At 63.3% G+C, this 57003-nt stretch carries 54 protein-coding genes (1 of these 54 only partly in view); 32 read left to right on the top strand and 22 right to left on the bottom strand.

What is annotated here, in order from left to right; translation table 11 throughout:
• The 4 genes from A3736_RS02970 to rpsF all read right to left on the bottom strand — a co-directional run.
• Positions 1-553 carry the start of an AMP nucleosidase gene (locus A3736_RS02970; protein WP_082851278.1) on the bottom strand. The gene continues 941 nt to the left of window position 1, outside the view, so 553 of the gene's 1494 nt are visible here — the first part of the coding sequence; its start codon is at positions 551-553; its stop codon lies off the left edge, out of view.
• A 94-nt stretch (positions 554-647) separates the two neighbouring features.
• Positions 648-1289, bottom strand: a complete 642-nt coding sequence (gene rplI, locus A3736_RS02965) for a 50S ribosomal protein L9 (RefSeq protein ID WP_067678997.1) — start codon at positions 1287-1289, stop codon at positions 648-650.
• A gap of 13 nt (positions 1290-1302) precedes the next feature.
• Positions 1303-1527, bottom strand: a complete 225-nt coding sequence (gene rpsR / locus A3736_RS02960; protein WP_067678994.1) for a 30S ribosomal protein S18 — start codon at positions 1525-1527, stop codon at positions 1303-1305.
• Positions 1527-1898 (bottom strand): 30S ribosomal protein S6, encoded by a 372-nt coding sequence (rpsF, locus tag A3736_RS02955; RefSeq protein WP_067678990.1) that lies wholly within the window; start codon positions 1896-1898, stop codon positions 1527-1529. Before rpsF ends, rpsR begins: the two co-directional genes overlap by 1 nt.
• Positions 1899-2104: 206 nt before the next feature.
• Here rpsF and A3736_RS02950 point away from each other — a divergent pair, with 206 nt between their 5' ends.
• Both A3736_RS02950 and A3736_RS02945 read left to right on the top strand, forming a co-directional pair.
• Positions 2105-3052, top strand: a complete 948-nt coding sequence (locus A3736_RS02950; RefSeq protein WP_067678987.1) for a DUF808 domain-containing protein — start codon at positions 2105-2107, stop codon at positions 3050-3052.
• Between the two features lie 245 nt (positions 3053-3297).
• Positions 3298-4950 carry a diguanylate cyclase gene (locus tag A3736_RS02945; RefSeq protein ID WP_197465468.1) on the top strand — a complete coding sequence of 551 codons (1653 nt, stop codon included), beginning with the start codon at positions 3298-3300 and terminating at the stop codon, positions 4948-4950.
• Positions 4951-4956: 6 nt separating this feature from the next.
• On the opposite strand, the gene A3736_RS02940 is transcribed toward A3736_RS02945, so the two are convergent.
• Positions 4957-6381, bottom strand: a complete 1425-nt coding sequence (locus tag A3736_RS02940) for a Mur ligase family protein (RefSeq protein WP_067678981.1) — start codon at positions 6379-6381, stop codon at positions 4957-4959.
• A gap of 56 nt (positions 6382-6437) precedes the next feature.
• Here A3736_RS02940 and A3736_RS02935 point away from each other — a divergent pair, with 56 nt between their 5' ends.
• From A3736_RS02935 to dnaN, 4 genes are all read left to right on the top strand, one after another.
• Entirely contained in the window at positions 6438-7283 is an 846-nt protein-coding gene (locus tag A3736_RS02935) for an LD-carboxypeptidase (RefSeq protein ID WP_067678978.1), read from the top strand.
• Positions 7284-7311: 28 nt separating this feature from the next.
• A complete protein-coding gene (gene fabD / locus A3736_RS02930; RefSeq protein WP_067678975.1) occupies positions 7312-8250 on the top strand; it encodes an ACP S-malonyltransferase in 939 nt (312 codons plus the stop codon).
• Positions 8250-9002 carry a 3-oxoacyl-[acyl-carrier-protein] reductase gene (gene fabG / locus A3736_RS02925; RefSeq protein WP_067679068.1) on the top strand — a complete coding sequence of 251 codons (753 nt, stop codon included), beginning with the start codon at positions 8250-8252 and terminating at the stop codon, positions 9000-9002. Before fabD ends, fabG begins: the two co-directional genes overlap by 1 nt.
• 181 nt (positions 9003-9183) lie before the next feature.
• Entirely contained in the window at positions 9184-10311 is a 1128-nt protein-coding gene (dnaN, locus tag A3736_RS02920; protein WP_067678972.1) for a DNA polymerase III subunit beta, read from the top strand.
• Between the two features lie 34 nt (positions 10312-10345).
• On the opposite strand, the gene A3736_RS02915 is transcribed toward dnaN, so the two are convergent.
• From A3736_RS02915 to A3736_RS02900, 4 genes are all read right to left on the bottom strand, one after another.
• On the bottom strand, positions 10346-11356 hold the full coding sequence (locus A3736_RS02915) for an NAD(P)-dependent alcohol dehydrogenase (protein WP_067678969.1): 1011 nt from the start codon (positions 11354-11356) through the stop codon (positions 10346-10348).
• A gap of 42 nt (positions 11357-11398) precedes the next feature.
• Entirely contained in the window at positions 11399-12259 is an 861-nt protein-coding gene (locus tag A3736_RS02910) for an alpha/beta fold hydrolase (RefSeq protein ID WP_233999194.1), read from the bottom strand.
• 19 nt (positions 12260-12278) lie between these two features.
• Positions 12279-13973, bottom strand: a complete 1695-nt coding sequence (locus tag A3736_RS02905) for an alpha/beta hydrolase (protein ID WP_067678966.1) — start codon at positions 13971-13973, stop codon at positions 12279-12281.
• A 72-nt stretch (positions 13974-14045) separates the two neighbouring features.
• Positions 14046-15362, bottom strand: a complete 1317-nt coding sequence (locus A3736_RS02900; RefSeq protein WP_067678962.1) for an FAD-dependent oxidoreductase — start codon at positions 15360-15362, stop codon at positions 14046-14048.
• 168 nt (positions 15363-15530) lie between these two features.
• On the opposite strand from A3736_RS02900, the gene A3736_RS02895 reads away from it, so the two are divergent.
• The 4 genes from A3736_RS02895 to A3736_RS02880 all read left to right on the top strand — a co-directional run bounded on the left by A3736_RS02895 (position 15531) and on the right by A3736_RS02880 (position 21695).
• Positions 15531-17732: a bifunctional diguanylate cyclase/phosphodiesterase gene (locus A3736_RS02895; protein WP_067678959.1), complete on the top strand. Its 2202-nt coding sequence runs from the start codon at positions 15531-15533 to the stop codon at positions 17730-17732.
• A 71-nt stretch (positions 17733-17803) separates the two neighbouring features.
• Positions 17804-19639 carry a translation elongation factor 4 gene (lepA, locus tag A3736_RS02890; RefSeq protein WP_067678956.1) on the top strand — a complete coding sequence of 612 codons (1836 nt, stop codon included), beginning with the start codon at positions 17804-17806 and terminating at the stop codon, positions 19637-19639.
• A gap of 291 nt (positions 19640-19930) precedes the next feature.
• Entirely contained in the window at positions 19931-21277 is a 1347-nt protein-coding gene (locus tag A3736_RS02885) for a TRAFs-binding domain-containing protein (RefSeq protein WP_067678953.1), read from the top strand.
• Positions 21267-21695, top strand: a complete 429-nt coding sequence (locus A3736_RS02880) for a TIR domain-containing protein (RefSeq protein ID WP_067678950.1) — start codon at positions 21267-21269, stop codon at positions 21693-21695. The genes A3736_RS02885 and A3736_RS02880 overlap by 11 nt, the downstream gene beginning before the upstream one ends.
• Before the next feature lie 200 nt (positions 21696-21895).
• On the opposite strand, the gene A3736_RS17325 is transcribed toward A3736_RS02880, so the two are convergent.
• The 3 genes from A3736_RS17325 to A3736_RS02865 all read right to left on the bottom strand — a co-directional run bounded on the left by A3736_RS17325 (position 21896) and on the right by A3736_RS02865 (position 24973).
• A complete protein-coding gene (locus A3736_RS17325; protein ID WP_067678947.1) occupies positions 21896-22699 on the bottom strand; it encodes a hypothetical protein in 804 nt (267 codons plus the stop codon).
• Positions 22700-22881: 182 nt separating this feature from the next.
• Complete coding sequence (locus A3736_RS02870) at positions 22882-24147, bottom strand: glutamate-5-semialdehyde dehydrogenase (RefSeq protein WP_067678944.1); 1266 nt, start codon at positions 24145-24147, stop codon at positions 22882-22884.
• A 61-nt stretch (positions 24148-24208) separates the two neighbouring features.
• Entirely contained in the window at positions 24209-24973 is a 765-nt protein-coding gene (locus A3736_RS02865) for a pyrroline-5-carboxylate reductase (protein WP_255362950.1), read from the bottom strand.
• Between the two features lie 223 nt (positions 24974-25196).
• On the opposite strand from A3736_RS02865, the gene proB reads away from it, so the two are divergent.
• The 5 genes from proB (at position 25197) to bla (ending at position 32300) form a co-directional block, all read left to right on the top strand.
• Entirely contained in the window at positions 25197-26417 is a 1221-nt protein-coding gene (proB, locus tag A3736_RS02860) for a glutamate 5-kinase (protein WP_082851276.1), read from the top strand.
• A 91-nt stretch (positions 26418-26508) separates the two neighbouring features.
• Positions 26509-27327 (top strand): outer membrane protein assembly factor BamD, encoded by an 819-nt coding sequence (locus tag A3736_RS02855; RefSeq protein ID WP_067678938.1) that lies wholly within the window; start codon positions 26509-26511, stop codon positions 27325-27327.
• Positions 27328-27413: 86 nt separating this feature from the next.
• Positions 27414-29078 (top strand): DNA repair protein RecN, encoded by a 1665-nt coding sequence (gene recN, locus A3736_RS02850; protein WP_067678935.1) that lies wholly within the window; start codon positions 27414-27416, stop codon positions 29076-29078.
• 35 nt (positions 29079-29113) lie between these two features.
• Positions 29114-31141, top strand: coding sequence for an NAD-dependent DNA ligase LigA (ligA, locus tag A3736_RS02845; RefSeq protein WP_067679058.1), 2028 nt, complete (start codon positions 29114-29116; stop codon positions 31139-31141).
• 40 nt (positions 31142-31181) lie between these two features.
• Positions 31182-32300: a class A beta-lactamase gene (gene bla, locus A3736_RS02840; RefSeq protein ID WP_067678932.1), complete on the top strand. Its 1119-nt coding sequence runs from the start codon at positions 31182-31184 to the stop codon at positions 32298-32300.
• On the opposite strand, the gene A3736_RS02835 is transcribed toward bla, so the two are convergent.
• From A3736_RS02835 to A3736_RS02825, 3 genes are read right to left on the bottom strand one after another with little or no spacing between them, the layout of a single operon-like run.
• Complete coding sequence (locus tag A3736_RS02835; protein WP_082851275.1) at positions 32301-33011, bottom strand: DUF2459 domain-containing protein; 711 nt, start codon at positions 33009-33011, stop codon at positions 32301-32303.
• On the bottom strand, positions 32984-33889 hold the full coding sequence (locus A3736_RS02830; RefSeq protein ID WP_067678929.1) for a 50S ribosomal protein L11 methyltransferase: 906 nt from the start codon (positions 33887-33889) through the stop codon (positions 32984-32986). The genes A3736_RS02835 and A3736_RS02830 overlap by 28 nt, the downstream gene beginning before the upstream one ends.
• On the bottom strand, positions 33879-34589 hold the full coding sequence (locus A3736_RS02825; RefSeq protein ID WP_067678926.1) for an SDR family NAD(P)-dependent oxidoreductase: 711 nt from the start codon (positions 34587-34589) through the stop codon (positions 33879-33881). The genes A3736_RS02830 and A3736_RS02825 overlap by 11 nt, the downstream gene beginning before the upstream one ends.
• A gap of 113 nt (positions 34590-34702) precedes the next feature.
• Here A3736_RS02825 and sdhC point away from each other — a divergent pair, with 113 nt between their 5' ends.
• Genes sdhC through sdhA form a run of 3 tightly spaced genes read left to right on the top strand, consistent with a single transcriptional unit; the run spans position 34703 to position 37418 of the window.
• Positions 34703-35083 carry a succinate dehydrogenase, cytochrome b556 subunit gene (gene sdhC / locus A3736_RS02820; protein ID WP_067678923.1) on the top strand — a complete coding sequence of 127 codons (381 nt, stop codon included), beginning with the start codon at positions 34703-34705 and terminating at the stop codon, positions 35081-35083.
• Positions 35084-35091: 8 nt separating this feature from the next.
• The gene (sdhD, locus tag A3736_RS02815; protein WP_067678920.1) at positions 35092-35505 is read left to right on the top strand and encodes a succinate dehydrogenase, hydrophobic membrane anchor protein; all 414 of its coding nucleotides are present in this window, start codon (positions 35092-35094) and stop codon (positions 35503-35505) included.
• Positions 35505-37418: a succinate dehydrogenase flavoprotein subunit gene (gene sdhA, locus A3736_RS02810; protein ID WP_197465467.1), complete on the top strand. Its 1914-nt coding sequence runs from the start codon at positions 35505-35507 to the stop codon at positions 37416-37418. Before sdhD ends, sdhA begins: the two co-directional genes overlap by 1 nt.
• A 56-nt stretch (positions 37419-37474) precedes the next feature.
• On the opposite strand, the gene A3736_RS02805 is transcribed toward sdhA, so the two are convergent.
• Positions 37475-37777 carry a type II toxin-antitoxin system RelE/ParE family toxin gene (locus tag A3736_RS02805; RefSeq protein WP_067678917.1) on the bottom strand — a complete coding sequence of 101 codons (303 nt, stop codon included), beginning with the start codon at positions 37775-37777 and terminating at the stop codon, positions 37475-37477.
• The gene (locus A3736_RS02800; protein WP_067679049.1) at positions 37770-38012 is read right to left on the bottom strand and encodes a type II toxin-antitoxin system ParD family antitoxin; all 243 of its coding nucleotides are present in this window, start codon (positions 38010-38012) and stop codon (positions 37770-37772) included. The genes A3736_RS02805 and A3736_RS02800 overlap by 8 nt, the downstream gene beginning before the upstream one ends.
• 25 nt (positions 38013-38037) lie before the next feature.
• Here A3736_RS02800 and A3736_RS02795 point away from each other — a divergent pair, with 25 nt between their 5' ends.
• On the top strand, positions 38038-38913 hold the full coding sequence (locus A3736_RS02795) for a glycoside hydrolase (RefSeq protein WP_233999193.1): 876 nt from the start codon (positions 38038-38040) through the stop codon (positions 38911-38913).
• Between the two features lie 34 nt (positions 38914-38947).
• On the opposite strand, the gene A3736_RS02790 is transcribed toward A3736_RS02795, so the two are convergent.
• A complete protein-coding gene (locus tag A3736_RS02790; protein WP_067678914.1) occupies positions 38948-39511 on the bottom strand; it encodes an ATP-dependent Clp protease proteolytic subunit in 564 nt (187 codons plus the stop codon).
• Positions 39512-39637: 126 nt separating this feature from the next.
• On the opposite strand from A3736_RS02790, the gene A3736_RS02785 reads away from it, so the two are divergent.
• A complete protein-coding gene (locus tag A3736_RS02785) occupies positions 39638-40027 on the top strand; it encodes a BlaI/MecI/CopY family transcriptional regulator (protein WP_067678911.1) in 390 nt (129 codons plus the stop codon).
• The gene (locus tag A3736_RS02780) at positions 40024-41649 is read left to right on the top strand and encodes a M56 family metallopeptidase (RefSeq protein WP_067678908.1); all 1626 of its coding nucleotides are present in this window, start codon (positions 40024-40026) and stop codon (positions 41647-41649) included. Before A3736_RS02785 ends, A3736_RS02780 begins: the two co-directional genes overlap by 4 nt.
• 28 nt (positions 41650-41677) lie before the next feature.
• Here A3736_RS02780 and A3736_RS02775 read toward each other — a convergent pair whose 3' ends face one another.
• Positions 41678-42532 (bottom strand): neutral zinc metallopeptidase, encoded by an 855-nt coding sequence (locus A3736_RS02775; protein WP_067679044.1) that lies wholly within the window; start codon positions 42530-42532, stop codon positions 41678-41680.
• A 79-nt stretch (positions 42533-42611) separates the two neighbouring features.
• Here A3736_RS02775 and A3736_RS02770 point away from each other — a divergent pair, with 79 nt between their 5' ends.
• From A3736_RS02770 to A3736_RS02755, 4 genes are all read left to right on the top strand, one after another.
• A complete protein-coding gene (locus tag A3736_RS02770; RefSeq protein ID WP_067678905.1) occupies positions 42612-43379 on the top strand; it encodes a 3-hydroxybutyrate dehydrogenase in 768 nt (255 codons plus the stop codon).
• A 96-nt stretch (positions 43380-43475) separates the two neighbouring features.
• On the top strand, positions 43476-44939 hold the full coding sequence (gene guaB / locus A3736_RS02765; protein WP_067678902.1) for an IMP dehydrogenase: 1464 nt from the start codon (positions 43476-43478) through the stop codon (positions 44937-44939).
• A 3-nt stretch (positions 44940-44942) separates the two neighbouring features.
• A complete protein-coding gene (locus A3736_RS02760; RefSeq protein WP_067678899.1) occupies positions 44943-46115 on the top strand; it encodes an RsmB/NOP family class I SAM-dependent RNA methyltransferase in 1173 nt (390 codons plus the stop codon).
• A gap of 81 nt (positions 46116-46196) precedes the next feature.
• Complete coding sequence (locus tag A3736_RS02755) at positions 46197-46703, top strand: tetratricopeptide repeat protein (RefSeq protein ID WP_156501937.1); 507 nt, start codon at positions 46197-46199, stop codon at positions 46701-46703.
• A gap of 69 nt (positions 46704-46772) precedes the next feature.
• Here the strand turns inward: A3736_RS02755 and A3736_RS02750 are convergent, their stop codons facing one another.
• Together A3736_RS02750 and A3736_RS02745 are read right to left on the bottom strand one after the other, a co-directional pair.
• A complete protein-coding gene (locus A3736_RS02750) occupies positions 46773-47255 on the bottom strand; it encodes an RNA pyrophosphohydrolase (protein WP_067678893.1) in 483 nt (160 codons plus the stop codon).
• Complete coding sequence (locus tag A3736_RS02745; RefSeq protein WP_067678891.1) at positions 47252-48205, bottom strand: alpha/beta hydrolase; 954 nt, start codon at positions 48203-48205, stop codon at positions 47252-47254. Before A3736_RS02745 ends, A3736_RS02750 begins: the two co-directional genes overlap by 4 nt.
• 231 nt (positions 48206-48436) lie before the next feature.
• Between A3736_RS02745 and A3736_RS02740 the strand changes: the two genes are divergently transcribed.
• The 4 genes from A3736_RS02740 (at position 48437) to A3736_RS02725 (ending at position 52567) form a co-directional block, all read left to right on the top strand.
• Positions 48437-50416, top strand: coding sequence for a 2-oxoacid:acceptor oxidoreductase subunit alpha (locus tag A3736_RS02740; RefSeq protein WP_067678888.1), 1980 nt, complete (start codon positions 48437-48439; stop codon positions 50414-50416).
• Complete coding sequence (locus A3736_RS02735; protein WP_067678885.1) at positions 50413-50769, top strand: hypothetical protein; 357 nt, start codon at positions 50413-50415, stop codon at positions 50767-50769. Before A3736_RS02740 ends, A3736_RS02735 begins: the two co-directional genes overlap by 4 nt.
• Complete coding sequence (locus A3736_RS02730) at positions 50753-51787, top strand: 2-oxoacid:ferredoxin oxidoreductase subunit beta (RefSeq protein ID WP_067678882.1); 1035 nt, start codon at positions 50753-50755, stop codon at positions 51785-51787. The genes A3736_RS02735 and A3736_RS02730 overlap by 17 nt, the downstream gene beginning before the upstream one ends.
• Before the next feature lie 111 nt (positions 51788-51898).
• Entirely contained in the window at positions 51899-52567 is a 669-nt protein-coding gene (locus A3736_RS02725) for a hypothetical protein (protein WP_233999192.1), read from the top strand.
• A gap of 64 nt (positions 52568-52631) precedes the next feature.
• Here A3736_RS02725 and A3736_RS02720 read toward each other — a convergent pair whose 3' ends face one another.
• Entirely contained in the window at positions 52632-53351 is a 720-nt protein-coding gene (locus A3736_RS02720) for a phosphatase PAP2 family protein (protein WP_067678876.1), read from the bottom strand.
• On the opposite strand from A3736_RS02720, the gene A3736_RS02715 reads away from it, so the two are divergent.
• The 3 genes from A3736_RS02715 to A3736_RS02705 all read left to right on the top strand — a co-directional run.
• Complete coding sequence (locus A3736_RS02715; protein WP_369815412.1) at positions 53350-54339, top strand: metal-dependent hydrolase; 990 nt, start codon at positions 53350-53352, stop codon at positions 54337-54339. The two genes, A3736_RS02720 and A3736_RS02715, sit on opposite strands and share 2 nt — an antisense overlap.
• Positions 54340-54384: 45 nt before the next feature.
• Positions 54385-55779 carry a deoxyribodipyrimidine photo-lyase gene (locus A3736_RS02710; protein WP_067678874.1) on the top strand — a complete coding sequence of 465 codons (1395 nt, stop codon included), beginning with the start codon at positions 54385-54387 and terminating at the stop codon, positions 55777-55779.
• Between the two features lie 40 nt (positions 55780-55819).
• On the top strand, positions 55820-57003 hold a 1184-nt coding region (locus A3736_RS02705; RefSeq protein WP_067679040.1), incomplete at its 3' end, for a cyclopropane-fatty-acyl-phospholipid synthase family protein.

Genomic DNA, 57003 nt, shown 5'->3' with positions numbered 1-57003 from the left:
GGATCGGATCGTCGGGATTGTCCAGCTCGATCCCGTCGGCCAGCTCGTCACCGATATCGGCGAGGTCGGTGGAGGGGAAATGGCGCGCGATCTCATTGGGATCGACGCCTGCAAGCTCCGCGCCCGCCGCACCGTCGAGCACGTAGGGGAAGGGGATTTCCTGGCGCGAGGAGCCGACCTCGACCTCGATTTCATAATTGCTCGAGATGAGCGTGAGCTGTTCGGCGAGGTAATCGCGGAACAGGGCCGGGCGGGTGACGGTCGTGGTGTAAAGACCCGCCGCATTGAGGCGTCCGAAGGCACGGCGGCGCCCTTCGGGCTGTTCGCCACCGCGATAGCGCAGGCGCAGTTCGGGATAGGTGTAGGATCCGTCGGAGCGGCGTTCCGGGGCCGGGATCGTCCGATCGCGACCGAAGGCGATCACATCCGCGCGTAACCGCGCCACGGCGGCATCGTAGACGCTTTCCAGCTTGTCGAGAATGGTGTCGATCGAATCCATCGTGGCGTCCTCCGGCCTTTTCCTATCGGTTTCGTGACAGGCCCTGTCACCCATGCGCGCATCGCTATGCGCCGTTTACGAAAAGGGCGCGACAAGCCTAAGCCGTCGCGCCCCTTTCTGTAGCAGTTCCGCCGGAGCGGAAGGCGGATTACTCGCCGTCCTGCTCGATCGGATTGCCGTCCATATCGACCGGAGTCGGCTCGTCGAGCATGTCCGCGGGGATTTCGCCCGGCTCGAGGTTGGGATCGATGCGGTTGGCATCGGCCATTTCCTCGATCTCGCGCTGTTCGTCTTCGAACATCTGCGCAAGAACGTCCACGCCCTGGCTCTGCAGCTCGGCTTCGTCGTCCGAACGGGCGACATTGGCTTTTACGGTGACGTGCACTTCGGGGTGGAGAGCGACGGTCACGTCGTGCATGCCGATCGACTTGATCGGGCTGCCCATGATGACCTGCTTCTTGTCGATCTCGTGACCCTTTTCGGTGAGGCCGGCGATGATGTCGCGAACATTGACCGAACCGTAAAGCTGGCCGGCATTGGACGAGGCGCGGATCAGGACGATCTCGGTCCCGTCGACCTTTTCGCCCTGCTTTTCGGCTTCGCCGCGGCGTTCCGCGTTTTCCTTTTCGAGGCGCTCGCGATTGGCTTCGAACACCTTCTTGTTCGAATCGTTGGCGCGCAGGGCCTTCTTCTGCGGCAGCAGGAAGTTGCGGGCGTACCCGTCCTTCACGGTGACGACGTCACCGATATTGCCGAGATTGCCGATGCGTTCGAGGAGAATGATATCCATGGTGTCAGTCTCCTCAGCGCACGATGTACGGCAAAAGGCCGATGTGGCGGGCGCGCTTGATCGCCTTGGCGAGTTCGCGCTGCTTCTTCGCGCTCACGGCGGTGATGCGGCTGGGCACGATCTTGCCACGCTCGGACATGAAGCCCTGAAGCAGGCGCACGTCCTTGTAATCGATCGTCGGAGCGTTCTTGCCCGAGAACGGGCAGGTCTTGCGGCGGCGGAAAAACGGGCGGGCCATCAATTGTCTCCCCGGTCGGAGCGCTCACGGCGCTTCTTGCTGTCGCGCTCGTTCTTGCGCATCATGGCGGACGGGCCTTCCTCGTGCTCGTCGACGCGGATCGTCATGTAACGGATGACGTCTTCGTTGATGCGCGTCTGGCGCTCCAGCTCGGCGACCACGGAACCCGGGCCTTCGATGTTGAGCAGCACGAAATGCGCCTTGCGGTTGCGGTCGATCTTGTAGGCGAGGTTCTTGAGGCCCCAGGTCTCCGTCTTGGTGACCTTGCCTTCGTTGTTCTCGACGATCTCGGTGGCGGTGGCGGCCAGTTGATCGACCTGAGACTGGCTCAGATCCTGGCGCGCCAAGAATACATGCTCGTACAGAGCCATGCCTTGGTCCTTTCAGTTCATGCCGATCGCTGGCTGGTCCGTCCGGATGACGGGGCCCCTCCGGCCTTCTTCGTATCCCGCAAGGGCGATGCCGCTCGGGAAGCCGCGCACATAGCGCGATCGGCGCGATTTGCAACACAAGATCGGACTTGTCGCGAGCGAACCGTGCGGGCAGGGCGGTGGCCTGTTCATCTCGGAGTACGGATATGCCCGGCGGCCTGGTTGCCCTTCTCGACGATATCTCGGTGATCGCACGCACGGCGGCGGCCTCGGTGGACGATATCGGCATCGCCGCCAGCCGCGCGGGATCGAAGGCGGCAGGCGTCGTGATCGACGATGCGGCAGTGACGCCGGGCTACGTCACTGGACTGAAGCCGGCGCGCGAGCTGCCAATCATCTGGAACATCACCAAGGGCAGTTTGAAGAACAAGCTGCTGATTCTGTTGCCAGGCGCCTTGCTGCTGAGCTGGCTGCTGCCCCAGGCGATCGTTTTCGTGCTGATGGCGGGCGGCTGCTACCTCTCGTTCGAAGGCGCGGAAAAGGTGATGGAAAAGCTGGGTGGGGAAAAGCACGGCAAGACTCTGGAAGACGAGATCGAGGATCCGGTCGCCTTTGAAAAGGCACGCACCAGCGGGGCCATCCGCACCGACTTGATCCTGTCTGCCGAAATCATGGCGATCACGCTGAACGAGGTCGCGGCGGAAACGCTGCTGACCCGTGCGGGCGTGCTGGCGGCTGTCGGGATCGCGATCACCTTCGTGGTGTACGGGGCGGTGGCGCTGATCGTGAAGATGGACGATGTCGGCCTGTATCTGGCGGAAAAGAGCAGCTCTGTGGCGCAGGCCACAGGGCGGTTCCTGTTGAAGGCGATGCCTTGGCTGTTGAAGGCGTTGTCGCTGATCGGCACGGTGGCGATGCTGTGGGTCGGCGGCGGGATCATCCTGCACGGCCTGCACGAGCTTGGTCTCTACGGCCCGTCGGATGTGGCGCACTCTCTAGAACATGCGGTGGAAGTCGCCACGGGCGGGCTTGGCGGCTTGCTCGGCTGGGCGACCTATGCAGCGATTTCGGCTTTGGTCGGATTGGTCGTAGGGTTCGTGATCGCTCAGATCGTCCATCGCCTTCCGGCCATGGGTGGCCGTTCCGCGCATTGATCTCTGGCGCAAGACATTGCGCCGACGATCGGCCTGTTTGGGCGAGCCCGCAAATTCGGTTTTTGCGTAAAAACGTTTTTCTGTTACCGTAAAGGCCCGGTCAACGACAAGCGGCGGTCGCCCGCTCCACCGGTTCCATGGTGGGGGAAATGATGGGGTTGCTACGCATTCTCGTTGCGGCGCTGGTTGCGTGGGGTCTTTCAGCCTCTGCGCCGGCGCGCGCATACACGCTGGATCTCAAACCCATGACATGCGCCGGCGAGGCCGGAAGCATGGAAGAAGCCTTCGCCCTTACGCGGGAACAGCTTTCCTGCGCGCCCGATCGCTTCGACGTGCGCGGGCCTTTCGTACGCTCTTCGACGCAGCTGAAGACTCCGCTCGATTCCGGTCTTGCGTGGCAGACCAACGCGGCGAATTTTCGATCGATGCTGGTGCGCTTCACCTATGCCGACGGTCGGTCCCGCCTGGTCGATGTCGATCCGCAGATGACGGCTCGCAACTGGTTTCCGGGCAACCGGTTCTCCGTCCCCGTGCCTTCGTCGCAGGCAGATCTGGTGGCGATCGATGCGGTGGTGGAAAGACCTTTTACTCGAAGCGTTGCGGGCGCGGCGCGGCTGACTTCCCTCGCCGATAGTGAGCGTGAGCTTTACAGCCGCTCGCTCGCTTACATGTTCATGTTCGGCCTGCTGATCCTGCCGCTGCTATACGATGGGCTGTTCTACCGCGTCCTGAGGCAGGGCTTCGTCCTGTGGCATTTTCTGATGGTGGCGACGACATCCCTGTTCATGCTGTTTTCGTCGGGGCTGGTGAACGAAATTCTGCCGGACATCCCTCTCGACCTGCGATGGCGGCTGACGAGCCTTTTCCAGGCGCTGTCTGCGGGATGCGGCGCGATGGTAATCGCCGGCCTGATCGAGAAGCGTTTCCTGCCACCCCGCCTCACAATGGCGATGATGGTCTCGGCTCTGCTGCCGTTGATTGTGAAGTTCATCGCCACCTTCGGTGGGGAATTGACGCGCATTACGATCAACAATTGGTTCGTCTTCAGTTTCGCTCCGGTCGTGATCCTCATATCGATCGTCGTCGCTGTCGCGCTGTCGCGAGGGAGCCGGGGGGCGCGTTGGGCGCTGGCGGCCATGTCGGGCCTGATGCTGGTGGTCGCATGGCGGACCGTCGTCGCCTTCAGCGGGTCGTCTTTGCCGTTTCCGATAAACGACATGGTGTTTGCCGGCTTCGTCCTTCTGTCGCTGGTCACGGCGATCGCCGTTGGCGATCGCTTCACAGGGCTGAAACACGAACACGACGAAGCCCAGATGCGCGCGATCAGGATGGGTCAGATGGCGAACACCGATGGGCTGACCGGGCTCGCCAATCGCCGGGCGTTCGACATGGTCCGCACGCTGAAGACAGGTCAGGGTCTGCTGGTCGCCGATATCGACCACTTCAAACAGGTCAACGATCGCGAGGGCCATCAGGTGGGCGATGCAGTGCTGTGCAACGTCGCGGGGCTTTTGAAGGGCCATTTGCCCGCGATGGATGGTCGGGAAGATGACGGTTCGCCGGGCTGCGTCTATCGCCTTGGGGGCGAGGAATTTGCGGCCATCGTCGAGGTCATGGAAGATCACCAGCTGATCGCGCTTGCCGATCGCCTGCGCGAGATCGTGGGTCGAAGCGGAGGCGAAGAGGGGACGGCAGGTCTGCCGCAGGTCACGATCAGTCTAGGCGTCGTGCTTGGCCGTGGGCAGATGATGCACGAGGCTTTCGGGGCCGCGGACCGGGCCCTTTATCGTGCCAAGCGCGAAGGGCGCAATTGCGTGCGCATCGGCGATGCGGACGATTGCAACGCCGACGCAAGGGTGTCGCAGGGTTCGACGACCTTCGGACGGGCTGGGGCGTAATCGGGTTCAGAATCGGGCGAACAGGTCGCGCGCGAATTGCGACAGAGTGTCGTCGCGCGCGCCCATGATCACGATCCGGTCGCCGGGGCGCGCCACGCTGGCCAGTCGATCGCCCACGGCCTTGCGATTGGGGATGTATTCGGCATGGCCACCGGCATCCTCGATCAGGCGAACGATCCGCTCGCTCCCCTCGCTGCGATCGGTGGTGCCGCCGAAATAGACCGGATCGCATAGTATCGTACGATCGCCGTCGGCGAGTTCGTCTGCGAAAACCTGCGCCAGTTCGGCGCCCATCTGGCGCAAAGGGCCGTAGCCGTGCGGCTGGAAGAAGGCGAGGATGCGTCCTTCGTGCGCACGCAGCGTGCGCAGGGTCGCCGCGCACTTTTCGGGATTGTGGCCGAAATCGTCGATCACAGTGATGCCGCTGGCCGACACGCCGACCAGCTCGAAACGGCGCGAAAGCCCGTCGAAACCGGCCAGCGCCTCGACGGCGGCGGCCACGGGAATGCCCGCTGCCGCAGCGCCTGCGATGGCGGCGAGAGCATTCGACAGATTATGGCGGCCGGGCAGATTCAGGCGCAGCGGGTGCTCGCTCCCATCATGGCGATCGACGACGAGCGCGGCCTGCCGCATCGGCCCCTCGGCCACGCTGCCCGGCACGATCCCGATCTGCGCCTTTGGCTGATCCACGCCGAAAGTGATGACTTCCTCCGCGCGCGGGAGGAGGGCGAGCGCTTCCGCGTCATCGGCATTCACCACTGCGATACGGCTGCGCGACAGGTAATCGCCGAAAAATTGCCGCAATTCTTCCATGCTTTTGTGATCGAGGCTGACATTCAGAAGGATCCCGACGGCGGGACGATAGAGCGCGATCGATCCATCGCTTTCGTCCACCTCGCTGACATAGAGGCTCTGACCACCGGCGACGGCGCTGGCGAACGGACGCTCCGCATTGGCGAAATTCTTCATCACCGCGCCGTTCATGATGGTCGGTTCGCGGCCCAGATGATGCATGATCCAGCCGAGCATCCCGGTGACGGTGGATTTCCCGCTCGTCCCCGCCACGGCAAGTCCGGCGCCGCTGGTGTTGAACAGGATCGAATTGAGCTCGGCGCGGGTCAGGCGCAGGCATCCCAGATCCTCGGCACGCGCGATATCGGGCACGCTGGCTTCCACTGCGGCGGAAGCGACCACGATCTGATCCTGCGAGACGATGCCGCTGCCGTCCTGGGGGTGGAGAGTGACGCCCTGGGCTTCCAGCGCCGTGAACTTTTCCGGCGTGCGGCCCTGATCGAGACTGCGGTCCGAGCCTTCGACCCGCGCGCCTCTTCCGCGCAGGATCTGGGCCAGCGGCAGCATGCCGGATCCCCCAACGCCGACGAAAAAGAACGGGCGGGCCAGGAGGTCTTCGGGAGATGGAAATTCGCTCATGACAGCCCGCGCTATGGCGTTGTGCCGGGCATTACAAGCGCGCTAGGACAGATGGGATGAAAGGGACTACCAAACGGATCGCCATCTGCGCCCCGGCTGCGCCGCTGCATCGCGAGCTGGCGGACCGTGTCGAAGCGCTGGCGAAAGCGGAATTTCCGGGCCTTGAGCTGCGCTTCCACAGCCAATGTTTTCTTGAGGACGGCCACTTCGCCGGATCGGACGCGGTCCGATTGGAGGCGCTGATCGACTGCGCGAACGATCCGGACGCAGACGCGGTCTGGTTCGCCAAGGGGGGATACGGTTCCAATCGCATCGCAGGTGCGGCGCTCGAACGCATGGACGCGGCTGCCCAAAAGAAGAGCTATCTCGGCTATTCCGACTGCGGAACCCTGCTGGGGGCGCTGTATCGGGCGGGCATCGGGAAACCGGTCCACGCGCCGATGGCGATCGACATCAAGCGCCAGGACGGGACGGACGCAGTGCGGCGCTCGCTCGCCTGGCTGGTGGGGGACCGATCGGGGATCGAGCCCAGTATCGAGCCGAATGGCACGCCGGTCGTCGCTTTCAATCTCATGACTCTCGCCATGTTGGTGGGAACGGAGTTCATGCCCGATCTGACCGGCCATGTTGTGATGATCGAAGAGGTGGCGGAGCATCTCTATGCGATCGATCGGCTGATGTTCCATGTCACCCAGCACTGTCGCACTATCGCAGGCATCCGCCTCGGCGCGGTCACGCATGTGCCCGAGAACGATCGCCCGTTCGGAGCCGATGCGCAAACCATCGTGCGCGACTGGTGCGGGCGAGCGGGCATCGCTTATCTGGGACGAGCCGAAATCGGCCATACGAGCGCCAACCGCGTGGTGCCCTTCGGGGTTGTGGAAGCGGTGCGGCCCGCATAAGCGCGCTGACTTCTAGAGGAGACACGCGATGAAAGCCTTTATCTTCCCCGGTCAGGGGAGCCAGAAGATCGGCATGGGCGCCGACCTCGCCGAAGCCAGCGCGATCGCGCGCGAGGTCTTCGAGGAAGTGGACGAGGCGCTTTCGCAGAAACTGAGCGAGCTGATGCGCGATGGGCCTGAAAGCGAGCTGACGCTGACCGCTAACGCGCAGCCCGCGATCATGGCCAATGCCATCGCCACCCAGCGCGTGCTGGCGAAGGAATTCGGTATCGAGCTGGCGAACCACGCCGCCTGCGTCGCGGGCCATTCGCTGGGCGAATACACTGCGCTGTGCGCGGCGGGCGCCTTCAGCCTCGCCGACACGGCCAAGCTGCTGCGCCTGCGCGGGATCGCCATGCAGGACGCCGTGCCGATCGGTGAAGGCGCGATGGCTGCGCTGCTGGGTGCCGATATCGACAAGGCCACTGCGCTGGCGGAAGCTGCTGCCCAAGGGCAGGTCTGCGAAGTCGCCAACGATAACGATCCGGGCCAGGTGGTTCTTTCCGGCCACGCCGAAGCGATCCAGCGCGCCATCGACATGGCGAAGGAGCACGGCATCAAGCGCGGCGTGCGCCTGCCGGTCAGCGCGCCGTTCCATTGCTCGCTGATGCAGCCAGCGGCGCTGCGCATGAAGAACGCGCTCGAACGCACGCCTCCAGGCGATCTCGCCGTGCCGATCTTCGCCAATGTCACTGCCGCCAAGGTCACCGATCCGGCGGAGGAGCGGGAGCTCCTGGTCCAGCAGATCACCGGGCGCGTCCGCTGGCGCGAAAGCGTCCTCGCGATGCGCGCGGACGGGGTGGAGAAATTCGTCGAAATCGGCGGCAAGGTCCTGTCCCCCATGGTCACCCGCACGGATGGCGACGCCGAGACGGTAAGCCTAGTCACGATGGAGGATCTGGAATCCTTCGCGAAGGAGAATGGATGATGTTCAGCCTCGAAGGTAAGACCGCTCTCGTCACCGGTGCCAGCGGAGGCATCGGCTCCTCCATCGCTTATGCGCTTGCAAAACAGGGCGCGCGGCTGGCGCTGTCCGGCTCCAACGGAGACAAATTGCGCGCCTTTCGCGAGCAGTTGATTGCGGACGTTGGCGGCGATCATGTCGAGATCACCTGCGACCTGTCCAACGCCGAGCAGGTCGAGGAATTGATCCCCGCCACGATCGAGACGCTCGGCACAATGGACATCCTCGTCAACAATGCGGGCATCACGCGCGACAATCTCGCCATGCGGATGAAGGACGAAGAGTGGGATCAGGTGATCCGCATCAATCTGGAGGCGAGCTTCCGCCTGATGCGCGCCGCCGCCCGCCCGATGATGAAGGCGCGCGGTGGCCGCATCGTGTCGATCACCAGCGTCGTCGGCCATACGGGCAATCCCGGCCAGATGAACTACGTCGCTGCCAAGGCCGGGCTGACCGGCATGACCAAGAGCCTGGCGCAGGAGCTTGCGAGCCGGAACATCACCGTCAATTGCGTCGCCCCCGGCTTCATCCGCACCGCGATGACCGATGCGCTGGACGATAAGCAGAAGGATGCGATCAACGGCCGCATCCCGATGGCCCGCATGGGCGAGGGCGAGGAAGTCGCTGCTGCAGTGACCTATCTCGCCAGCGACGAGGCAGCCTATGTCACCGGACAGACGCTGCATGTGAATGGCGGGATGGCGATGATGGGATGATGGGGATCCTCCCCCATGGCGGGGAGGATCGCCGTTTATCCCCAAGGGAATCCCCAGCATTCGGGCTATCCGCTTGCTCCACATGCGCGCCCCGCTAAGGTCGCCATCCGTATTCCGGTGCTGGTGGGGCGATTCCGGCCTGCCGCGCGACCCTTGATCTGAGCGGGATGAAAGTAGGACCATGAAGGCCACCATCGAACGCGCGACGCTGCTGCGCTGCCTATCCCACGTGCAATCCGTGGTGGAGCGGCGCAACACCATTCCGATCCTCTCCAACGTCCTGATCGAAGCGAGCGAGGGCGGAACGGTGAAAGTGACCGCCACCGATCTCGACCTTCAGGTGGTAGAGCATATGAGCGCAGCCAGCGTGGAAAGCGCAGGCGCAGTGACGGTTTCGGCGCACCTTCTGTTCGATATCGCGCGCAAGTTGCCCGATGGCAGCCAGGTCAGCCTGGAAACTGCCGAAAATCGGATGGATGTGAAGGCCGGGCGCAGCCGTTTCAAGCTGCCCACTCTGCCGCGCGACGACTTTCCGGTGATCGTCGAAGGCGATTTGCCGACGAGCTTCGAACTGCCGTCCAAGACGCTGGCCGAACTGATCGACCGCACGCGCTTCGCGATTTCGACCGAAGAGACGCGTTATTATCTGAACGGTATTTTCCTGCATGTGTCGGACGAGGACCAGCCGGTCCTCAAGGCTGCGGCGACCGACGGGCACAGGCTCGCGCGCTTCACGCTGCCGCGTCCCGAAGGGGCGGAAGGAATGCCCGACGTGATCGTGCCGCGCAAGGCGGTGGCGGAGCTGCGCAAGCTGCTGGAAGAAAAGGGGGAAGGCGCGGTCCAGATCGACCTTTCGGCCAGCAAGATCCGCTTCACGTTGGGTGGTGAGGGCGGCGTCGTGCTCACCAGCAAGCTGATCGACGGAACGTTCCCGGATTACAGCCGGGTTATCCCGACGGCGAACGACAAGCTCCTCAGGCTCGATCCGCGCAGCTTCTTCGAAGGCGTGGACCGCGTGGCGACCATCGCCACCGAGAAGACCCGCGCGGTCAAGATGGGGCTCGACAAGGATCGCGTGACGCTGACCGTGACCAGCCCGGATAACGGCACCGCCGCCGAAGAACTGCCCGCCGAATACAGCGCCGATGGATTCGAAATCGGCTTCAACGCCGGTTATCTGAAGGATATTCTCGGCCAGATCGACAGCGATACGGTGGAACTGCATCTGGCCGATGCGGGTGCGCCCACGCTGATCCGCAAGGACGACAAGAGCCCCGCGCTCTACGTCCTGATGCCGATGCGGGTGTGATGGATGCGCGGCTCGGAATGAGCCGCGCGATCCGTTAAATTTCGACCGCAATTTTACCGAAATGATCGCCGCTTTCCTGATGGCGGAAGGCGTCGGCGAGATTTTCCAGGGCGAAGCTGTCGCTGATCTGCGGCTTGATCCCGTTGGCCTCGATCGCGGCGACGAGGTCGAGCTGGTGCTGGCGACTGCCGACGGTCAGGCCTTGGAGGCGCTGGTTCTTGCCCATCAGCATGGCGGTCTGCACTTCGCCCGCACGGCCCGTCAGTACGCCGATCAGCGCGATATGGCCGCCCACGCGCGTTGCCTGGATCGAGCGATTGAGCGTGCCGGGGCCGCCGACCTCCACCGTGCAATCGACACCGCGCCCATCGGTCATGTTTAGGACCCGCTTGCCCCATTCCTCGCACGATTTGTAATTGATCGTTTCGTCCGCACCCAGAGCGCGCACGCGTTCGAGCTTGGCGTCGGACGAGCTTGTCGCGATGACACGCGCGCCGGCGGCCTTGGCCAGTTGCAGCGCAAAGATGGACACGCCGCCAGTCCCCTGCACCAGAACGGTGTCGCCCGGCTTGATATCGTCATCCACGAACAGCGCGCGCCATGCGGTCACACCCGCGCAGGTGAGCGTAGCCGCTTCCGAATGCGAAAGGCCTTTGGGCTGGCGCGTGAAGGCGTGGGCGGGCATCGTCACCGCCTCGCGGGCATAGCCGTCGATCCCGTCCCCCGGCACGCGGGTGAACGCGCCGGGCGGCGTGGCGCCATTCAGCCAATAGGGGAAAAAGGTGCTCACCACCGCGTCCCCCACCGCAAAGTCCTCGACGTCATCGCCCACCGCGACGACTTCGCCGGCGCCATCCGACATCGGGATCCGGCCTTCGTCGGCCTCGATCATGCCCTTGACCACGGCGTAATCGTGAAAGTTCAGCGAGCTGGCCTTCAACCGGACCGTGATCTCGCCGGGCCCGGGCGTGGGCGCGTCGGGAATGTCCGTCCAGGCGAGAGTTTCGAGCGATGAGGGCTTCGCCCCGGTGCGGATGGCTTTCAAATCGGATCTCCGTCGGATGATGGATCGCAGCGGAGAACGCGCTCAGGCGGCGCGTTTCAGTTCCGCTGCGGTGTCGGGCGCGTCGAGAAAGTCGCGCAGCATCGCCACGCTCTCGTCCGCGTGGGTCAGCAGGAACAGGTGTCCGCCATCCTCGAACATTTCAAGCCGCGAATGGCGGATCGCGGCGGCGAGAATCTTGCCGTTGACGGGGGGCACGATGCTGTCCTCACCACCCATCATGATCAGCACTTCCTTGTCGAGGAAGGGCAGGGCGGGCAGGCTGGTCCAGCCGAGCATTGCAATCAATTGATAGAGATAACCGCGCGGGCTGGGCGGTTTCAGACGCCCGATATGCTGCGCCTTGCTGCCGGGCCGCTTGGTCATCCCACCATACAGCGTCATGAAATGTTCGTTCATGAATTCGGGATCGACGTAACGGCGCGGGTCGATCATTTTCGTGAGCGCGGCGGGCTTTCCCGGCACCATCAGCATTCCCGCCGTGGTAGCGGCAAGCACGACGCGGCGCGTGCGCTTGGGATGCTGGAGGGCGAAATGCTGCGCCATGGCGCCGCCCCAGCTGACTCCCATCACGTCCACGACATCCAGCCCGAGCCGGTCGAGCACGTGTGTCGCGGTCCAGCACATGGTGAACGGATTATAGGGCATGCTCGGTTCGGGGCTGTCCCCGACACCGGGCATATCGAACATCACGAACGCCCGCTCCGTCAGCTTTTCCGCCAAGGGCGCGACCGCTTCGATATTCGCGCCGATGCCGTTGAAGAACAGGATCGGCGGATGGTCCGACGCCTGATCCAGCCGCCAATGCGCCACGCGCAGAGTGCGGCCTCCGGCGTCGATCATTTCGTAGGTGGCGGTGGATGTCTCTTCCGTGGTCTCGGTCAAGCGTCGGTCCTTCTCGATATCAGCACGGGTCCATAACGTAGAGACCGGGCGCAGGGTCCAGGGTTTTGTATTTCGTGTTGCCGAGCTTTGTCGGCGCTTTCACCTTAGCGCCGGAGCGCTGCTGCAACCAGTCCATCCAGAACGGCCACCAGCTGCCCGCGACCTCCTCGGTCCCCTTCAGCCATTCATCGGCTGTGGCGGGCAAGGCGCCGTCCTTTTTCTGGACGTAATACTTCGCCTTGGGATTACCGGGCGGGTTGAGGATCGCCTGCATATGGCCCGATTGCGAGAGCACGTAGGTCACATCCTTTGAGCCGAACAATTGGGTAGAGCGATAGGTGGCTTTCCACGGGGTGATATGGTCCGTCACTCCACCCAGAATGAACAGATCGCTGGTCACCTTCGACAGGTCGATCTTGTGGTCCACCATTTCGACTTCGCCCTTCTTGGTGAAGGCAAGGGTTTCGAAGATGGTCAGGAAATCGCCCATCAAGCTGGCCGAAAGATTGGTCGCATCCGCATTCCAGAACAGGACGTCGAATGCGGGCGGATCCTGGCAGAGCAGGTAATTGTTGATGACGTAGTTCCAGATCAGGTCGTTGGGCCTCAGCCACGCAAAGCCGCGCGCCAAATCGTCACCCTTGATCACGCCCGCCTTGTCGGCACGGCGCCGGGCGAGAGCTAGGCCGTTGTCACTGATGAGCGAGCCCGCTTCGATATCGTTCTGCTTTGGATGCAGCACACAGACCATCAGAGTGAGCGTGCCGAGTAGGCTTTCGCCATCCTTGGCATCGGCGGCCAGCTTGCTCGCCAGCATCGCGGCGGTCTGTCCGCCCGAACATCCGGCCGAGACGTTGACCTTGTCACTCTTCGTGATCGCCGCGACCGCCTCCATGGCCTCGCGGCAGGAATTCACGTAATCGGCCATGTCCCAGTGGCCCTGATCCTTGCTGGGGTTCTTCCAGCTGATCACGAAGGTCTGGATGCCGTTATCGACCTGAAACTTCACCACGGATTTTTCGGGGCTGAGATCGTTGATATACATCTTGTTGATCTGCGGAGGGATGGTGAGCTGGGGGACCTTGTGCACCTCGTCCGTGGTCGGCGCGTAATGGATCAGTTCCATCATCTCGGTGCGCAGCACGACCGATCCCTTGGACGTGGCGACGTTTTCGCCCAGTTTGAAAGGTTTCTTGTCGACCTGGCTGACCATGCCCTTGTTATGGACCATGTCGTCATAGGCGTTCTTGAGGCCCTTGATCAGGCTCAGTCCGCCGCTGGTGATCGCCATCTTCTGGGCCGATGGATTGCCGATCAGCGTGTTGGTGGGCGAAAGGCTGTCGATAATGATGGTCGAAACGAACCGCGCGCGATCCTTTTCCAATTCGTCCAGTTCCAGATCTTCGAGCCAGCCTGCCATGCCTTTCTGCACGGCGAGATAGTACTGCATCCCTGCGCGCATGAACGGGTTGTACTGCCAGGCGGGATCCATGAAGCGTTTGTCGCGGGGGTCGGGAGCGAGTTCGGACTTGCCCGTCATGATCTTGATCATGTCGCCGCCCATCGCCTGCGAATGCTTCATCAATCGTTGAGGGTCGGACGCCGTCTCGCGCAGCAGCACGGCAACCGCGCCGAAGATATCCTCTCTGGTCAAACCGACCAGCGGGCCTAGAGCGCTGGTGTGCTGAGCGGCTTCGTCTTCCAGTCTCGCCATCGATTTCGGATCCTCTCTAAACTTATGTTTCTTGCCGAACGCCGATCCTAGTCCTGCTGTTCCGCGACCATCTCAATCCTGTGCAGCTCCCCCGGCGGCGATCATGCTGGCGACATCGACGAATTTCTCACGCGGGGCCCCGACGCGGGCAGCGGCGATCTCGGCTTCCTCGATCCGCTGCCAGTCGCGAAAGGTCACGATGTCGAGCTCGCGCTGTTCGGCCAGAGCATCGAACCCCTCGCGGCCCATTTTGCCGCTTCCACCCTCGATATCGGCGGCGATCCGTTCCACGATCGCGTAACCGTCCGGCCGATTGGTACCGATCGTTCCGGACGGGCCTCGTCGGGCCCAGCCGACGCAATAGAGACCGGGCTGAATGCTGCCCTCCACGTTGGCGAAACGGCCCGCGCGCTCGTCGAAGGGAACGCCCGGAATGGGCGAGGTGCGATAGCCGATACAGCTCACGACCAATCCGGCGGGGATCTCGTAGGTCTCTCCCGTGCCGACCGCGCGCCCGTCTTCGACCCGCGTTCTTTCGACTGTGACGCCCGACACCTTGCCATCTCCGCTGAAACCGGCCGGACTGGCGAAAAAGTCGAATTCGATCCGCACCCGTTTCGGCGATACTTCGTCGGGCGCGTTTTGCGAATAATCGCGCAGCAGCTGAACCGATTTGCGGCTTCCGGGGTCCAGCGTTTCGTCGGTCTCGACAGGTGGCAGATCGCCCTGCTCGACGATGGGCATTGCGTCCTGCAAGGAACCAAGCTCGCCCAATTCCTTCGGGGTCATCTGGATATCGTGCGGTCCGCGCCGCGACAGGATCACGATCCGTTCGATCGCGCTGTCACGCAGGGCGTCGAGCGCATGGCCCACGATGTCCGATCCGGCGAACTCTTCCTCGGTCTTGGCGAGAATGCGCGCGACGTCGAGCGCGACATTCCCCGCTCCGACCACGACGGCAGTCTTGCAGGAAAGATCGGGGTCGAGGGCGGCGAATTTGGGATGCCCGTTGTACCAGCCGACGAATTCCGCGCTGCCGAAGACATTGTCGAGATCTGCGCCTGCGATCGCGAGTGTCCGATCGTTGGGCGCGCCGGTCGCCAAGACGACCGCGTCGTACAATTCCTGCAACTCTGCGATCGTCACATCGCTTCCGATCGTCACATTGCCGACGAAGCGGACATTGTCGCTGGTCGCCACTTTCTCGTAGCGGCGCGAAACCCCCTTGATCGATTGATGGTCCGGCGCAACGCCTGTTCGGATCAGTCCGAACGGAACCGGAAGGGCGTCGAACACATCGACCCGCACATCGTCGGACCACATCTTCTGCGCCGCTTCCGCGGTGTAATATCCCGCGGGCCCCGATCCGACGATGGCGATATGACGCATGGCAGTCTCCCGCTAACAGTCATGCCCCGCTCCTACAGTTCTGGCAAGCCGACCGAGCGTGCGGCGTCGGCGCGAATTAACCAATGGTTGAGCATTACACACTACGCACAATGCGTGATTCAACCCGGCCTCAGAGCCGGAGCACATGACATTCTTGGAGTACGTCGCATGCCGTTGGGCAAACTGTTTTCGCGTGGACTTCAGGCGCAATCCGACACCGCCAAGCCCGCCGACGAGACGGCTGCCGATCAGCCGGTGCCGGTGGATCGCATCGGGCTGCTCGACACGTTCGAAGCGGCAGGTCTCGGATGGTTTTGGGCGACGGATAGCGAGAATCGGCTTATCTATCTGACCGATACGGCTTTCGAGCGTTATGGCTGGTCGAAGCCCGAACTGATCGGTCGTCCTCTGACCGATCTGTTTTCCCTGGCTGCGGAAGAGGAAAGCGAGCGGACCAACCGCCCGCTGGCCTTCCTGCTCGGCGCGCGCAACACCATCACTTTCCTGCCGGTCCGCGTCGCAGGAAGCGCCGAGCCCATGCTTTGGGAGATATCCGGCAAGGCTTCCTTCGATGAGGAGGGCAATTTCCTCGGCTATCGCGGAAGCGCGCGCGACGTGACCGAAAGCCGCGATCGCCAGCGGGATAGCGAACGCATGGCGCAGTATGACGATCTGACCGGCCTCGCCAATCGGCGGCGGATGGACATGATGCTTGGCAACACGCTTGCAAGCTATCGCAATTCCAAACGCTCTTGCGCCTTGCTGATGCTCGATCTGGATCGGTTCAAACCGGTGAACGACACCTATGGCCACCCGGTAGGCGACGAATTGCTGCGACAGGTTGCAGCGCGCATCACGAAAATTATCGGCAGCAAGGGCGAAGTAGGCCGTTTCGGCGGCGATGAATTCCAGGTCATCCTGCCCGACATGGACGATCGCGGTCAGCTGGGCGAACTGGCCCAGCGATTGATCCAGATGATTTCGCAGCCTTACCCCATCAACGGATCGCGCCTGGTGATCGGCGTGTCGATCGGGGTGGCTGTGGCACCTTACGACGGGTTCGAGGCGGCCGATTTGGTAAAAGCGGCAGATCTCGCGCTTTATGCCGCCAAGGGCGGCGGCAGGGCGCAATATCGCTTTTATTCCGGTGAGATGAAGGAAGGTGCCAAAAGGCGCCGCCAGATCGAGGAAGATTTGCGCAGCGTGCTCGATACCGATCAGCTCGCAATGCACTACCAGCCTATCGTCGATGCCAAGACCGAAGCGGTTGCATGCTTTGAATCGCTGATCCGCTGGCATCATCCCGAGCGTGGCCGAATTTCGCCGGGCGAGTTCATCCCGGTCGCCGAAGATATCGACATGATCAAACCGCTGGGGGAGTGGGCACTCGAGGTGGCGTGTCGCGATGCGACCGCATGGCCGAACGATATCGGCGTGGCCGTGAATATCTCGGCCCTTCAATTCGAGTGCGACGATTTTCCTAGCGTCGTAAAGAAGGTGCTGGCCGAAACCGGGCTCGCGCCCTCGCGGCTGGTTCTTGAAATCACCGAATCGGTCTTCCTGGGAGGCTCGGACCGTACGCAGCGCAAGTTTGAGCAGTTAAGGAAGATCGGCGTTCATCTGGCGCTCGACGATTTCGGCACTGGATATTCTTCTCTCAGCTATCTGCGCACTGCGCCGTTCAACAAAATCAAGATCGACCAGAGCTTCGTGCGCGGTTGCACCGAACCGGGCAACAACAATCCTGCGATCATGAGTGCGATCGTCAGTCTTGCGAATGCGCTCGACATGCGGACCGTGGCCGAAGGGGTGGAGACCAAGGACGAGCTGGAGCTGGTCGTCGGCCGCGGCGCCACCCATATTCAGGGTTACATCTATTCGCCGGCCATGCCGCAGGCGGATATTCTCGAACGGGCGGAGAAAGGGGAACTCACCTTCGAGGCGCAAGGGCCGGCGCGTTATCGTGCCGACCGCCGCACCGTGTTCCGCCGCATCGGCGTGATCCACGAAGACCAGCGATACCGCGCATTCGTACGCAACCTGTCCAAGACCGGCGCCATGATCGAGGGGCTCGAGGACGTTCCGGTCGGCACGCAGTTCGTGGTCGATATGGGGGGCGGGCAGTTGACGGTCGCCACCGTGCGGCGATCGCGCGGTCCAATCCAGGGTATCGAGTTCGAAAGCCCGCTGATCGACGATGGAGCCGATGGTCTATGTACACGCCATCGGGTCTCGCCCTACGAGCTGGAAGCGGTCGGACGCAGTTTGAGCGCACTCCCGGACGATGCGCTATCGATCCTCTTCCCCCGAAGCGAGGAGCCGGATGCGAAGCGTGCCTTCAGGGAAGTCGAGACGCGCGCCCCGGCCTGATGATGCGATGGCGGTCTCTTGCGCGTTTGCCTGCTGACAGCGCGGGGAGGCGCGGCTAAGGGCGGGGCACGATGACCGACCTTTCCAAGATCCGCAATTTCAGCATCATTGCCCACATCGACCACGGCAAGTCCACGCTCGCCGATCGCTTGATCCAGCATTGCGGGGGGCTGACCGACCGCGAGATGTCCGAGCAGGTTCTCGACAATATGGACATCGAGAAGGAGCGCGGGATCACCATCAAGGCGCAGACCGTGCGCCTGTCCTACACCGCGAAGGATGGCGAGACCTACGAGCTCAACCTCATGGACACGCCCGGCCATGTCGACTTCGCCTATGAAGTCAGCCGCTCCCTCGCCGCGTGCGAGGGTGCGCTGCTGGTGGTCGACGCGGCGCAAGGGGTCGAGGCGCAGACGCTCGCCAACGTCTACCAGTCGATCGAGCACGACCACGAGATCGTCCCCGTCATCAACAAGATCGACCTCCCCGCCGCCGAGCCGCAGAAGGTCGCCGAAGAGATCGAGGAGATCGTCGGCATCCAGGCCACCGGCCCGTGGGAAGAAGGCGGCGCCGTCCTCTCCAGCGCCAAATCCGGCATCGGGATCGAGGACGTGCTGGAAGCGCTGGTCAAGCGCATCCCCCCGCCCACCGGCGACCGCACCGCGCCGCTCAAAGCCAGCCTCGTCGACAGCTGGTACGACCCCTATCTCGGCGTCGTCATCCTCGTGCGCGTGATCGACGGCTTCCTGCACAAGGGCCTCAACGTCCGCTTCATGCAGGGCGGGACGCAGCATCTGGTCGACCGGGTCGGCTGTTTCCGCCCCAAGCGCACCGACCTCGACGAGATCGGGCCGGGCGAGATCGGCTTCATCACCGCCCAGATCAAGGAGGTGGAGCAGGCCCGCGTCGGCGACACCATCACCACCGTGAAGGGCGGGGCGAGCGAGGCGCTGCCCGGCTATCGCGAGCCGCAGCCGGTCGTCTTCTGCGGGCTCTTCCCCGTGGACGCCGCCGATTTCGAGAAGCTGCGCGACAGTATCGGCAAGCTGCGGTTGAACGATGCGAGCTTCACCTACGAAATGGAAAGCTCCGCCGCGCTGGGCTTCGGCTTTCGCGCGGGCTTCCTCGGCCTCTTACACCTCGAGATCATTCAGGAGCGCCTCAGCCGCGAATACGATCTCGATCTCATCACCACCGCGCCCTCGGTCGTCTATCGCATCCATCTCGGCCATACGAAGAACGAGGATGCGAGGGTGATCGAGCTGCACAATCCGGCCGATTATCCCGATCCCAGCCGCATCGACATGATCGAGGAGCCGTGGATCAAGGCGGTGATCTACACGCCCGACGAATATCTCGGCCCCATCCTCAAGCTCTGCCAGGACCGGCGCGGCATCCAGACCAATCTGACCTATGTCGGCGGGCGCGCGCAGGTGAGTTACGAGCTGCCGCTGAACGAGGTGGTGTTCGATTTCTACGACCGGCTGAAATCGATCAGCCGCGGCTATGCCAGCTTCGATTACGAACAGATCGGCCTTCGCGAAGGGGACCTCGTGAAGATGAACATCCTCGTCAACAACGAGCCGGTGGATGCCCTCTCCCTGATCGTCCACCGCAACGTGGCGGAAGAACGCGGGCGCGGCATGTGCGAGCGCCTGAAGGACCTCATCCCGCGCCACCTGTTCAAGATCCCGATCCAGGCCGCGATCGGCGGCAAGGTGATCGCCCGCGAAACCATCGCCGCCCTGCGCAAGGACGTGACCGCCAAATGCTATGGCGGCGACATCAGCCGCAAGAAAAAACTGTTGGAAAAGCAGAAGAAGGGCAAGGCAAGGATGCGGGAATATGGCAATGTGAGCATCCCGCAGGAAGCGTTTATTGCTGCGTTGCGGATGGGGGAAGAATAGCGAGCGAAGGCGCCTAACGCCAGAGCTTGGCTAACCAAGCGACAAGTTACAAGCCGGTGCGCGTGAGCGCATCGCGAGCATCGGCAAGCGGGTCCACGCAGCGGGAAACCGACTGACGTCACGCGACGCATGGAGCGATTGCGTCAGCAATCGCGGAACGGCGCCTGATGTCCAAATCGCAAATGGTAAAGTGCGCCGTGAATCGATCGACTTCTATCCACTTGACCGAAAAAAATATTAGGTCCAACGTAAGATTACGATAATCTGCTATTTATTTCATTGGATTTTTAAATGGCTCACCTACCCCTCTGCTTTGTGTTGATGCCATTCGGTAAAAAAGATGCTGGCGGCGGCTTAGCGATCGATTTTGACAAAGTTTACGAAAATCTCATAAAGCCGGCTGTCATCAATGCAGGGTTGGAACCTCTTCGTGCTGACGAAGAGGATTCAGGGGGCATCATTCATAAGCCGATGTTCGAGCGTCTTGTTCTATGCGACTTCGCAGTTGCTGACCTCACACTCGCTAACGCTAATGTCTTCTACGAGCTAGGTGTGCGGCATGCTGCGAAATCTCGTACTACTGTCTTGCTTTTTGCCGAGGGCCACGGACGGTTGCCGTTTGATGTCAATCAATTGCGAGCAATTCCTTATGAAATCGATGAGTACGGTAATTTCGGTAACTTGAATGATGTTCGCAAGGCACTTGAGGATCGCTTAATTTCCGCAAGGCGTGGTACTGACAAGGACAGTCCTCTATTTCAGCTTCTCGACGATTATCCCGATGTTGCCCACGAAAAAACGGACGTCTTTAGAGAGCGGGTGCGCTACGCCGCCGAAACCAAAGAGCGGCTCCGCGTCGCTCGTGAAGAGAACGCCGACGCAATCCGCAGTGTGGAAGAAGGGCTTGGAGATTTAGGTGATTTAGAGGCGGGCATCTTGATCGACCTTTTATTATCTTATCGTGCTGTTAGTTCATATGAGGACATGATCAGGCTTCACGAAAAGATGACGCCTATCGTCGCCTCTACTGTACTCGTCCGAGAGCAGTTGGCCCTCGCGAAGAATCGACTTAAAGATCGAACAGGTGCAGAGAGAATTCTGCTTGAATTGATTGACGAAAGGGGCGGAAGTAGCGAGAGCTATGGTATTTTGGGGCGGGTCTATAAAGATAAATGGCAAGACAGCGTTGAAGCAGGCCGTGATGCCCGCGCAAAGGGTGAGCTCCGGAAGGCGATTGCGACTTATTTAAAGGGCTTTCAGGCTGACTGGAGAGACCCTTATCCAGGAATAAATGCTCTTACGCTGCTCACGATTCAAAACCCGAAAGATCCTGAGATCGAAAGATTGGCGCCCGTGGTGCAATTCGCTCTGGACCGAAGCATTTCATTCAACGCCGACTATTGGGATTATGCCACAAAGCTTGAGCTGGCGGTGCTTAGGAAAGACCGCGAGGAGGCTGATCGATCCTTGGAGGACGCATTGGCTTATTTACGGGAAGGTTGGGAGGCTGAGACTACTGCAAAGAATCTGGAGTTAATTGATAAAGCGTGGGGATCCGAAGTTGTTGAGCATCTATGGATGATGGACTTAATTGACAGGCTGCGAGCAGCGGCGAAGGAGATAGGGGATGGCATATAACGTTTTTGTGAGTCATGCGTGGTCATACTCAGATCGGTATCGCGGGACTGTGAACTTGCTGGATACTGCCAAAGAAAATCTAACGTGGTTCGATTATAAGAACTATAGCGTACCAAAGCATGACCCGATTGTGGATCCCAGCGAGGCAGTGAAAATTGCGAAGCTTACCGCCTTGCTGAAGGAGCAAATCCGGTTGGCGAGCGTGGTGATTGTACCTGCAGGAATGTATGTAAATAATAGATTCTGGATTGAAAAAGAGATCGATATGGCGCGGACAAGTTTCACCAAATCCAAGCCAATCATAGCCCTTCGTAGGAGAGGTCAGCAGCGCGATCCGCAAGATCTTATGGACATAGCGGATGAAATAATAAACTGGAACAGCAATAGCTTGGCAAATTCTATTTACAATCTTTGCTAGTATTTTGGTAGCGTCTCGCAGTTAATTTTATAATTAGTTTTCTCTTGAAGTTGTCTAATTTTTTGCAAGCGACCGCTCTGTGACTCCTAGCGGCGCCGTCGAACGGGCTCCGCGCCTTCTGCGCGGACCCGTCGGCCGGGCTGGACGCCGCGCTTCGCGCACCGGCTCCTAGCTTGGCGCTCGCTGCGCGAGCTTCGTCGCTAGTCGCCTTCGCCAAGGTCGCGCCAATGATCCTCGTCCGCGTTCCACCGTTCGAGTTCGTCCTCCACCTGCTCCAGCCCTTCGAGGGTGCCCGCTTCCTTCCAGTCGCTGCTGGTGAGCTGGACGAAGGCGGGGTCGGTGTCGTGGTCGGGCGGGCCGTCTTCCTCGGCGCGTTTGCGGCGGGCGGTCTCGGCGAGCATCGTCTGCATCGCCTCGATTTCGGACAGGGTCATGTCCACGGGATCGAAATGCTCCACGATCGCGGCGTTCATGTCGTCCTTCTCCGCGCGGGAGAGGGCGGGGGTGGTGATACTTCCCGAGATGGCGCTGCCCGACAATCTCGCCGCGGCCGGGTCGAAATAACTGGCGGCGAGGCGCTTGCCGTCCTCCCCGCGCATGTTCATCCTGAGGCAGAACATCAGCAGCCGGTCGTTGCGCACGCGGCGAAACCCCTTGAGCTTGCCCGCGACGAAGACGGGGACGAGCTGGCCGTCGATCGCGCGCTCATACGCCACGTCCTTCAGCCGCTGCACGCCGAGGTCGAGCGCGGCCTCCCACGCGCGGCGAAACCCTTCCGATCTGGGCTGGCGGCGCAACCAATAGGCGCCGTTCGTGCTCATATTGACGTGGCGGCAGGCGCGGCTGACGCTGCCGGTATCGGCCAGCGCTCCGATAAAGGCGCGCTGGCGCTCGGGCGTCCAGCCGTCGTGGCGCTGCGCTTTGCGGGACACCGGCTCGAACGCGGGAAGATCCTCCGGCGCGACGGGGATGCGGATTTCGGTGGGGTCCTTGCGGCGGGTCATGAAAGCTCTCCTGTCGGGTCCGCCCGGGAAAGGGGCGAACCGGACAGGGTGGAGCAAAAAACCGCCGTGTAGGAAAATGAATAGACGGACCGCAGGTCCGCAAGGCCGAAAGGCCGCCGCGCCTTATGGCGCGAAAGCCTAAGGGCCCGGAGGGGCCCCCCGGCGCTTGAGGCTAAACAAAATTACGGCCTCGTCTGACCGTCGCCGTGGACGAGGTATTTGAAGCTGCACAGCTGTTCGAGGCCGACCGGCCCGCGCGCGTGCATCTTGCCGGTGGCGATACCGATTTCCGCGCCCATGCCGAATTCGCCGCCATCGGCGAACTGCGTGCTGGCGTTGCGCATCACGATCGCGCTGTCGATGGCGGTCATGAAGCGGCGGGCGGCGTCGTCGTCCTCGGTCATGATCGCGTCGGTGTGGTGGCTGGAATGCTCGTCCACCCAGGCGATCGCTTCGTCGAGGCCGTCGACGACCTTCACGGACGCAATGGTGTCGAGATATTCGGTGTTCCAGTCCGCATCTTCGGCGGGCTTGATCGAGTTGTCGATTGCCACCGCTTCCTGGTCACCGCGCAGCTCGCAATCGGAGCCCATGATGGCGGTAAGGCGCGGCACGAAATCCTTCGCCACCGCACGGTCGACCACGATGCTCTCGGTCGCCCCGCAGACGCCGGTGCGGCGCAGCTTGGCATTGCGGATGACTTCGGCAGCCTTGTCGAGATCGGCGGCTTCGTGGACGTAGCTGTGGCAATTGCCATCGAGGTGGAGAAGGGTGGGGACGCTCGCCTGGTCGCGCACCAGTTCGACGAGGCCACGCCCACCGCGCGGGATCACGAGATCGACGAACTCATCCGCCTTGAGCAGCGCAGCGACGGCGGCGCGGTCGGTCGTGCCCACGGTCTGGACGGCATCTTCGGGAAGGCCCGCGGCCGCCAGCCCCTTGCGCATGCAATCCACGATCACCTTGGTCGAATGGCGGCTTTCGCTCCCGCCGCGCAGGATCACCGCATTGCCGCTCTTGAGGCACAGCGCGCTGGCATCCGCGCCGACATTGGGGCGCGATTCGTAGATCATGCCGATCACGCCGATCGGAACCGCGACGCGCTCGATCTTGAGGCCGTTGGGACGGTCCATGGTGGCGAGCTGGCGATTGACCGGGTCGGGCAGCTCGGCGATTTCTTCGAGCGCGCTGGCCATCCCTTCGATCCGGTCTTCGTCGAGCCGCAGGCGGTCCACGAAGCTGTCGGGCTTTTTGCCGGCGACGCTTTCGACATCCTTGTCGTTCGCGGCGATTAGATCGGCCATATTCGCCCGCAACGCCTTGGCGGCCTCGCGAAGGGCGGTGTTCTTCGCTTCGGTGGAGGCGGAAAGCAGGCCCTTGGCCGCGGCGCGCGCCTTGCTGCCGAGCTCGTGGATGTGGATTTGCGGATCGAATGTCTGGTCGTTCATGAGTACCTCGTAATGTCTGTCATACCGACGCCTCGCGGGCGCGCGTGTTCCGAAAATCGGTTCAGCGCAGCTCGACCGCGCGGTTGTAGGCGGATGTGAGCGTGGCATCGAGCTTGTCGGAAAGGCCGCCATCGCCGTTCAGCGCATCGAGCCCGGCGGCGGTGGTGCCGCCCTTGCTCGTGACCGAATTGCGCAGCTCCTCAAGGGGGGTGTCCGGATTGGCGAGCGCCATGGCGATCGTGCCTTCCATCGTCCCCAGCACGAGCGCGCGAGCCTGATCGGGATCGAAGCCGAGCTTTTCCGCAGCCGCGACATAGCTGCGGGCGATTTCGAAGACATAGCCAGGACCGGACCCTGCGACGGCGGTGGCGCGGTCAAGCATGTCTTCGTTTTCGACCGCGACGGCGGTGCCGGTGCGGCGCATCATCTCCATCGCATGATCGGCCTGCGCATCGGACACGTCCGGCCCTGCGAGCACGCCGCTGGTTCCCTTGCCCACCGCAGCGGGCAGGTTCGGCATGACGCGAACGACGGGCGCGCCGTCCATGGCCTTCGCCAGGCGAGCCGCGCTCGCCCCGGCGGCGATGGACAGCACGTAGCCGCCCTCTGCCAGGTTAGCTGCATAGTCCGGCAGCACGTCATCGATCATTTGCGGTTTGATTGCGACAATGATCGTATCGAAGCGTTCTTCGGCAATTTCCGAACGATCCCTGACGAGGCGAACCCCTTCAGGCGCGGTTTCAAGCATAGGATCGACAATGGTAAATTCTTCGCCACCCGACATCCAGTGTTCGAGCAAGGCTCCGCCCATCTTTCCGCAGCCAATGAGTAGTATTTTTCTAGAGATAACAAAATCTCCCTGTATAAATAAATAGTCTTTGTTTTTGGTTGAGGTCCGTTCTCATAAAGCACCGCTCGGCGCGATCGGTTACGGCCCTCGGAAAATAATCCGGTAAATCCGGTTGTGCGCTGCACCATTCCTACCTAGGTATCTTCACAGATATTTCAAATGATATAGCAGACATACCAGACAATACGAGAGATTGCCCGTGACAGATTCCCTCGCACCCCAGTTCGAACCTTCCGCCAGCGCCAATGGCAGCGACGCGTCCGATGGCGCTGAAAAGAGCACCATCGTCGTCAAGATCGGCTCCACCCTGATCGCCAATTCGGACCTTCTGACGCCGCGCTTCGGGTTTTTGCAGCGATTGATGGAGGATATCTATCGGCTGCGCCAGCGGGGGCACAAGGTCATCCTGTGCAGTTCGGGAGCTGTTGCCTTGGGGCTTAAGATGGTGGGCGAAACGCCGGAAAATGCGGGCGTCAGCGACAAGCAGGCCGCCGCCGCCTGCGGTATGCCCCTGCTGCTCAACGTCTATAAGCAGCTCGGCCACGAATATGGGATGGATATTGCGCAGGTCCTGCTGACGCTGGGCGATTTCGAAGACCATCGCCGCTTCCTCAACACGCGCAACACCGTGTTCCGCCTGCTCGAAGCGGATGTGATCCCGATCGTGAACGAGAACGATTCGATCACCACCGAGGAAATCCGCGTGGGCGATAACGACCGGCTGGCCGCCAAGGTCGCGCAGATGGTGGATGCCAAGGATTTCATCATCCTCACCGAAGTCGACGGCCTGTACGATCGCCATCCGGACGAAGACGGGGCGCAGCTGATCGAGGAAGTCGACGACGTTTCGGAATATATGGCCGCCACCACCGGCAAGAGCACGCTCGGCACCGGAGGCATGACCACCAAGCTTATGGCCGCCAATATGGCGCAGGAAGCGGGCTGTTCCACCTATATTGCGCACGGCGAAGCCGAGCGGCCGCTGTCGAGCGTGATCGATGGGGAGCGCACCTGCACTCACTTCCCGCCGCATGAAGCGCGCGCTTCTGGGTGGGAGCGCTGGATCGCCAACCGGCTCCAGATGGCGGGCAGCCTCGGCATCTCCGACGATCTGGCCGACTCTCTCAAGTCGGGCGAGCGGCCGATCCGGCGCGAGGATATCCGTTCGATCGATGGCGATTTCCAGCGTGGCGACGTGCTCCATATTTATGACGAGAACGGCACCGAGCGCGCGCGCGGACTGTGCGATTTCACCTCCGAGGAATTGCGCGTTCTGGCGGTGAACCCGCATCTCGATGCCGAACAATTGCTGGGCTATCGCACCAAGGGCGAAGTGATCCGGGCCAAGAACCTCGTGCTTCTGGAAGGACGCCATCTGCTGTGGGATGCGCCGACGCCGACCGAAGCTTCGGCCACCTGAAGCTTCGGTGCGGACACCGATGGCGATTTCCCGTCTTGCGATCCGATCCTTCACTTGGCGTTCACGGCCGCGCTGGCTATAGGCCTCGGCCATGACCAGCTATCCCAACGCACCGGCCCGCCGCCGCAATCCTTCGATCCTTCTCGGCGCGGCTGTCGCCTCCTCGCTCGTCCTTTCGGGTTGCGCGGGGAGTGGGGGCGAACCGGCGGATACCGCCTATGTCGCCCGTGACGTGGAATCGCTTTATGCCGAAGCGCGCGATCGCCTCAATCGCGGCAATGCGCCGATGGCCGCCGCGCTCTTCGACGAGGTGGAGCGCCAGCATCCTTATTCCCCCTGGGCCCGCCGCGCCCAATTGATGAGCGCCTTCAGCTATTACGTTGCCGCCGATTACAACAAGGCGATCCAGAGCGCGCAGCGCTTCCTCTCGATCCATCCGGGTAACAAGGATGCGCCCTACGCCTATTACCTGATCGCGCTCAGCTATTACGAGCAGATCAGCGACGTGCAGCGCGACCAGAAGATCACCGAGCAGGCGCGCACGGCGCTTCGCGAAGTGGACCGCCGCTTCCCGGCGACCGAATACGCAACCGACGCGCGCCTGAAGCTGGACCTCGTCGAGGATCACCTCGCGGGCAAGGAAATGGAGATCGGCCGCTATTACCAGAACAGCGGCAAGTGGATCGCGGCGCAGATCCGCTTCCAGAACGTGGTCGATAATTTCCAGACCACCAGCCATGCGCCCGAAGCTCTCTATCGCCTGGTCGAAAGCAGCCTGGCGCTGGGTATTCCCACCGAAGCGAAGAAATATGCCGCCGTCCTCGGCGCGAATTATCCGGGCAATGAATGGTACGAGCGGGCCTACGATCTGGTGCAGGACAAGGCCCCCGGCCTCGCCGCCGCGAGCTGAGCGGAGCAGGACCTCGAAATTACTGCGGCTAATATTGCATCGGATACGCTGACACGGGGCAAAGCCTGCGCTAGACGGATTTGGCGATGCTGACCCGTTTATCCATACGCAATATCGTGCTGATCGAAGCGCTCGATCTCGATTTCGGGCGCGGGCTGGGCGTGCTCACCGGAGAGACCGGGGCGGGCAAGTCGATCCTGCTCGACGCATTGGGGCTGGTGCTCGGCAACCGCGCGGAAACCGCACTGGTGCGTGCCGGTGCGGACAAGGCCAGCGTTACCGCCAGCTTCGAATTCGCCGCGCTGCCGGCTCCGCTCGCCGAAGCGCTGGACGACGCGGGCGTGGAGCTGGAAGCGGGCGAAGCTCTCGTGATCCGCCGTCAGGTGAAGGCCGATGGTGGCAGCAAGGCCTGGGTTAACGATCAGCCGGTGGGCGTGGCGCTGCTGCGCGATCTCGCCGGATCGCTGGTCGAACTGCATGGCCAGCACGACGATCGCGGCCTCGTCAATCCGCGTGGGCATCGCGCTCTGCTCGATCGGTTCGCGGGCGCGGATACGGCTGCGGTAGCAAAAGCCTGGGCCGACTGGCGCACAGCTCAGGCCCGGCTGGACGAAGCTCGCGATGCGCTCGAACAGTCGCGCGCCGATCAGGATCTGCTGCTCGCGCATCTTTCCGAACTCACGGCCATCGAACCGCAGGCGGGCGAGGAAGCGCGCCTCGCCGAAACGCGCGCTTCGATGCAGAAGGGCGAGAAGCTGTCCGGCGATCTCGAAGAATTGCGCCACATCTGGGAAGGGTCGGATTCGCCGCTCGCTTCGCTGCGCGTGGCGGCGCGACGGCTCGACCGGATCGCGCCCGAGCACCCCATGCTGGCCGAAGCGCTTGGCGCGCTCGATCGCGCGGTGATCGAAGCGGGTGAGACGGAAGAAAAACTGCGCGCCGCTGCCGAGGCTCTCGAGCACGATCCCGTCGCGCTCGACGCGGCGGAGCGGCGCCTGTTCGAGTTGAGAGCCATCGCTCGCAAGCATCGCTGCGAGGTCGATGAACTGCCCACCGTGATGCGCGACATGCGCGCCCGGTTGGATGCGATCGAAGGCGGGGAGGCCGAGCTCGACGCGCTGGAGGATGCGGCGGGCAAGGCGGAAGCGCGCTATCGCGACGCTGCAACCGCGCTGCATCGGCAACGCACACAGGCTGCAGAGCGGTTGGACGCGGCGGTTGCGGGCGAGCTTGCGCCGCTGAAGCTCGATGCGGCGCGTTTTCAGACCGCAGTCGAAAAACTGCCCGAGGATCGCTGGACCGCAGCGGGGATGGACGCGGTCGAATTCCTTATCGCCACCAATCCCGGCGCACCCTTCGCCCCGCTCAACAAGATCGCCAGCGGGGGCGAGTTGTCGCGCTTCATTCTGGCGCTGAAAGTCGCGCTGGCCGAAAAAGGCGGCGCGGCGACGGTTATCTTCGACGAGATCGATCGCGGTGTCGGCGGCGCGGTGGCGAGCGCGATCGGCGAACGTCTGGCTCGCCTCGCCGATAACGGCCAATTGCTCGCCGTGACGCACAGCCCCCAGGTCGCGGCGCGCGGTCGCACGCATTACATGATCGCGAAATCGTCGGAGGGCACGGTGACGCGCACCGGCGTGGTCCTGCTCGACGCGGCAGGCCGCCAGGAAGAAATCGCGCGGATGCTATCGGGCGCGGAAGTCACGCCCGAGGCGAGAGCGCAGGCGGATCGTTTGCTGGAGGGGGTGTGAGCGAATTGTCCGAAGCCGACGCCGCCAATGAATTGATGCGGCTCGCAAAGCAGATCGCGCATCACGACCGGCTCTATCACGCCGAGGATGCGCCCGAGATTACCGATCAGGAATACGACGCGCTGGTCCGCCGCAATGCGGAGCTGGAGGCGGCGTTTCCGCATCTGGTGCGCGCGGATTCGCCGAGCCGGAAGGTCGGGCACAGCGCCGCTGCTTCGCCTCTGAGCAAGGTGACGCACAGCGTCCGGATGATGAGCCTCGACAATGGGTTTTCCGGCGAGGAGGTCGGCGAGTGGCTGGCGCGGGTCCGGCGTTTCCTGTCGCTGGGCGAGGGCGAGCCGATCGCGGTCACAGCGGAGGACAAGATCGACGGTCTGTCCTGTTCGCTGCGTTACGAGAAGGGCGTGCTGGTGCAGGCCGCCACGCGGGGCGACGGGCAGGTCGGTGAGGACGTTACGCCGAACGTCCGACATATTCCCGACATCCCCGAAAATCTGACCGGCGACGTGCCCGAAATCTTCGAAGTGCGCGGCGAAGTTTACATGGCGAAACAGGACTTTACCGCACTCAATGCTGCGCAGCATGAGGCGGGGCAGAAGCTGTTCGCCAACCCCCGCAACGCCGCCGCCGGATCGCTGCGGCAGAAAGATGCGAGCGTCACCGCGTCGCGCCCGCTCAAATTCTGGGCGCATGGCTGGGGCGCCGCATCCGAGGTTCCGGGCGAGACGCAGGAAGAGGTGGTGCGCGCGATCGAGAGCTGGGGCTTCCCGGTCTCGCCCCATTTCGTGCGGCTGGACGGAGAAGGGGGTCTCGACGCGCTGCTCGCCCATTACGAGACGATCGGCACCGCGCGGCCCGACATGCCCTATGAAATCGACGGCGTGGTCTACAAGGTGGACCGGCTGGACTGGCAGGCGCGGCTGGGCTCGGTCGGCAAGGCGCCACGCTGGGCGCTTGCGCATAAATTTCCCGCCGAACGGGCCGAAACCACGCTGGAGAGCATCGACATTCAGGTCGGGCGCACGGGAAAGCTGACGCCCGTAGGAAGGCTCGCGCCCGTGCTGGTGGGCGGTGTGACCGTCACCAACGTCACGCTCCACAATCGCGACGAGATCGCGCGCCTCGGCGTCAGGCCGGGCGACCGGGTGGTGGTGCAGCGGGCAGGCGATGTTATCCCGCAGCTGGTCGAAAACCTGACGCCCGATGCTGAGCGCGAACCCTATGTCTTCCCCGATGAATGCCCCGAATGCGGCAGCGAAGCCGTCGCGGAAGAGGGTGAGGTCGATGTCCGCTGCACCGGCGGCCTCATCTGCCCGGCGCAGCGCACCGAGAGGCTGAAGCATTTCGTCAGCCGCGGCGCGCTCGATATCGATGGGCTGGGCGAAAAGACCATCGACCAGTTCTTCGCGCTCGGCTGGCTGGAAAGCCCCGCCGATATCTTTCGCCTGAAGGATCGGCGCGCGGATATCCTCGCGCTGGATGGCTGGAAGGAGAAGTCGGTCGACAACCTCCTCGCCAGTATCGAGGCGCGGCGCGAGCCCGATGCGGCGCGGCTGCTGTTCGGGCTCGGCATCCGCCATGTCGGCACCGTGACGGCGCGCGACCTGCTCAAATATTTCCACACGCTGCCCGCCTTACGCGAGGTGGCGGAACGGGCGCGGAGCGGTGACGAAGAGGCCATCGCAGAATTGACTGCCATCGATGGGATCGGCAGCGCCGTGGTCGAGGCGCTGGGCGATTTCTTCCACGAAGAGCATAATCGCGCGGTGTGGGACGATATCCTGCGCCAGGTTTCTCCTCCGCGCTTCGAGGTGGAAACGAAAGACAGCGCGGTCGCGGGCAAAACCGTGGTCTTCACCGGCAAGCTCGAAACCATGAGCCGTGACGAAGCCAAGGCGCAGGCCGAGCGTCTGGGTGCCAAGGCCAGCGGGTCGGTCAGCGCCAAGACCGACCTGCTCGTCGCCGGGCCGGGCGCGGGATCGAAGATGAAGAAGGCCGCCGAATTGGGCATCGAAGTGATCGACGAGGCCGGATGGGCCGCAATCGTCGCGGCGGCGGGATAGACTTTTCGGAAACAAGCGCGCGGCGCCTCGTTGCAGGCATGTGGCCGCACCCTATCGTTTTCTTTTCATCCTTCTGCCCGTGCTCGCGCTCGCAGTGATCGTCGTCTCGCTTCCGCGCACGGCGGCTGCCCCCGAGGCTGCACCCGAAGCGCGTCCGACTCCGGAGCTGGTCCATATCCCGACCGAGGCCGAACGGGCCTTCGAACAGGAGCTGGAAGAGATCGCCGCATCGCTCGATGGTACAGTCGGCGTCGCCGTCACCGATGTGGAAACCGGGCGCAGCTATGCGATCCGGGGCGACGACTGGTTTCCGCAGCAGAGCGTCAGCAAATTGTGGGTCGCGCTGACCGCGCTGGACGAAGTGGACGAGGGGCGGCTTGAGCTGGACGAGGCCGTCGCGATCGGCCCGAAGGATCTGACGCTGTTCCATCAGCCGATCCGCGATCTCGTGCAGGCGCGGGGCGCGTTCCGGACCGATTACGCCGATCTGATGCAGCGCGCGCTTACCGGCAGCGACAACACGGCCAACGATCGCATTCTGCGCCGGGTGGGCGGAGCGGAAGCGGTCGAGGATTTCCTCGCGGCGAAAAAGATTACCGGCGTACGCTTCGGCGCGGACGAGCGCACCAAGCAGAGCGCCATTGCGGGCCTGCGCTGGAATCAGGCCTTTTCGGTCGGCAATGCATTTTTCGATGCGCGCGACAGGGTGCCCGACGCCGCCCGGCGCGCGGCGTTCGAAGGGTATCTCGCCGATCCCATCGACGGAGCGACTCCGGTGGGCATTACGGAGGCTTTGGCGCGGCTGGCGCGCGGGGAATTGCTGTCGCCATCCTCGACAGCGCTGATCCTCGCCACGCTGCAAAACACCCGCAGCGGACCGCAGCGGTTGAAGGGCGGCGTGCCGCCGGGCTGGTCGATCGGCCACAAGACCGGGACCGGCCAGTTCTTCGACGGCGAGCAATCGGGCTATAACGATATCGGCATTCTGACCTCGCCGGAGGGGCATCGCTATACGCTGGCCGTGCTGATCGCCCGCACGCGCGAGCCGACGCTGGCACGGATGCGAATGATGCAGGAGGTCACGCGGGCGACGGCGCAGTTCGATCTGGAGCGCGCGAACGAAGACCCGCCCGAAGTGGTCGCGCAGCCGGTGGGCTGATCAGCGCGGCGGTTCGGGGATCCATTTCATCACGCCGCCCGCCAGCGGCGTCCAGCGACCCATCTCGATCCCGGCAAAGGCCAGCGTATCGCCGACCCATTGGTTGCAGGTGTTGCCGAGCGTGTAGTGCCCCGTCGCGTCGTAATGCACGGCGTTTGGCTCGTAGCTCGTATAGACGGTACGCACGGTTCCGGCGGGAGCAGGGGGCAGCGCCTCCTCGATCCGCGCGACGAGGCGGGCGTATTCCGCTTCGCTCAGCCGGATCGGGCGATGGTGGGGCGATGGGGCGGGGCGGACGTAGTGTGCGACGCGCAGCAGGCCGTCACCGCCTCGGAAAACGATCCGGAGCGCGGTCGAGATCGACAGATCGTTCCAGGTCGGGGTATTGAGGAAGACCTCCTTCTCGCCCCAGCCGACTGCGATATGCGTGGGATATTGCCCGTCGGCGCGGGGCAGGGCGGCAGTGGGAAAGGTTGCGCGCCAGTCCTTCACCTGACTCGAAACGGGCATGACGATGCCGGTGTGGATGCCGTTGGTTTCCACCATGATGGTGATGCCGTCTGCCGGCTCGCTACGGTCCGCGTTGCGCGTGAGCGAGGAGCCGATCCATGCGGCAAGGAGGAACGCGGCAAGCAGCAGGAGCGGGGCACAAGCCGCTCCCGCCAGCCAGACGCGCCAGCGCTTCAGCGGATGCGGGATTTGCGCAGCCACAGAATCGACCAGTCGCCCTTGACGAGCCGCCGCGCCAGGCGACAGCCATGGCGGCGATAGGCCGCGCGGACGCGGGCCTCCTGCGTCTCCAGCAATCCCGCCAGCACGATGCTGCCGCCGGGCGTGACCGCCGCGGCGAAATCCTGCGCCATTTCAGCCAGCGGACCGGCGAGAATATTCGCGATCAGAAGATCGAACGGCGCGCGGGCCTTCAACAGCGGATCGTCCATCCCGTCCGCCACCGTGAACAGCAATTCGCCGCGTTTCCCGCCCAGCGGCACGCCATTGTTCCGCGCATTCTCGGTCAGCACGCCGGTGCAGACCGGATCGATATCCGATGCCGTCGCCAGCGCATGCGGCCACAACCGCATGGCGGCAAAGGCAAGCAGGCCGGTGCCCGTGCCGATATCGGCGTGGTTGCGCGTGGCGAGGCCCTCGCGCTTCATCAGGTCGAGCATGGCGAGGCAGCCCGCCGTGGTCGCGTGCTGCCCGGTCCCGAAAGCCTGGCTGGCGGGGATGACGAGATCGACCGCGTCCGGATCAGGAGGATAATCGGGCGTATGGACGTGGAAACGCCCGGCCCGGATCGGCGGAACGCGTTGCTGGCTTTCGGTTACCCAGTCGGTCTCGGGCACTTGCTCGGCCACAAGATCGGGCGCGCCGCCATCGAACAATGCGGCGACCGCGCGGCGATCGGCAGCCTTGGGTTTGCGCGGCAGCCAGGCTTCGAACAGCCAGTCGTCGGGATGCTGCTCGTCGATCTCGCAGGCGGTGAGGACGATGTCCGCGTCCCAGTCGGGCGCCAGTTCCTGCGCCGCCAGCGCGGCCTCGGCGACCGGTTTCGCGACTTCGACCGACAGCTTCCAGCTAGCGGACATAGCTCGCCCCGTTCGCGTCGAGCGTGGCGCCGGTCATGCTGGCGGGCGCATCCAGCGCGCAGAATTCGATCAGCTTCGCGATCTCTTCCGGCTCCGCCACGCGGCCCAGCGGAATGTCGGCGAGCAGACCCGGTCCCCCACGGCTTTCGAGATAATCGCCCGCCATCGCCGTATCGGTGAAGCCGGGCGTGATCGCGAAGCTCAGGATGTTCTCGCCCGCATAGGCGCGCGCGATCGATTTGTGCATCGCCAGCATCCCGCCCTTGCTGGCGGCATAATGCCAGTGTGCGGGCGAATCGCCGCGATGGCCCGCGCGGCTGGCGACGTGGACGATCCGGCCGGAAACCTTGCGCTCCTGCCAGTGCTGTACGGCGAAACGGCTCAACTGTGCCGCAGCGGTCAGATTGATGCGCAGCGTATCTTCCCACGCATCGAGCCATTGCATGTCCGACGCATCGAGCGGGCTGGCGACGAAGCGCCCGGCATTGTTGACCAGCACGTCGATCGTGCCGCCAGCGCGGGCGAGGGCGGCATCCCACAATTCGCGCGCGGCAAAGGGTTCGGAAAAATCCGCCGGTACGGTGTCGGTTCGGTCGCTGCTGGTGGCTTGGCCGATGACTTTCGCGCCGCGCGCTTCGAGCGCCGATTTCGCCGCCGCGCCGATCCCGCGCGATGAGCCGGTAAGGAGAATGCATGTCATGCAACACCCTATTCGCAAATTTGCGCGCCTTGTCGAGGGCAGCCGCCTTGCCTCGCGCGCATGGTTCGCTAAGGGAGGAGCCGAGTATCGATACGCAACGGAAATATCCCGCCATGGCCGAACGCCCGCTTTCTCCGCATCTCTCCATCTGGAAATGGGGCCCGCACATGCTGGTTTCGATCCTGCACCGCGTCAGCGGTGACGGGATGGCGACGGTAGGGCTGGCCGTTTTGCTCTGGTGGCTGGGCGCGCTGGCGTCCGGGCCGGAAGCTTATGACACCTTCGCTTCCGTGATGGGATCGCCGATCGGGCTGATCGTCCTCGTCGGGATCAGCTGGGCCTTCTTCAACCATCTGTCGAGCGGCATCCGGCACTTCGTGCTGGATATCGGCGCGGGCTACGAATTGGAGGTCAACAGGACCTTCTCCATCGTATCGGTCGCATCCGGCATCGTTCTCACCGTGGTCTTCTGGGCCATGGTTCTTCTCGTCTAGGACTGAACATGAGCAGATCCACTCTCAACCGCTACGGTTCCAAAGGCACGGCCATCGGCCAGGTGCGCGGGCTCGGTTCCTCGCATGAAGGCGCGCATCACTGGTTGCAGCAGCGCTTCACCGCCATCGGCAATCTGGTGACCGTGCTGTTCCTCGCGATCAGCCTCGCTCTGCTGCCGGGCTACGATTACGCGACCATGCGCGAATGGGCTTCGGGCGTCATTCCCGCCACCGCGCTGGCGCTGATGATCGTGAGCGTGTTCTGGCATGCCCGCATGGGCCTGCAGGTCCTCATCGAGGATTACGTTCACACGCCGGGTAACAAGTTCGCGGCGATCGCGCTGCTCAATCTCGCGACGATCGGCGGGGCCGCGTTCGGCCTGTTCGCCATCGCACGCCTCGTCTTTTCAGGAGCCGCCTGATGGTTTCGACACCTTCCCCCACCGACATCGACCCCAACGATCGCGATGTCGCGCCGCCCGAGGCGCCGCCCGAAGAAACCAAGGATCGCGGCACCGGCCCGAACCAGGAACGGATCAAGGGCTACGAGATCATCGACCACACCTATGACGTGGTCGTCGTCGGTGCGGGCGGATCGGGCCTGCGCGCCACGATGGGCGCTGCCGAAGCCGGGTTGAAGACCGCGAATATTTCCAAGGTTTTCCCCACGCGCTCGCACACCGTCGCCGCGCAGGGCGGGATCGCCGCCAGCCTCGGCAACAATACGCCCGATCACTGGTCGTGGCACATGTACGACACCGTCAAGGGCTCCGACTGGCTCGGCGATCAGGACGCGATCGAATACATGGTGCGCGAAGCGCCCGCCGCGGTCTACGAGCTGGAGCACGCGGGCGTGCCGTTTAGCCGCAACGAGAACGGGACCATCTATCAGCGCCCCTTCGGCGGCCACATGCAGAACATGGGCGAAGGCCCGCCCGTGCAGCGCACCTGTGCCGCAGCCGACCGTACCGGCCACGCCATGCTGCACGCGCTCTATCAGCAGAGCCTGAAATACGACGCGGATTTCTTCATCGAATATTTCGCGCTCGACCTGATCATGAACGGCGACAAGTGCGTCGGCGTGATCGCGATGTGCCTGGACGATGGCACCATCCACCGCTTCCGCGCCCATGCCGTGGTGCTGGCCACCGGCGGCTATGGCCGCTGCTATTACACGGCGACCAGCGCGCACACCTGCACCGGCGATGGCGGCGGCATGGTCCTGCGCGCAGGCCTGCCCTTGCAGGACATGGAATTCGTCCAGTTCCACCCGACCGGCATTTACGGCGCGGGCGTGCTCATCACCGAAGGCGCGCGCGGCGAGGGCGGCTATCTGACCAATAGCGAGGGCGAGCGCTTCATGGAGCGTTACGCGCCGAGCGCGAAGGACCTCGCCAGCCGCGATGTCGTCAGCCGCTCGATGGCGCTCGAAATGCGCGAAGGGCGCGGCGTGGGGCCGGATGGGGACCATATCTTCCTCCATCTCGACCACATCGATCCCGCCATTCTGGCAGAGCGTCTGCCGGGCATCACCGAAAGCGGCAAGATCTTCGCAGGCGTCGATCTGACGAAGCAGCCGCTGCCCGTCACCCCAACGGTGCATTACAATATGGGCGGCATCCCGTGTAACTATCACGGCGAAGTCATCGCGGGCGACAAGACCGATCCGGAAAAGATTGTGCCCGGCTTGTTCGCTGTGGGCGAGGCGGCCTGCGTTTCGGTCCACGGCGCGAACCGCCTGGGCTCGAATTCGCTGATCGATCTCGTCGTGTTCGGCCGCGCGACCGGCCATCGCCTGCGCGATCTGATCACGCCGCATTCCAGCCACGACGAACTGCCTGCGGACAGCGCCGATTTCGCGCTCACCCGCCTTGACCATTTCCGCCACGCCAGCGGCGGTTCGCCGACGGCGGATATCCGCGCGGAAATGCAGAAGGGAATGCAGCGCCACGCCGCCGTGTTCCGCGACAGCAAATTGCTGTCCGAAGGCGTCGACGTGCTGAAGGCGGTGAACAAGCGCCTTGAGGATGTGAACGTGTCCGACCGCTCGATGATCTGGAACAGCGATCTGATCGAGACGCTTGAACTCGACAATCTGATGGCGCAGGCGAACGTCACCATGGCGAGCGCCGAAAACCGCAAGGAAAGCCGCGGTGCCCACGCGCACGAGGATTTCCCCGATCGCGATGATGCCAACTGGATGAAGCACACCATCGCCTGGTTCGACGGATGGGGCGGCAAGGGCGGCGATCTCCGTATCGATTATCGTCCGGTCCACGAATACACGCTGACCGACGATGTGAAATATATCGAGCCGAAGAAGCGGGTCTACTAAGTCCGGATGTTCAGGGCGGGGCGCCGATCAGTCGAGCGCCTCGTCGTGGTCGCTTGTCAGCGCACGTCGTCGAAATCTTCGGGCATGTCTTCTCGCTCGTGAATGATCGCTACGACGAGTAATTGGGAATCGTCGAAGCGATATATAATTCGATGAGTCCCGCTGCGCACTTTCCTGTACTGAACTGGCAGGCCAATAACCTCACTGCCGATCCCCGGAAATTCCGCCGCGAATTGGATCTGGCGACGCAAATTCGCAACATAGTGCTTGGCTTGCGTGTGCCCCCATTCAGCGATCGTATAATTCGAAATGGCGTCGATCTGCTCCAAAACTTTGGGGCGGTAGACGATATCAAGCATCCGGAAATTTGCTTTCCATGAACTGATCCCAATCGAAGGTCTGCGGGGCGCCGCTTTCTTCGCCCTCCTGGATCAGCTGTCGAAGGCGTTCGATCTTCCGGTCCCGTTCTTCCGCCCGCCGCAGAGCGTCGCGGATGACTTCGCTCGCCGATCCGAACTCGCCCGATTCGACCTTGCGGCGCGTGTATTCGGTGAGCTTCGCACCCAGAGCGACGGAGGTTGTCTTGACGGCCATTACGCGCATATAGCAAATATTGGTAATGCACACAATTCTTCGCTCCGCCGGTCTTCCGATGATGGCGCTCGCCTTGACCGGTTGCGCGACCGTGCCGCGCTCGCCGCCGCCTGAAATCGGCGCGCCCTGGTTCTACGACAAATATGTAAGCGCGCGCGGCATCCCCATCCTGTCGTCCGCGCGAGTGTCGGACGAAGCGCTTCTCGCCGCGCGGGACATGGCGACGGGAATGACCGCGCACCGCCCCGATCTCGCCCATTGGCTGGCGACGAATGGCTGGCGCATCGCCATCATCGCGGAAGAAGAGGCGCTGCTCGACCTTCCCGAAAACGCGCATTGGGAGAAGCCCACTGCCGACGATCCCCGACTGACCCGCTGCGAGCGCAAGCATTACGACGAGCGGATCGGGCGCTTTTCCGCGCGCGAATACTGGAACGCGCGGGCTCGGGCGACGGGTGGGCAATACATGGCGGACGGCGCGGAAGACGTGCTGGGCCTGCCTTCCAGTCGCTATTACGGAGAGACGATCTTCGTCCACGAATTCGCTCATCAGCTCCTGTTCGCGGTGCAGGCGGTCGATCCGGCGCTCTATGCGCGGGTGGAGGCGGCCTATGCCGCAGCGCTCGCCGAGGGACTGTGGAAGGATGAATACGGCTCCACCACGGTGCAGGAATATTGGGCGGAAGGGACGCAGTTCTGGTTCGAATCCAACCGCCTGCAAGTGTTCGACGGGCGCCGGATCCTGAACCGTGAAGACCTCGCGGCGTACGATCCGCGTCTTCATTCGCTGTTGGGCCAGGTTTACGGCGATACCCGCCGCCTCGCCTCGGACCCGTTCCATCGCAGCCCGGCGCGGGTGCCGCCGGGGCCCGTGCCCACCAATACGGCGGAAGTCTGCTGACCGGGATTATCCCGTAAGATCAGGTCAGATCACGTCAGATTACGTCGGCGATCAGCCCGCGCTCCTTCGCCTCGTCGCAGGGGATGTACCAATTGTTCGGCGCGCGATCGCGCAATTCGTCGAAATCCACATCCGACCCTTCGACGAACCGCGCGAAGCCCGCTTCCTCGATCGTAATCGACTGCTCGATTTCATTGAGCGCGGCTTTCAACTGTGCCGTGCAGCTCTTCAGCGGTCCGGACAGGTTGATCGTGCGCGTGATCTGGCGTTCGTGCACCATCAGCGTGGCGCCTTTTGTCAGAAAGCGGGCATGAACCGGGAAGCTCGCCATGAAGGTCGCTCCGGCCGAATAGACCGCCGCTTTGCCCAGAAAGATGACTTCTCGCCCGGTGTCGCGCAGCAGCCGGACATCGTCCCCAATGGCGCGCGCGATTTCCGGATTGCCGCCCAGCGTCGTCAGCGCGACGACCAGCGGTCCATCTTCGGGCGCGGCGGCGAGCTGGCTGCGAAATTCCTGGTACATCGCTTCGTCCACACTCCCGACGAGCCGCAATTGCGGCGCACCCAGAACGGCGTCGCGGTCTATCGTTTCGGTCAAGTGAAAGCCCTTTCGTGTACGATACCAGAGCGCGCGGCAGGGCTGGACGTTCCTTCGAAGAAAGGCGTTTACATGCGTAGTCGAATGTAATAGGTATCGGCTACAGATGTAGACGAGAGCCTGTCGATGCCCAAGGACCAGCCCCAATTTCCCGAACGGATCAGCGAGGCTGAACATGCCGTGATGGAGGTATTGTGGGATACCAGCCCGCGCAGCGCCGCCGATGTTTGCGATGCGGTGTGCGAGGCGCGCGGATGGTCGATGCCCACGGTGAAGACCTTGCTGTCGCGCCTGGTTGCAAAGGGCGCGGTGGCGACGGAGCCGGAAGGGCGCAAATTTCTCTACAGCCCGCTGCTTGAGCGCGCGGACTATGTCGGCGGCGAGTCGCGGCGCCTGGTCGATCGCCTGTTCGGCGGACGCGCGGCGCCTCTGTTCGCCCACCTCGCGGAGAACGAGGCGCTGACCGACCAAGACCTTGCCGAGATCGAGACCCTGCTGAAGGAGCTGCGCAAATGAGCGATTTCCTGATCCAGACCCTGGTATGGACCGGCGCGCTGATCGCGCTCGTTCTGGTGCTGCGCCGCCCGGTCGCGCGCCATTTCGGACCTCGCGCGGCCTATGCGCTGTGGGCCTTGCCCGCTCTCCGGTTGGCGATGCCGCCGCTCGTCCTGCCGAGCTGGCTGGCCCCGACGGCCGATTCTATCGCGCTAATGCACGATACGCCACGGAGCCTTGCGGATCCGAGCACCGCAACGATGGAGGCTGCGGCCTTGCCCCCAGTGCCGATTGACGAGCCCGCCGCCGACATCGATTTCGCCACAATCCTGCTCGGCCTCTGGCTGATCGGCACAACCGTATTTCTGGTACGCCGTTTCGCGCTTTATCATCGTATGCGCGGGGAACTGCTCGCCACATCGCGCCCGGTCGGCGAGGCGGGCGGGGTGCGGCTTGTCGAAACCGGTGCGGTCGAAGGACCGCTGGCTTTCGGCGTGATCGACCGGGTGGTCGCCTTGCCGACGGGCTTCATGGCTACGCGCGATCGCAGGACGCGGGATCTCGCGATCGCGCATGAATTGGCGCATCATCGTGGACGCGATCTGCTCGTTAACATGCTCGTCCAGCCGCTCTTCGCGCTGCACTGGTTCAATCCGCTGGGCTGGATGGGCTGGACCGCGATGCGCCGAGACCAGGAAGCGGCCTGCGATGCCCGTGTCGTCGCTCATAGCGATGCCGAGGAGCGGGCGACCTACGCCGCCGTCATCGCCAGTTTCGCCACACAAGCAGGAAACGGCGGTCGCCCTGCGCTGGCCGCGCCAATGGCCTGTCCGGTGCTCGGCGACAAATCGATCATCCACCGTTTGAGGAGCCTGACCATGACCGAGATTTCGCCCCGCCGCCGGATGGCCAGCCGCGCGCTTTTGGTAGGTGGCGCGCTCGCGCTGCCGCTGACCGCATCGATCACGTATGCCGAGACGATCGGGCAGGAGATCGAAGTTCCCACGCCGCCGCCTCCCCCGGCTCCGCCGATGGCCCCGGATGCGCCGCTCCCGCCGACTCCGCCCGAACCGGGCGAGTTCGACGACGAGACCCGTGAGGAAATCGCGGAGATGGAGCAGGAGCTCGAGGAAATGCAGGACGAGGTCGCGGAAGTGGAACGCGAAATCGTCGAAGACGGCCAGCGCACGGTGCTGCGCGTACGCCGCACCGGTCCGGGCGCAATCGAGCACCACATCGATCGCTCTTCCTTGCCCGTATCAAAGGTGATCATCGAGGATCGTGAGAAATTCGAGGCCTCGATGGAAAAGGCCCGCCGCGCATTCGCGGCGCGGAGCGAAGAGGCCGAGGCAATCCGCGCGCGCGTCGAAGCGACTGTAGAGGCAGCGCCGCGCGTGGTGTTCGGCTGTCTGGACGGCCAACGCGATACGGTTGCGACCCGCGTCGATGCAGACGGAAAGACGACAACCATCGTGTGCCGTACCAACGCGCTATCGATGGCGAGGCAAAGCATTCTGGCTGCTCGTAGCGCAATCGCGAAAGACCGTACGCTGCCCGCAGAAGCCAAGGCCGAAGCTCTGCGATCGATGGATGAAGCTCTGGCCGAGGTGGAAGCTTCGCGCCTTCAACCGGCGGAGGGATAGGGCCGCGCGATCCGGCTCCGGCGTTAACTCAGCCGATATTGGTGATCGCGTCGCAGGCGCGATCATCACCGCGCAGGCCTAGCCTTAGGGCATCGCTGCGCTGCTGGCTGGTGCCGTGGGTGAAGTTCTCGCTCGACACGCGGCCACCGGTCAGGCGGTCGTCCCCGATGGCAGCGGCGGCCTGCATTCCTTCCTCGATATCGCCGGGCTCGATCAGATTACGGTTCTTGCCCGCCCACACGCCGGCATAGCAATCGGCCTGCAATTCGGTGAGGACCTGCAACTGGTTCGCCGCGCGCGGGTTCTGCCGCTTGGCGCTGTCCATCGATCCGAGAATGCCGGTGATGTTCTGGACGTGGTGCCCGTATTCGTGGGCGACCACATAATAGCGCGCGAAATCGCCGCGATCGCCAGACATCCGCGCAAGCTGATCGTAGAAATTCGTATCGATATAGATGCGCTGATCGCCGGGGCAATAGAACGGACCCATCCCGACGGAGGCGTTGCCGCAGGCGGTCCGAAAACTCTGGGTCGTCGCGAAACGCAGGCCCGGTTCCTGGAAGCGATCCCCGTATCCTTGATTGGCAAAAGTCTGCGACCAGGTCTCGTTAAGCGAAGTCAGCGCGTTGCAGGTCTCGGTCGCATAATCATTGCTGGTGCAGACCGCTTGCTCGTCTTCGCTGCCCGGCGCTTGCTGCGGGGCGCTCTGCTGGATGCCTTCGACTGTCGCGGCGGTCTGCATCGGATCGAGTCCGAATACGAAATACCCGATTGCGGCCAGAATGATCGTGCCACAACCAAGGCCCCCGGCTTTCCCGCCGGGCAGGCCGCCGCTTGTCGTTCCGACATCGATCTTGCTTGTATCGAACGGATTGAGCCGCATTGCTATTCCCCCATCATTGACCGCGCCGCCCTCCTCGGCGAAGGCGCGGAATATCTGCTTCAAACGCTCGGAGGCCAAAATGTTTCAACCCGATTTCCTCAAAGGCAAGCGCGCGCTTGTAACGGGGTCGACCAGCGGTATCGGCCTCGCCATTGCACGGGCTTTGCAGGAGCAGGGGGCCGATATCGTCCTGAACGGCTTCGGCGATGCGGACGAGATCGCGAGCTTGTGTGAGGAACTGGGCGCAACCCATTCGGGCGCGGACCTCACCGATGTGTCGCAGATCGAAAAGATGATGGCGGAGGCGGGCGGTATCGACATCCTCGTCAACAATGCCGGAATGCAGTTCGTCAGCCCAGTCGAGGAATTTCCGGTCGCGAAATGGGACCAGATCATCGCCCTCAATCTCAGCGCCGCCTTCCATACCTCGCGGCTCGCCGTGCCGCATATGAAGGAGCGGGGCTGGGGCCGGATCATCAACACGGCGAGCGCGCATTCGCTGACTGCCAGCCCCTTCAAGAGCGCCTATGTCGCTGCCAAGCACGCGATCGCGGGGCTCACCAAGACTCTCGCGCTCGAACTGGCGCAGGACGGGGTAACGGCGAACTGCATCAGCCCCGGCTATGTCTGGACGCCACTGGTCGAAAACCAGATCCCAGACACGATGAAGGCCCGCAATATGACGCGCGAGCAGGTGATGAACGACGTGCTGCTTGCCAAGCAGCCTACAAAGCAGTTCGTCCAGCCCGAAGAGATCGGCGCGCTGGCCGTGTTCCTGTGTTCGGACGCCGGGCGCAACGTCAACGGAGCGAACTGGAGCGTGGATGGCGGCTGGACGGCGGAGTGATCCGTCCCCCGCGCCGGACAGGATGGCACTAGCGAGAGAGGCAATCCGTCGTTACATGGGCCGCCACATTTCTCCCCCCGGCAGGCGATTCTCATAGTGGCACATCTCGACATCCCCCTCGGTCTTACATTCGACGACGTGCTGCTGCGCCCGGCGGAAAGCGACATCGTTCCGTCCCTGGCGAAAACCGCGACGCGGCTGACGCGCGAAATCGGGCTGAACATCCCCGTCATCTCCAGCGCGATGGACACCGTGACGGAAGCCGACATGGCGATCGCGATGGCGCAATTGGGCGGGATCGGCGTGCTTCACCGCAATTTCGAAGTCGAAGATCAGGTCGCTGCCGTGCGCGCGGTCAAGCGGTACGAAAGCGGCATGGTGGTGAATCCCATCACCATCCATCCCGACGCCACTTTGGGCGAAGCGCAGGCGATCATGGCCCAGAACCGCATCAGCGGCATCCCAGTGACCGATCGCAGCGGCAAGCTCGTCGGCATCCTCACCAATCGCGACGTGCGCTTTGCGGAAAACCCCGGCCAGCCGGTGCGCGAACTGATGACGGTGGACAATCTCGCCACCGTGCCGCTCGGCACCAATCAGGAAGAGGCGCGCCGACTGTTGCATCAGCGCCGGATCGAAAAGCTGCTGGTGGTGGATGACGAGGGCAAGTGCGTCGGCCTGATCACGGTCAAGGATATCGAGAAGGCGGTCGCCTATCCCGAAGCCACAAAGGACGCCAAGGGGCGTCTGCGCGTCGCGGCGGCGACCACGGTGGGCGACAAGGGGTTCGAGCGGACCGAAGCGCTGATCGACGCCGAACTGGACGTGGTCGTGATCGATACCGCGCACGGCCATAACAAGGACGTGGCCCGCGCGGTGGAGCGGGTGAAGAAGCTTTCGAACAGCGTCCAGATCATCGCCGGCAACGTTGCGACCGCAGAAGCGACCCGCGCTCTTATCGGCGCGGGCGCGGACGCCATCAAGGTCGGCATTGGGCCGGGCTCGATCTGTACTACTCGCGTCGTCGCGGGCGTGGGCGTACCGCAGCTGACCGCGATCATGGATTGCGCCGAAGCGGCGGAGAAGGAAGGCGTGCCCGTGATCGGCGATGGCGGCCTTCGCACCAGCGGCGATGCGGCCAAGGCCCTTGCGGCAGGCGCGAGCAGTATCATGATCGGATCGATGCTGGCCGGGACCGAAGAGGCGCCGGGCGAAACCTTTATCTATCAGGGCCGCAGCTACAAGGCGTATCGCGGCATGGGCAGCGTGGGGGCGATGGCGCGCGGCAGCGCGGATCGCTATTTCCAGCAGGACGTGTCGCAGCAGAAGCTGGTGCCCGAAGGGATCGAAGGGCAGGTGCCGTTCAAGGGCCCGGCGGCAGCCGTAGTCCACCAGCTCGTCGGCGGCATCAAGGCGGCGATGGGCTATACCGGCAGCGGCACGATCGAGGATCTGCGCAAGCGCGCGCAATTCGTACGCATCACCAATGCAGGCCTCACCGAAAGCCATGTCCACGATGTGGCGATCACGCGCGAAGCGCCGAATTATCCGACGCGCTAGATCATGACACCTGCCGCGCGCGTTCAGACCGCGATCGAATTGCTCGATGCGGTCATTCTGGCGGCGCGCTCGAAAGGCGCGCCTGCCGACCGGATCCTGGGCGACTGGTTCAAGCAGAACCGCTTCGCCGGATCGAAGGACCGCCGTGCGATCCGCGAGCTGGTCTATGCCGCCATTCGCGCCTGCGGACCGGTGCCGGATACGGGCCGCGCAGCGATGCTGCGTCTGGCCGAGGTCGATCCGTCGATCCTCCCTCTGTTCGACGGGTCGCAATACGGCCCGGCGCCGATCGGCGAGAGCGAGCAGCCCGCCAAGGGCGGCGTGGCGCCCGACTGGTTGGCCGACCGGTTGGCCAAATCCGGTGTCGAGGGGCGCGAGGCCGAGGCTCTGCTGGATCGCGCGCCGCTGGATATTCGCGTCAACGCTCTCAAGGCCGCGCGCGCCACTCTGGTGCTTCCGGTCGAGGCCGAGCCGACCGCTGCCCCGCACGGACTTCGCCTGCCGACCGGCACGCAGGTCGAACAATGGCCCGAATTTCGCGACGGGAAGATCGAGGTGCAGGATACGGGCTCGCAGATCGCCTGCCTCGCGCTGGCCGCGCAGCCGGGCGAGACCGTGATCGATTTGTGCGCCGGAGGCGGGGGCAAGACGCTCGCGCTCGCTGCCGCCATGGACGGCCTGGGACGGCTGCTCGCCAGCGACACCGATCGCGGCCGCCTGTCCCGCCTGAAGCCGCGGGCCGAACGCGCCGGGGCGGACATGATCGAGACGCGCCTGCTCGACCCGAAGCGCGAGATGGAGGCGCTGGCCGATTGTGCCGGTCAGGCAGATGCGGTGCTGGTCGATGCGCCGTGTTCGGGCACCGGCACCTGGCGCCGCAATCCCGAGGCCCGTTGGCGGCTGGATGAAGCGGAACTGGCCCGGCTGCGCGATTTGCAGGACCACGTTCTCGACATCGCGGCCCAATTGGTGAAGCCGGGCGGCAGGATCGTCTACATCACCTGCTCCCTGCTCGACGGGGAAGGTGCGGAACGCTTCGATGCCTTCCTCGGTCGGCATCCGACGCTGACGGCGCAAACGCTTGCCCTGCCGCTCGGACGCAGTCGCGGGCAGGGGTGGCGCCTATCCCCCTTCCATGACGGGACCGACGGGTTTTTCATCGCCTGTGCAGGTTGAGCGTGGTATTCGGCGTTCGTGATGCCATCCCCGGTCAAGCCCCAAACGGTCCATCACCGTCACGACGTTCTGGAGACGATCATGCGTTTTGCCCCCGCTGCCGCCGCCCTTTCGCTGGCCCTCGCTCTGACCGCGAGCGTGAGTTGGGGCGCGCAGCGTGATCCGTCGCCGCGCGCTGCGGTTCTGATCGCGCAAGGCCAGGCATCGCTCGATGCGGGCGATACGCAGGCCGCGATCGACGCTTACGAAGCCGCGCTGACCGTCGATCCCGCTTATACGCCGGTGCTGATCCGTCTGGCCGAAGCCGCGCGGCAAGAGCAATTGCAGGGCAAGGCCATCCGCTATTACCGCGAGGCGCTGACCCGCGATCCCGGCAATATCGCCGCCATCGCAGGCGAGGGCGAAGCGCTGGTGGAAAAGGGGGCGCTGGAAAAGGCGCGGCTCAATCTCGCCAAGCTGGAATCGCTGTGCGGCGGGGGCTGCTCGGAAACGACCAGCCTCGCCGCCTCGATCGCCGCTGGGCCGCAAGAGCGCGTGCTGACCGCCGAAGCGGTGATGCCGGACGCGCAGGTGACGCAGGACAATTGAAGGCGGAGAGGCTACCTCTCCTGATCTCCGATTTCCCTGCGATGAGAGCTCACGCGTGGCGGTGAATCGTCAGACCAGCTCGCGAAACGCTTCCACAACGGTGCGATAGACGCGCTTCTTGAAGGGGATGATCAGGTCGGGAAGCTCGTCCACCTCGACCCACTTCCAGTCGCAGAACTCCGCCGGATCGTGGGCGTTGAGATTCACGTCCTCGTCGCTGCCGGTGAAGCGGGCGAGATACCAGACCTGTTCCTGACCGCGATACCGGCCGTTCCACAATTTCCCGATCAACTCCTCGGGCAGGTCGTAACGGATCGGTTCTTCGGTCGCCTTGAGGATGGTGACATTTTCCTCCGTAACGCCGGTTTCCTCGTGCAATTCGCGCAAGGCCGCATCCCGCAGATCCTCGCCCTCGTCGACGCCGCCCTGGGGCATCTGCCACCAATCGCCTTCCTTGGTATCGATCCGGCGCCCGACGAAGGCCTGTCCCTTCGCGTTGACCAGCATGACGCCGACACAGGGGCGATAGCCGAGTTCGCTCGTCCCGCTCATGCCTTGATCCGATCGAGTTTGTTGCGGATCGCTGCGAGAAACGCTTCGACATCCTTCTGACCGCTCGGAATCGCTTTGCGAAGCGTGGTGAAGCCGTGAATGATGCCGGGGAATTCGAAATATGCCACTTCGGTCCCCTGCTGGATCAGATGGGCGGCGTATTCGCGCCCCGAATCGCGCAAGGGATCGAGCCCTGCGGTGCACAGCACCGTCGGCGGGGTGTTAGAACAATCGCCGACCATCGGCGTGTTGCGCGGATCGTCCGGATCGCCGCCATACTGCTTGGTGAACCAAGCCATGGTCGATCCGGTGAGCAGGTAGCCATCGGAGAATTTGGCGAAGCTCTTATGCTTCGTTATGTCGCTCGCCACCGGATAGATGGGGGCCTGAACCAGCACCGGCACGTCTGCCGTATCGTTCGTGAGCGCGTTGGTCGTCACGATCGTCAGATTGCCGCCCGCGCTGTCGCCCGTCAGGACGAGGCCGGTGATTTCGCGGCCCAGCTCTTCGGGAGAGGAGGCGACCCAGCGCGCCGCCGCTTCGCAATCGTCGGGCGCGGCGGGGAAGGGGTGTTCGGGCGCGAGCCGGTAATCGACCGAGACGACCGGCAGATCGAGCCGATGCGCGATTTCGGTGCAGAGCGAATCGTAGACTTCGAGATCGCCGATCACGAAACCGCCACCGTGGAAGAAGACGACGCAGGGCCCGGCTTCGCGCCTTTCCTTCGTATCGTAGAACCGCAGCGGGATGTCGCCTGCCGGGCCGGGGCAGGCGAGGTCGCGCTTGACCGCCATGTCGCGCGCGGGTGCTTCGGCGAGGCTGCCCATGGCGCGCATCTGCTGACGGCCCATTTCGGCGCCGACTTCCTCCACACCCTTGCCGCCGATTTGTTCGAGCATGGTCAGGAAACCGCGCACATCCTCGCGCACGAAAGGTTCTTTATCGGCCATTGTTCCCTCTCCTGTCTCTGCCGTAGGCGAAGGGATGTAGCGACTGCCCCCCGGTTTTCCAGCCGCCATTTGTCGGCTAGCAGAGAATATTGATTGCGGGAGGGTGGGGCGACACTTAGGTCGCGTTCCACACGAAGGGCGTCCGGCTGGGCGCCCGAGATACACGGTGCCGCACTCGGCACCCCGAACAAAGGTGCCGCACCCGGCACCCCTGACGCAAGGATGCCCCGGATGGCCAACGCCGCCGCCGCGCCGCAAGACGGCCTCGATCAGACAGCAGCGGATACGGGACTCGATTCCGTCGTCGTCCGGTTCGCAGGCGATTCCGGAGACGGGATGCAGCTGACCGGCGGACAGTTCACGCTGTCGACCGCGCTGGCGGGCAACGATCTCGCCACCTTCCCCGATTTCCCGGCGGAAATCCGCGCGCCGCAGGGCACGCTGTTCGGCGTGTCGGCTTTCCAGATCAATTTCGGCAGCCGCGCGATCCACACTGCGGGCGATGCGCCCGACGTGCTGGTGGCGATGAACCCGGCCGCGCTGAAGACCAATCTGGCGGCCTTGAAGCCCGGCGGGCTGGTGATCGCGGACACCGGTGCCTTCACCAAGCGCAATCTCGACAAGGCTAAATACGACAGCAATCCGCTGGAAGACGGCAGCCTGGCGAAATTCGACCTGCTCGCCTTCGACATCAGCGAAAAGACGATCGAAGCGGTCAAGCCCTTCGGCCTCGGCAACAAGGATGCGCTGCGGTCCAAGAACATGTGGACGCTCGGCCTCGCGCTGTGGATGTTCGATCGCCCGCGCGAACCGATCCATGACTGGCTGAAGTCGAAATTTGCCAAGGCGCCGGACATCGCGGATGCGAATATCGCCGCTCTCGATGCGGGCCACGCTTATGGCGAAACGGCGGAATTGTCGGGACCGCAGGGCAATGTGTTCCGCCAGCTTCACGTCGATCCGGTCGAGAGTGAGCCGGGCCTCTATCGCACCGTGACCGGGGCCGAAGCGGTATCGCTCGGGCTCGTCGCTGGTGCGCAGCTGGCCGAACTGCCGATGTTCTTCGGGGGCTATCCGATCACGCCGGCGAGCGCGATCCTGCACCATCTGGCGCGGCTCAAGGAATTTGGGGTCACCACCTTCCAGGCGGAGGATGAGATCGCCGCAGTCTGCGCCGCCATCGGCGCGAGCTATGCCGGGCAGTTGGGCGTTACCAGCTCTAGCGGGCCGGGGATTGCTTTGAAGACCGAAGCGATCGGGCTCGGCATCATGACCGAACTGCCGCTCGTCATCGTCAATTCGCAGCGCGGCGGACCGAGCACGGGTCTGCCGACAAAGACCGAGCAAAGCGATCTCTATCAGGCGGTCTATGGCCGCAACGGCGATGCGCCCATGCCGGTGATCGCCGCGCGCAGCCCGTCCGACGCGTTCGAGGTCGCCATCGAAGCATGCCGCATCGCCGTCGAATACATGACTCCGGTCATGCTGCTGACCGATGGCTATATCGCCAATGCCGCCGAACCGTGGAAAGTGCCCGACCCGGCCGATTTCGCGCCGTTCCCGGCGAAATTTCTCGATACGCCGAACGCCAAGGATGCAGACGGCGGCGACACCTTCCTGCCTTACCAGCGTGACGAGAAGGGTGCGCGTCCCTGGGTAAAGCCCGGAACGCCTGGCCTCCTCCACCGCATCGGCGGGATCGAGAAGCACGAGACCACCGGCAATATCGATTATTCGCCCGACAACCACCAGCGCATGACCGATCTGCGCAAGGCCAAGGTCGAGAATATCGCAGTGCCCGATCAGCAGGTCGCGCTGGGCGAGAAGACCGGGACGCTTGCCGTGGTCGGCTGGGGCAGTACCTACGGCCCGATCCACCAGGCAGTGCGCCGCAGCATCGCGAAGGGGTGTTCGGTCAGCCATATCCATGTGCGCCACATCTGGCCGTTGCCCGGTAATCTCGGCGAGCTGCTGGAAGGCTTCGACCATGTGCTGGTACCGGAAATGAATACCGGCCAGTTCAAGACCGTGCTGCGCGACCAGTTTCTGGTCGATGCGACCCCGCTCACCAAGACCAGCGGCCAGCCCTTCCAAATCGCGGAACTTGAAGCCGCGATCGCGAAATATTTCGACGGGATCGAAGGCAATGAAGGCGGACAGGTATTGGCAAACGATCAGCAGCTGCCGAGTGTTGAGGCATCGAATCCGTGATCGGGTATCTCAACGGCTTCTTGATCTTAACAGCCACGCTCGGCTCGATGCTGCTTACGTTCCGTTTCGTCATTTTGCAGGAATCCTTCGCCGCGGCCGCGATCGCTGGCTTCCTAGTGACCTTTATTGCGACTATCATTTTCTGGCGTTTGCCGCACAAGCTCGATGTTAAAATGAGTTACTGGATAGTGGCCTTGGCCTCATTTGCATTTACGTTTTTGCGCTTGAGCTTTCCGATCGAATACGATCGTGCCTTAGGATGGACTTTCGTCGTTGGAGTGGGCGTGGCGCTCGTCTCGCTGGCAATTTTTCTCATCTTCAAATCGAGTGACCGCTATGAACGCACCCGCTAAATTCGAAACCACGCTTAAGGACTGGGAAACCGACCAGGAGGTCCGCTGGTGCCCCGGCTGCGGGGATTATGCGATCCTGAAAGCCGTCCAGCGCACGCTGCCGCAGCTGGGCGCAGACCCTGCGAAGACGGTGTTCATCTCCGGTATCGGGTGTTCCAGCCGCTTTCCCTATTACATGGAAAGCTACGGCTTCCATACGATCCATGGCCGTGCGCCGGCAGTGGCGACGGGCGTGAAGCTCGCCAATCCGGAGCTCGATATCTGGCTGGTGACCGGCGATGGCGACGGCCTGAGCATCGGAGGCAATCACCTGATGCATGTGCTGCGCCGCAACGTGAACATGCAGATCATGCTGTTCAACAACGAGATTTACGGCCTCACCAAGGGCCAGGCCTCGCCGACGAGCCGCGAAGGAACGCGCTCGCCGTCCAGCCCGCTCGGCAGTGTGGACCATCCGGCCAAGCCCGCCGCCTTCGCATTGGGCGCGGGCGCGCGCTTCGTCGGGCGAGGGTTCGACGTGTCGAAGCACCTGCCCGACGTGCTCAAGGCCGCGCATGCCCATCAGGGGGCTGCCTTCATCGAAATTTTCCAGAACTGCATCGTCTACAACAAGGACGTGTTCGACGATTTCGCCGCGCCGAAGGGGGCGGAAGATCGCCAGCTCTGGCTGGAGGACGGCAAGCCGATGCTGTTCGCGGGCGACAAAAAGGGCATCGCGCTCGACCGCGATGCGCTCGAACTGAAGGTCGTCGATGTCGCGGACGGGAACTGGGAAGCGGCGGGCGTGCTGGTTCACGATGTCACCAAGCGTCAGGTCGCGCACATGCTGGTCGATATGCCGTTCGGGCCGTTCCCGATGGCGCTCGGCGTGCTTTACGACGATCCGCGCCCGACTTTCGAAAGCGCCGTGATTGCGGAGCGAGAGCAGGCCAGCGCGGGCAAGGAAGCCAATCTCGCCAAACTGCTCGCCAAGGGGCAGACCTGGACGGTCAGCGGAACGGCGCAGGATCCGGTCTGATCGACTGTTTGGCTGCAATCCTTTCCTGAAAATGAACCATCGGGCGTCTCGTCCGTAGAGGGGGCAAGCGCGCCCATGACCGAGAGCGCGCGTTGCAACAGGAGCTTACCCTTGAAAAAATTCACCATTCTCGCCGTATCGACCGCCGCGCTCGCACTTGCCGCCTGTTCCGATCAGCAGGACGAGACCCCGATCACTCAGGAAGCCGCGGACGATATGGACGTGGCCGTCATGGATGACGATGCGATGCCGGTCGGCGGCGAGCTGAACGAAACGCAGCAGGCATCCTACGATGCGATGGACCGCCAGGCTGTCAGTGACGAATACGACACTAACCGCGATGCGATGATGGCCGAAAACTCTTCGGCCCCCAGCAACTCGGATGCGATGGGGTCAAACAGTGATAGCATGACCGGTGCGTCCAGCGCAAATACCACGTCGACGTCCGGGGGCTCGACCTCGGACGATTCGATGGCGGACAGTTCCGACAGCTCGAATGTTGCCGCCTTGCCCGCGCGCTCGCAAATGGATTTCGCCTATCTCGACCGTAATTCGGACGGGCAGCTTTCGGTCGCCGAATATGCGATCTGGGCAGTCCCTGCCAATCCGAACACGCCGGTCGAGAACGATCAGACCAAGCCTTACATCTCGACCGACCAGATCAATGAAGCGGGCAAGACCTTCTTCTATTTCGACGAGGACGGTAACACCTATCTGAGTGACGGCGAATTCACGGCCGCTCGCAACAGCGCCCGCACGCCGGGCGGATCGTCCATGTAGCGACTGGTGCGATAGACCCCAGGAAGGGGCGTCGGAGCGATCCGGCGCCCCTTTTTTCGTGCGGTCAAGCAGGCCCTGAATTGCCTTCTGGAGCCTCGATGCGGTTTCGCTGCTGAAGCTTTGTCGCGATCAGGCCCATGAACAGGGCCCACGCCGCGCCCACCGTCCATCCGGCGAGCACGTCGCTCGGAAAATGCACTCCCAGATAGACCCGCGTCATCCCGATCATGAGAACCAGCAACGCGGCGACACCGATCACGAAACCGCGCGTACGGCGCGATTCGTAACTGCGCGCGATCAGGACGGCGAGCGTCAGATAGACGATCGCGCTGTTGGTCGAATGGCCGCTGGGAAAACTCAGCGAATGGACCTCGACCAGATGCGGCACGATTTCCGGCCGCTCGCGCGCGAAGAGGGATTTGAGGAGCTTGCCCATCACCGCGCCGCCGCCGGTCGCCACCGCTGTGTAGAGCGCCTGGTGCCAGCGTCCGCGAACCAACAGGAAGGTGACGGCCAGCAGCGAAACGAGGGTCAGCACGGTTACACCGCCCAGCGCGGTCAGGTCGCGCATCGAACCGAGTAGCCATGACGGTCCGACAGGCACCGCAGGATCGCCCGGCAGGCGGAGCGCCTTCAGGATCGCGATATCGACAGCCGCGGTCTCGCCCTCGCTCATCTCGCCCGCCAGCTTGATGAATAGGGTGGCGAGTGCACCGCCGATCGCGAGACCGATCAGAAGGCGCTGTTCGCGGTGGAGATAGGTCTTGAGGGTGGAAAGCCGCATGGGCGCGGCTATACCGATCGGGCGCGGCGATGCATCCTTTCTCGACGGGCCGCCAGGGAGACGGACGCTGGACAATCTTACCCATTCGCTGGTCGGCGCGTTGATCGGGCAGGCGGGGCTGAAGCGCAAGACCGGTCTCGCCATGCCTGCCCTCATTATCGGGGCGAACTTGCCCGACATCGATGCAGCCTGCTTTTTCTTGCTCGACGGTACCCAACATCTCGCCTTCCGGCGCGGGATTACGCATGGCCCGCCCGCATGGCTGCTCTTGCCGTTTGTACTGGCCGGGCTGCTTTACGGGTTCGATCGCTGGCAGGCGAAACGCGGGACGAGGCCTGCCGCGCGCCTGCCGATGAGCTTCGGATGGCTTTACCTGCTGGGCTTGCTCGGATGCCTCACTCATCCCGCTCTCGATTGGCTGAATGTGTACGGTATCCGGCTGCTCGAACCGTTTTCGAGCCGATGGTTTTACGGCGACACCTTGTTCATCATCGATCCGTTTCTCTGGCTGGTGCTTGGATCGGCGACATGGATTTCGCTGCGGCGCGAGAAACGCGGCGGAAATTGGCGCAAACCTGCGCGGACCGCGGTGGCACTCGGTCTCGGCTATATCGGTGTGAACGGAGCGCTTACTTACGCGGCCGAGAACGGCGCTGCCGAAGGCCCGACCGGGAATGAACTGGTCATCGCCAGCCCACCGCCACTGAGGTCGTGGGAGCGCGAGATCATCACGGGCGGCAAGGGCCTTTACGCTATCGATGGAGAGGCTTTGCCCGGCGTCCCTCTCGTTTCCTGCGACCTCGCCGCAGCTCGGGCGCAGGATCCGAATGTCGATGCATTCCTGTTCTGGGCAAGAACGCCATTCGTAGTGCCCGAGGAGGACGGTTCCTATACGCTCTACGATGCGCGCTTCTATGATCCGCGCAGTCGAGGGCGCTTCTCCGTGCCGCTCGAGGATGGAGTTTGCGCGGAACCTCGGGAGGGTTAGCACGGTTTTCGCTTCTGAACCGATCATCGAGGGCAGGGGGCGGATATCTCCGGAACACAGATAGTATGGCTACGGCGCGATCTGCGCATGAAGGATCAGCCGGCTTTGCATGCGGCGGCCGAGGCCGGGCAGGTCCTCCCGGTCTTCGTTTACGACGAGGATCGGGGCGGAGATCATGCCTATGGCGCGGCTTCGAAATGGTGGCTTCACCACTCGCTGGAGAGTTTTGGCAAATCGCTGGGAAAGCGGCGTTCTCAGATCGTGCTGCGCAAGGGGGATGCCGCCCAGGTTCTCGCCGCGATCGCCGATCAGACCGGGGCCGCCTGCATCCATGCGATGCGGCATTACGAACCCTGGTGGAAGGAAGCCGAGGACGAGCTTCGCGACGCGCTCGGAGACGAGTGCCAGCTATGCCTTTATGACGGAAACTACCTGCTTCCGCCCGGCAGCGTGACGACCAATGCGGGCGACCCCTACAAGATCTACACGCCGTTTTCCAACGCGATGCTGGAGCAGATGCCACCGCGCGATCCTCTGCCCGAACCCGAGACGATCCATTCCCCGGACGCGTGGCCCGAAAGCGACGATCTTTCGGACTGGAAGCTGCTCCCGACATCGCCGAACTGGGCCGGAGGTATCCGCGATTTTTGGCAGGTCGGGGAAGATGCGGCGCATGACCGGCTCGACTGGTGGGCGGACGAGGTGACCAAATACGACGATGGGCGCAACCTTCCCTCGGTCGATCGCACCAGCCGCCTTTCCCCCCATCTGCACTGGGGCGAGATCAGCCCCGCAACCGTCTGGCACCGGCTCAAGGACAAGCGGTCGGATGGCTGGAAGACCTTCGCCAAGGAAGTGATCTGGCGCGATTACACGCAGAACGTGATCGACCAGTTTCCCGACTATCCGCGCGAGAGCTATCGCGATTATGACGAGCGGACCTTGTGGCGCAATCCCGAGGCGGGGCACTTGATCCGCGAGGATCTGGAATGCTGGCAGAAGGGGATGACCGGCTATCCCGTGGTCGATGCGGGCATGCGTCAGCTCTGGAAGACCGGCTGGATGCACAACCGCGTCCGAATGATCTGCGCCAGCTTCCTGGTGAAGCACCTGCTGATCGACTGGCGATATGGCGAACGCTGGTATTGGGATTGCTTGGTCGATGCCGATTACGGCAATAACGGCGTCAACTGGCAGTGGATTTCGGGCACGGGCGTGGACAGCAATATGTTCAGCCGGATCATGGCCCCGCTGACGCAGAGCGAGAAGTTCGATGCGGGCGATTATATCCGCGAATATGTCCCCGAACTGGCGGATTTGGATAACTATTGCATCCACGATCCGCCCGACGACAGGCGTGGAGATTATCCGGTGAAGATGATCGCTCACAAGGAAGCGCGCGAACGGGCGCTGGAGGCGTACAGGGCCAGCAAGGACTGACCGCTTGTCGATCATGGCGCGGCGCGTCATAGGCGCTGCGATGGATATGCCGACCAGCCAGCGGGGCCATAGTCTTACCGACGGGGCGCGGCGCTTTTCGCGCCAGCCGGGGCTGGTGGCGCGATTGGTCGCGCCGGGTTTTGCCAAGGTGCTCGACCGGATCGATGCGGCGCTGACGAGCGGGGCGCTGCATGCCACGCTTCCCGATGGATCGAAGCGGACCCTCGGTGGACGGGCTGCGGGTTTCGAGTGCGAGGTCGATCTCAGGAGCTGGAACGCGCTCGTCCGGCTGGCCAGCAATGGCTCGGTCGGCTGGTATCAAGCGTGGGAAGCGGGCGAATGGGCGAGCCCCGATCCGGTACCGCTGTTCGCCCTGTTCATGCAGCACGCCGCGCGGCTGGGCGATACGGCACGTGCCAAGGGCCCGTTCCGCCATGCGCTGAAGCTGGCGCATTTCTGGAATCGCAACACGCAACAGGGGGCGCAGCGCAACATCGCGGCGCATTACGACCTCGGCAACGATTTCTACACCGCCTGGCTCGATCCGACGATGAGCTATTCTTCCGCGCTGGCCGTCGGTTCCGAAACGCTCGAAGCGGCGCAGAAACGCAAATGGGATGAATTGTCGGATCGGATCGGCGCGGCATCGCGCGTGCTCGAAATCGGCTGCGGGTGGGGCGCGCTCGCCGGGCATCTGGCGGATCGGGGCAGCGAAGTGACCGCGATCAGCCTTTCGGACGAACAACTCGCCTGGGCGCGCGCGCATCATCCGGGGCCGGATTTTCGCAGGCAGGATTACCGCGACGCAAGCGGCACGTTCGATGCGATTGTCAGCGTCGAAATGGTCGAGGCTCTGGGTCGCGAATACTGGCCGAATTACATGGATTGCATCGCTCGCAATCTGAAACCGGGCGGGCGCGCGGCGATCCAGTATATTTCCATGCGCGACGATCTGTTCGAGGCCTACGCCCAGAGCGCCGATTTCATCCAGGCCTATATCTTTCCCGGCGGACTGCTGATCCGCACCAGCGAATTCCGCGCGCTCGCCGAAGCGCGCGGGCTCGCCTGGCGCGACCAGATCGATTTCGGAATCGACTATGCGGAAACGCTGAAGGTGTGGCGCGAGAATTTCGACCGGGCCGAGGCGGACGGAAGTCTGCCAACCGGGTTCGACGCCCGGTTCTGCGATCTGTGGCGCTATTACCTGATGTATTGCGAGGGCGG

This window comes from Erythrobacter sp. HI0063, from assembly GCF_001635685.1.
In the GTDB taxonomy this organism is placed as follows: domain Bacteria; phylum Pseudomonadota; class Alphaproteobacteria; order Sphingomonadales; family Sphingomonadaceae; genus Qipengyuania.
This window is presented reverse-complemented; position numbering and strand designations above follow the sequence as displayed.

Bases quoted from the DNA above. Each gene is read 5' to 3' on its own strand.
- sdhA (WP_197465467.1), top strand. From the start codon at position 35,505: ATGGTTTCGACACCTTCCCCCACCGACATCGACCCCAACGATCGCGAT.
- A3736_RS02730 (WP_067678882.1), top strand. From the start codon at position 50,753: ATGAACGCACCCGCTAAATTCGAAACCACGCTTAAGGACTGGGAAACC.
- A3736_RS02885 (WP_067678953.1), top strand. From the start codon at position 19,931: ATGGCTCACCTACCCCTCTGCTTTGTGTTGATGCCATTCGGTAAAAAA.
- dnaN (WP_067678972.1), top strand. From the start codon at position 9,184: ATGAAGGCCACCATCGAACGCGCGACGCTGCTGCGCTGCCTATCCCAC.
- A3736_RS02830 (WP_067678929.1), bottom strand. From the start codon at position 33,889: ATGTCCGCTAGCTGGAAGCTGTCGGTCGAAGTCGCGAAACCGGTCGCC.
- A3736_RS02895 (WP_067678959.1), top strand. From the start codon at position 15,531: ATGCCGTTGGGCAAACTGTTTTCGCGTGGACTTCAGGCGCAATCCGAC.
- A3736_RS02785 (WP_067678911.1), top strand. From the start codon at position 39,638: ATGCCCAAGGACCAGCCCCAATTTCCCGAACGGATCAGCGAGGCTGAA.
- A3736_RS02770 (WP_067678905.1), top strand. From the start codon at position 42,612: ATGTTTCAACCCGATTTCCTCAAAGGCAAGCGCGCGCTTGTAACGGGG.
- rplI (WP_067678997.1), bottom strand. From the start codon at position 1,289: ATGGATATCATTCTCCTCGAACGCATCGGCAATCTCGGCAATATCGGT.
- A3736_RS02715 (WP_369815412.1), top strand. From the start codon at position 53,350: ATGGGCGCGGCTATACCGATCGGGCGCGGCGATGCATCCTTTCTCGAC.
- A3736_RS02760 (WP_067678899.1), top strand. From the start codon at position 44,943: ATGACACCTGCCGCGCGCGTTCAGACCGCGATCGAATTGCTCGATGCG.
- rpsR (WP_067678994.1), bottom strand. From the start codon at position 1,527: ATGGCCCGCCCGTTTTTCCGCCGCCGCAAGACCTGCCCGTTCTCGGGC.
- ligA (WP_067679058.1), top strand. From the start codon at position 29,114: ATGCGGCTCGCAAAGCAGATCGCGCATCACGACCGGCTCTATCACGCC.
- A3736_RS02805 (WP_067678917.1), bottom strand. From the start codon at position 37,777: ATGCTTGATATCGTCTACCGCCCCAAAGTTTTGGAGCAGATCGACGCC.
- A3736_RS02750 (WP_067678893.1), bottom strand. From the start codon at position 47,255: ATGAGCGGGACGAGCGAACTCGGCTATCGCCCCTGTGTCGGCGTCATG.
- A3736_RS02800 (WP_067679049.1), bottom strand. From the start codon at position 38,012: ATGGCCGTCAAGACAACCTCCGTCGCTCTGGGTGCGAAGCTCACCGAA.
- A3736_RS02855 (WP_067678938.1), top strand. From the start codon at position 26,509: ATGACCAGCTATCCCAACGCACCGGCCCGCCGCCGCAATCCTTCGATC.
- A3736_RS02755 (WP_156501937.1), top strand. From the start codon at position 46,197: ATGCGTTTTGCCCCCGCTGCCGCCGCCCTTTCGCTGGCCCTCGCTCTG.
- A3736_RS02950 (WP_067678987.1), top strand. From the start codon at position 2,105: ATGCCCGGCGGCCTGGTTGCCCTTCTCGACGATATCTCGGTGATCGCA.
- A3736_RS02945 (WP_197465468.1), top strand. From the start codon at position 3,298: ATGACATGCGCCGGCGAGGCCGGAAGCATGGAAGAAGCCTTCGCCCTT.
- A3736_RS02780 (WP_067678908.1), top strand. From the start codon at position 40,024: ATGAGCGATTTCCTGATCCAGACCCTGGTATGGACCGGCGCGCTGATC.
- sdhC (WP_067678923.1), top strand. From the start codon at position 34,703: ATGGCCGAACGCCCGCTTTCTCCGCATCTCTCCATCTGGAAATGGGGC.
- A3736_RS02825 (WP_067678926.1), bottom strand. From the start codon at position 34,589: ATGACATGCATTCTCCTTACCGGCTCATCGCGCGGGATCGGCGCGGCG.
- A3736_RS02795 (WP_233999193.1), top strand. From the start codon at position 38,038: ATGCACACAATTCTTCGCTCCGCCGGTCTTCCGATGATGGCGCTCGCC.
- recN (WP_067678935.1), top strand. From the start codon at position 27,414: ATGCTGACCCGTTTATCCATACGCAATATCGTGCTGATCGAAGCGCTC.
- A3736_RS02740 (WP_067678888.1), top strand. From the start codon at position 48,437: ATGGCCAACGCCGCCGCCGCGCCGCAAGACGGCCTCGATCAGACAGCA.
- lepA (WP_067678956.1), top strand. From the start codon at position 17,804: ATGACCGACCTTTCCAAGATCCGCAATTTCAGCATCATTGCCCACATC.
- rpsF (WP_067678990.1), bottom strand. From the start codon at position 1,898: ATGGCTCTGTACGAGCATGTATTCTTGGCGCGCCAGGATCTGAGCCAG.
- fabD (WP_067678975.1), top strand. From the start codon at position 7,312: ATGAAAGCCTTTATCTTCCCCGGTCAGGGGAGCCAGAAGATCGGCATG.
- A3736_RS02940 (WP_067678981.1), bottom strand. From the start codon at position 6,381: ATGAGCGAATTTCCATCTCCCGAAGACCTCCTGGCCCGCCCGTTCTTT.
- sdhD (WP_067678920.1), top strand. From the start codon at position 35,092: ATGAGCAGATCCACTCTCAACCGCTACGGTTCCAAAGGCACGGCCATC.
- A3736_RS02775 (WP_067679044.1), bottom strand. From the start codon at position 42,532: ATGCGGCTCAATCCGTTCGATACAAGCAAGATCGATGTCGGAACGACA.
- A3736_RS02745 (WP_067678891.1), bottom strand. From the start codon at position 48,205: ATGGCCGATAAAGAACCTTTCGTGCGCGAGGATGTGCGCGGTTTCCTG.
- A3736_RS02870 (WP_067678944.1), bottom strand. From the start codon at position 24,147: ATGAACGACCAGACATTCGATCCGCAAATCCACATCCACGAGCTCGGC.
- A3736_RS02935 (WP_067678978.1), top strand. From the start codon at position 6,438: ATGAAAGGGACTACCAAACGGATCGCCATCTGCGCCCCGGCTGCGCCG.
- A3736_RS02880 (WP_067678950.1), top strand. From the start codon at position 21,267: ATGGCATATAACGTTTTTGTGAGTCATGCGTGGTCATACTCAGATCGG.
- A3736_RS02905 (WP_067678966.1), bottom strand. From the start codon at position 13,973: ATGGCGAGACTGGAAGACGAAGCCGCTCAGCACACCAGCGCTCTAGGC.
- fabG (WP_067679068.1), top strand. From the start codon at position 8,250: ATGTTCAGCCTCGAAGGTAAGACCGCTCTCGTCACCGGTGCCAGCGGA.
- A3736_RS17325 (WP_067678947.1), bottom strand. From the start codon at position 22,699: ATGACCCGCCGCAAGGACCCCACCGAAATCCGCATCCCCGTCGCGCCG.
- A3736_RS02720 (WP_067678876.1), bottom strand. From the start codon at position 53,351: ATGCGGCTTTCCACCCTCAAGACCTATCTCCACCGCGAACAGCGCCTT.
- A3736_RS02900 (WP_067678962.1), bottom strand. From the start codon at position 15,362: ATGCGTCATATCGCCATCGTCGGATCGGGGCCCGCGGGATATTACACC.